40 protein-coding genes are annotated in these 44,753 nt (G+C 71.0%); 15 read left to right on the top strand and 25 right to left on the bottom strand.

What is annotated here, in order from left to right:
• Positions 1 to 566: 566 nt before the first annotated feature.
• The gene (locus NGF19_RS28350) at positions 567 to 1,145 is read right to left on the bottom strand and encodes a TetR/AcrR family transcriptional regulator (protein ID WP_252428463.1); all 579 of its coding nucleotides are present in this window, start codon (positions 1,143 to 1,145) and stop codon (positions 567 to 569) included.
• 72 nt (positions 1,146 to 1,217) lie between these two features.
• Here NGF19_RS28350 and NGF19_RS28345 point away from each other — a divergent pair, with 72 nt between their 5' ends.
• On the top strand, positions 1,218 to 1,844 hold the full coding sequence (locus tag NGF19_RS28345; RefSeq protein ID WP_252428461.1) for a dihydrofolate reductase family protein: 627 nt from the start codon (positions 1,218 to 1,220) through the stop codon (positions 1,842 to 1,844).
• On the opposite strand, the gene NGF19_RS28340 is transcribed toward NGF19_RS28345, so the two are convergent.
• The 3 genes from NGF19_RS28340 to NGF19_RS28330 form a co-directional block, all read right to left on the bottom strand.
• Complete coding sequence (locus NGF19_RS28340) at positions 1,823 to 2,035, bottom strand: hypothetical protein (protein WP_252428459.1); 213 nt, start codon at positions 2,033 to 2,035, stop codon at positions 1,823 to 1,825. The genes NGF19_RS28345 and NGF19_RS28340 overlap by 22 nt on opposite strands.
• A 306-nt stretch (positions 2,036 to 2,341) precedes the next feature.
• Positions 2,342 to 3,571, bottom strand: coding sequence for an RNA polymerase sigma factor (locus NGF19_RS28335; protein WP_252428457.1), 1,230 nt, complete (start codon positions 3,569 to 3,571; stop codon positions 2,342 to 2,344).
• Positions 3,568 to 3,939: a YciI family protein gene (locus NGF19_RS28330; protein WP_252428455.1), complete on the bottom strand. Its 372-nt coding sequence runs from the start codon at positions 3,937 to 3,939 to the stop codon at positions 3,568 to 3,570. Before NGF19_RS28330 ends, NGF19_RS28335 begins: the two co-directional genes overlap by 4 nt.
• A 258-nt stretch (positions 3,940 to 4,197) precedes the next feature.
• On the opposite strand from NGF19_RS28330, the gene NGF19_RS28325 reads away from it, so the two are divergent.
• The 6 genes from NGF19_RS28325 (at position 4,198) to NGF19_RS28305 (ending at position 10,813) form a co-directional block, all read left to right on the top strand.
• Entirely contained in the window at positions 4,198 to 5,691 is a 1,494-nt protein-coding gene (locus tag NGF19_RS28325) for an MFS transporter (protein ID WP_252428454.1), read from the top strand.
• Positions 5,692 to 5,792: 101 nt separating this feature from the next.
• Positions 5,793 to 7,316, top strand: coding sequence for a ricin-type beta-trefoil lectin domain protein (locus NGF19_RS28320; RefSeq protein ID WP_252428452.1), 1,524 nt, complete (start codon positions 5,793 to 5,795; stop codon positions 7,314 to 7,316).
• A gap of 144 nt (positions 7,317 to 7,460) precedes the next feature.
• Positions 7,461 to 7,589: a hypothetical protein gene (locus NGF19_RS30840; protein WP_289738320.1), complete on the top strand. Its 129-nt coding sequence runs from the start codon at positions 7,461 to 7,463 to the stop codon at positions 7,587 to 7,589.
• A 101-nt stretch (positions 7,590 to 7,690) separates the two neighbouring features.
• The gene (locus NGF19_RS28315; RefSeq protein ID WP_372505973.1) at positions 7,691 to 9,028 is read left to right on the top strand and encodes a dicarboxylate/amino acid:cation symporter; all 1,338 of its coding nucleotides are present in this window, start codon (positions 7,691 to 7,693) and stop codon (positions 9,026 to 9,028) included.
• A gap of 195 nt (positions 9,029 to 9,223) precedes the next feature.
• Complete coding sequence (locus NGF19_RS28310; RefSeq protein WP_252428448.1) at positions 9,224 to 9,661, top strand: NUDIX hydrolase; 438 nt, start codon at positions 9,224 to 9,226, stop codon at positions 9,659 to 9,661.
• A 276-nt stretch (positions 9,662 to 9,937) separates the two neighbouring features.
• Positions 9,938 to 10,813 carry an AraC family transcriptional regulator gene (locus NGF19_RS28305; protein WP_252428446.1) on the top strand — a complete coding sequence of 292 codons (876 nt, stop codon included), beginning with the start codon at positions 9,938 to 9,940 and terminating at the stop codon, positions 10,811 to 10,813.
• Here the strand turns inward: NGF19_RS28305 and NGF19_RS28300 are convergent.
• From NGF19_RS28300 to NGF19_RS28235, 14 genes are all read right to left on the bottom strand, one after another.
• Positions 10,788 to 11,396: a GyrI-like domain-containing protein gene (locus NGF19_RS28300; RefSeq protein WP_252428445.1), complete on the bottom strand. Its 609-nt coding sequence runs from the start codon at positions 11,394 to 11,396 to the stop codon at positions 10,788 to 10,790. The two genes, NGF19_RS28305 and NGF19_RS28300, sit on opposite strands and share 26 nt — an antisense overlap.
• 156 nt (positions 11,397 to 11,552) lie before the next feature.
• On the bottom strand, positions 11,553 to 13,898 hold the full coding sequence (locus tag NGF19_RS28295) for an MFS transporter (protein ID WP_252428443.1): 2,346 nt from the start codon (positions 13,896 to 13,898) through the stop codon (positions 11,553 to 11,555).
• On the bottom strand, positions 13,895 to 14,530 hold the full coding sequence (locus NGF19_RS28290) for a class I SAM-dependent methyltransferase (RefSeq protein WP_252428441.1): 636 nt from the start codon (positions 14,528 to 14,530) through the stop codon (positions 13,895 to 13,897). Before NGF19_RS28290 ends, NGF19_RS28295 begins: the two co-directional genes overlap by 4 nt.
• A gap of 12 nt (positions 14,531 to 14,542) precedes the next feature.
• Entirely contained in the window at positions 14,543 to 15,496 is a 954-nt protein-coding gene (locus NGF19_RS28285) for a carbon-nitrogen hydrolase family protein (protein ID WP_252428439.1), read from the bottom strand.
• A 26-nt stretch (positions 15,497 to 15,522) separates the two neighbouring features.
• Positions 15,523 to 16,269: a class I SAM-dependent methyltransferase gene (locus tag NGF19_RS28280; RefSeq protein ID WP_252428437.1), complete on the bottom strand. Its 747-nt coding sequence runs from the start codon at positions 16,267 to 16,269 to the stop codon at positions 15,523 to 15,525.
• Positions 16,262 to 17,782, bottom strand: coding sequence for a coproporphyrinogen-III oxidase family protein (locus tag NGF19_RS28275; protein WP_252428436.1), 1,521 nt, complete (start codon positions 17,780 to 17,782; stop codon positions 16,262 to 16,264). The genes NGF19_RS28280 and NGF19_RS28275 overlap by 8 nt, the downstream gene beginning before the upstream one ends.
• Positions 17,783 to 17,841: 59 nt before the next feature.
• Positions 17,842 to 19,017 (bottom strand): BtrH N-terminal domain-containing protein, encoded by a 1,176-nt coding sequence (locus NGF19_RS28270; RefSeq protein WP_252428434.1) that lies wholly within the window; start codon positions 19,015 to 19,017, stop codon positions 17,842 to 17,844.
• Positions 19,014 to 20,381 (bottom strand): phenylacetate--CoA ligase family protein, encoded by a 1,368-nt coding sequence (locus NGF19_RS28265; RefSeq protein ID WP_252428432.1) that lies wholly within the window; start codon positions 20,379 to 20,381, stop codon positions 19,014 to 19,016. The genes NGF19_RS28270 and NGF19_RS28265 overlap by 4 nt, the downstream gene beginning before the upstream one ends.
• A 6-nt stretch (positions 20,382 to 20,387) precedes the next feature.
• A complete protein-coding gene (locus tag NGF19_RS28260) occupies positions 20,388 to 21,494 on the bottom strand; it encodes a 2-deoxy-scyllo-inosose synthase (protein WP_252428430.1) in 1,107 nt (368 codons plus the stop codon).
• A 65-nt stretch (positions 21,495 to 21,559) separates the two neighbouring features.
• On the bottom strand, positions 21,560 to 22,402 hold the full coding sequence (locus tag NGF19_RS28255; protein WP_252428428.1) for an NAD(P)-binding domain-containing protein: 843 nt from the start codon (positions 22,400 to 22,402) through the stop codon (positions 21,560 to 21,562).
• Positions 22,399 to 23,649, bottom strand: a complete 1,251-nt coding sequence (locus NGF19_RS28250) for a phenylacetate--CoA ligase family protein (protein ID WP_252428426.1) — start codon at positions 23,647 to 23,649, stop codon at positions 22,399 to 22,401. The genes NGF19_RS28255 and NGF19_RS28250 overlap by 4 nt, the downstream gene beginning before the upstream one ends.
• Positions 23,637 to 24,734 (bottom strand): alcohol dehydrogenase catalytic domain-containing protein, encoded by a 1,098-nt coding sequence (locus NGF19_RS28245; RefSeq protein ID WP_252428424.1) that lies wholly within the window; start codon positions 24,732 to 24,734, stop codon positions 23,637 to 23,639. Before NGF19_RS28245 ends, NGF19_RS28250 begins: the two co-directional genes overlap by 13 nt.
• Positions 24,731 to 25,915 carry an aminotransferase class V-fold PLP-dependent enzyme gene (locus NGF19_RS28240; protein WP_252428422.1) on the bottom strand — a complete coding sequence of 395 codons (1,185 nt, stop codon included), beginning with the start codon at positions 25,913 to 25,915 and terminating at the stop codon, positions 24,731 to 24,733. The genes NGF19_RS28245 and NGF19_RS28240 overlap by 4 nt, the downstream gene beginning before the upstream one ends.
• Positions 25,916 to 26,012: 97 nt before the next feature.
• On the bottom strand, positions 26,013 to 28,124 hold the full coding sequence (locus NGF19_RS28235; protein ID WP_252428420.1) for a molybdopterin-containing oxidoreductase family protein: 2,112 nt from the start codon (positions 28,122 to 28,124) through the stop codon (positions 26,013 to 26,015).
• A gap of 412 nt (positions 28,125 to 28,536) precedes the next feature.
• On the opposite strand from NGF19_RS28235, the gene NGF19_RS28230 reads away from it, so the two are divergent.
• The 7 genes from NGF19_RS28230 to NGF19_RS28200 all read left to right on the top strand — a co-directional run bounded on the left by NGF19_RS28230 (position 28,537) and on the right by NGF19_RS28200 (position 35,364).
• Entirely contained in the window at positions 28,537 to 29,787 is a 1,251-nt protein-coding gene (locus NGF19_RS28230; protein WP_252428418.1) for a TrpB-like pyridoxal phosphate-dependent enzyme, read from the top strand.
• Between the two features lie 87 nt (positions 29,788 to 29,874).
• Positions 29,875 to 30,711, top strand: a complete 837-nt coding sequence (locus NGF19_RS28225; protein WP_252428416.1) for a sugar phosphate isomerase/epimerase family protein — start codon at positions 29,875 to 29,877, stop codon at positions 30,709 to 30,711.
• Positions 30,692 to 31,633: a TatD family hydrolase gene (locus tag NGF19_RS28220; RefSeq protein ID WP_252428414.1), complete on the top strand. Its 942-nt coding sequence runs from the start codon at positions 30,692 to 30,694 to the stop codon at positions 31,631 to 31,633. Before NGF19_RS28225 ends, NGF19_RS28220 begins: the two co-directional genes overlap by 20 nt.
• A 4-nt stretch (positions 31,634 to 31,637) precedes the next feature.
• On the top strand, positions 31,638 to 32,267 hold the full coding sequence (locus NGF19_RS28215) for a hypothetical protein (protein WP_252428412.1): 630 nt from the start codon (positions 31,638 to 31,640) through the stop codon (positions 32,265 to 32,267).
• A 34-nt stretch (positions 32,268 to 32,301) separates the two neighbouring features.
• Positions 32,302 to 32,895, top strand: a complete 594-nt coding sequence (locus tag NGF19_RS28210) for an NADPH-dependent FMN reductase (RefSeq protein ID WP_252428410.1) — start codon at positions 32,302 to 32,304, stop codon at positions 32,893 to 32,895.
• A gap of 22 nt (positions 32,896 to 32,917) precedes the next feature.
• The gene (locus NGF19_RS28205; protein WP_252428408.1) at positions 32,918 to 33,682 is read left to right on the top strand and encodes a DNA alkylation repair protein; all 765 of its coding nucleotides are present in this window, start codon (positions 32,918 to 32,920) and stop codon (positions 33,680 to 33,682) included.
• A 53-nt stretch (positions 33,683 to 33,735) separates the two neighbouring features.
• Complete coding sequence (locus NGF19_RS28200; RefSeq protein ID WP_252428406.1) at positions 33,736 to 35,364, top strand: class I adenylate-forming enzyme family protein; 1,629 nt, start codon at positions 33,736 to 33,738, stop codon at positions 35,362 to 35,364.
• Here the strand turns inward: NGF19_RS28200 and NGF19_RS28195 are convergent.
• The gene (locus tag NGF19_RS28195; protein ID WP_252428404.1) at positions 35,324 to 35,965 is read right to left on the bottom strand and encodes a hypothetical protein; all 642 of its coding nucleotides are present in this window, start codon (positions 35,963 to 35,965) and stop codon (positions 35,324 to 35,326) included. The two genes, NGF19_RS28200 and NGF19_RS28195, sit on opposite strands and share 41 nt — an antisense overlap.
• 105 nt (positions 35,966 to 36,070) lie before the next feature.
• Positions 36,071 to 37,900 (bottom strand): CoA transferase, encoded by a 1,830-nt coding sequence (locus NGF19_RS28190; protein ID WP_252428403.1) that lies wholly within the window; start codon positions 37,898 to 37,900, stop codon positions 36,071 to 36,073.
• A gap of 286 nt (positions 37,901 to 38,186) precedes the next feature.
• Here NGF19_RS28190 and NGF19_RS28185 point away from each other — a divergent pair, with 286 nt between their 5' ends.
• Positions 38,187 to 39,197, top strand: coding sequence for a 3-methyl-L-tyrosine peroxygenase-related protein (locus NGF19_RS28185; protein ID WP_252428402.1), 1,011 nt, complete (start codon positions 38,187 to 38,189; stop codon positions 39,195 to 39,197).
• 33 nt (positions 39,198 to 39,230) lie between these two features.
• On the opposite strand, the gene NGF19_RS28180 is transcribed toward NGF19_RS28185, so the two are convergent.
• The 5 genes from NGF19_RS28180 to NGF19_RS28160 all read right to left on the bottom strand — a co-directional run bounded on the left by NGF19_RS28180 (position 39,231) and on the right by NGF19_RS28160 (position 44,470).
• Complete coding sequence (locus tag NGF19_RS28180; RefSeq protein ID WP_252428401.1) at positions 39,231 to 39,713, bottom strand: DUF6328 family protein; 483 nt, start codon at positions 39,711 to 39,713, stop codon at positions 39,231 to 39,233.
• A gap of 138 nt (positions 39,714 to 39,851) precedes the next feature.
• Positions 39,852 to 41,441, bottom strand: coding sequence for an oleate hydratase (locus NGF19_RS28175; RefSeq protein ID WP_252428400.1), 1,590 nt, complete (start codon positions 41,439 to 41,441; stop codon positions 39,852 to 39,854).
• 263 nt (positions 41,442 to 41,704) lie between these two features.
• Entirely contained in the window at positions 41,705 to 42,718 is a 1,014-nt protein-coding gene (locus tag NGF19_RS28170; protein ID WP_252428399.1) for a 2-hydroxyacid dehydrogenase, read from the bottom strand.
• Between the two features lie 116 nt (positions 42,719 to 42,834).
• The gene (locus NGF19_RS28165) at positions 42,835 to 43,755 is read right to left on the bottom strand and encodes a universal stress protein (protein WP_252428398.1); all 921 of its coding nucleotides are present in this window, start codon (positions 43,753 to 43,755) and stop codon (positions 42,835 to 42,837) included.
• A gap of 67 nt (positions 43,756 to 43,822) precedes the next feature.
• On the bottom strand, positions 43,823 to 44,470 hold the full coding sequence (locus NGF19_RS28160; protein WP_252428397.1) for a hypothetical protein: 648 nt from the start codon (positions 44,468 to 44,470) through the stop codon (positions 43,823 to 43,825).
• Positions 44,471 to 44,753 lie beyond the last annotated feature (283 nt).

The following is a 44,753-nucleotide window of genomic DNA, read 5'->3' as shown; positions in this document are numbered from 1 at the left end:
GGCCTGTCGTCAAATTCCCGTCGTCGCCCGGAGGGCGGCCCCGCGGCGTCTGGTGCGTGCTCTGGGGGTCCCCCCTGCTCGCAGAGCTTGGGGGAGTGCCGGGCGGAAGCCCTCGTACTGGACGTACGTGGGCTTTCGCCCGGTGCGGCGAGTGGGGGTCCCCCCTGCTCGCAGAGCTTGGGGGAGCGTGCCGGGCGTCGCGGGGCAGACGGGAATTTGACGACAGGCCCTAGCACAGCGAAGTCGCCGTCCGCTCCGTGCGGGAATGGCGGCGGGAGATGAGCGAAGCCGCCTTCCGCCGTCTGGCCGCCGTCGCCGAGGCGCGCCGTACCGGTACGGCCTGCTACCTCCAGCAGACCGACGCCCCGGCGTAGCCTCGCGGCCGGGGTCACTTCGTCACCGGGTGTGAGGCGAGCGGCCGTTCGCTCCTCGTCCTCGCCTCGGTCCAGGTCGTCCTCGGCATCGCGCACGTCCCGTCGGGCCATCTCCCCCTGGGCGTCCTCATGTTCGGCCTGAGCGTGCTCGCGCTGGCCCGCAACTGAGGTCCCGTACCGGACGGAGCCGGCCTACTCCCCCGCCACGATGCGCTCGACCGCGGCCGTCACCAGTTGTTCGCGTTCCGCTTCCGTGAAGACGTCCGGCAGGGTGAGCTGCTCGACGATCAGCCAGTTCAGGGCGAGGATGAGCAGCTTGACGGCCATGGCATCGCCGGGGAGGCCGGAGGCCTCGTGGTAGGCGACGTTGGCGTCGACATCGGCCCGGACCCGCTCGGTGAGGACCTTGCGCAGTTCGGGACGGCGGGTCGCCTCCAGGCGGAGTTCGAGCAGCGCGAGGTAGCCGGTGCGGAACGAGGCGACGCGGCCGACGAGTTCGCGCATCAGCTCCGCGTAGGTCTCCCGGTCGCGGCCCGCCGCCCGCTGGCGGGCGATCGTGGCCTCGTCGGGCTGCAGTCGCTCGTACACGCGCGCGCCTGCCTGGGTGAGCAAGTCGTCGCGGTTGGCGAAGTAGTTGGACGCGGTGCCGACGGGTACGGCGGCCTCGGTGTCCACCGCCCGGAACGTCAGGCCACGTGCGCCTTCCTTGGCCAGCACCTCGATCGCGGCGTCGACAAGGGCCGCGCGCCGCTGGTCGTTTCGTCTCACCATTGACACCACTCCAGTTGTAGTACTACGTTCAAACCACTTCAAGCAGAGTACTACGTGAGGGGACATCAAGAGATGCGAAAGCTCGTGTACTACGTCGCGGTCACGCTCGACGGCCGCATCGCCGGCCCCAGTGGTGAGTACGACTTCTTCCCCGGCGGCGGCGAACAGCAGACAGCCGCCTACTTCGCCTGGATGAACGCCCTGTACCCCGAGACCGTCCCGACCGCCTACCGCGCCGCCGCGGGCCTGACCGACTCGCCCAACCGACGCTTCGACACGATCATCCAGGGCCTCGGCTCCTACCGCGCCGCCCTCGACGTCGGGATCACCAGTCCGTACGCGCACCTGCGCCAATACGTGGTGTCCAGCACTCTCGAGCCCGACATCGACCCGGCTGTCACCGTCGTCCCGAGCGACCCGCTCGCCGTCGTTCGCGAGCTCAAGCGGGAGGAAGGCAGCGGCCTGGACATCTGGCTCTGCGGCGGCGGCAAGCTCGCGGGCACCCTCCTGCCCGAGATCGACGAACTGCTCATCAAGAGCTACCCGGTGGTCGCCGGTGCCGGGGTCCCGGCCTTCGACGGCGCCTTCGACCCCACGGTCTTCGACGTCGCCGAACGCACGGCGTTCCCCAGCGGCGTCACCTTCACCCACCTCACCCGCCGCCGGTCCCCCACCACTCAAGCGCGAACGCAGTCCTGAATGACCTGCCGAGCCAACGCCCTTGCTGGCTCGCGCAGTTCGCCCTCGATGGCAGCCGCGGTACTCGCGTCGAGCGTGACCACCGCGGGCCGTGCCACCGCTCGGGCCAGGTGTGCGATCCGCAGGGCGAGCGTCGGGAGTCCGGGGTGCTCGGCCGGGAGGGCGGGAGTGTCCACGGCTGTCCGCGTCATGGCGCCGCGGTCGAGCGTCCCGGCCTTGTCCCCCACCCGGTCGGGCAGTGTTTCGGCGTGGGCGGAGACGCTGGTCCAGAATTCCCGCGCCGCGCTCGCGGTGGCGCCGCTCCGGCCGAACGACCGCGTGGCGATCGCCCGTCGCCCAGCTTGTCCCGGCAGGCACGTCCTGTTCCGCCCTGGCAGACATCCCCGTCTCCCCCTGTCGAGAACAGCGAGATCTTCGCCCTTGCGCACCGTCCGGAGCACTGCCGGAAGTCGGCAGTGTTCCGGCGGTTGCCCTTGCCGGGCAGCGAAGGTGCGCGGTCAGGTCGAAGGCCGGGGCCTGGGCTTCACCCGGGCCGCGCGGGACTCCAGGTAGCGCTGTTCGGCCATGCCGGCCGTGGACTTCGCGGCGCGGCGGTAGTCCTCGTACGCGCCGGTCGTGTCGCCGGTCTTCTCCAGCAGGTGTGCTCGTACGGACAGCAGTCGGTGATGTCCGGCCATCCGCTCGTCTCCGTCCAGCGTCGCCAACAGGGCCAGTCCGGCGGCCGGGCCCTCGGTCTCGGCGAGTGCGATCGCACGGTTGAGGGTGACCATCGGGTTGGGTGCGATGCGCTCGAGGATCAGGTAAAGGGCGTGCACCTGCGGCCAGTTGGTCTCCTCGGCCTTGGCCGCGTCGGCGTGGGTGGCGGCGATCGCGGCCTGCAACTGGTAGGGCCCGAGGGCCGTGGCCGCCAGCGACGTCTTGACCAACTCCGTGCCCTCGTCGATCAACGCGCGGTCCCATGTCGTACGGTCCTGCTCGTCCAGCGGCACCAGGTCTCCGGCGAGAGTCGTACGGGCCGCGCGGCGGGCGTGGGTCAGCAGCATCAGCGCGAGCAGCCCGGTCACCTCGCCGTCCTCGGGCAGTTGCGCGTGCACCGTCCGGGCCAGCCGGATCGCCTCGCGGGCGAGGTCGGCGCGGTGCAACTCGCTGCCCGAGGAGGCGGTGTAGCCCTCGTTGAAGACGAGGTAGAGCACATGCAGGACGGCCCGTAGCCGCTCCTCGCGCTCCGCGCCGTCCGGCAGGCTGAACGAGCTGCCCGCGGCCTTGACGCGCTGCTTGGCCCGGCTGATCCTCGCCGCCATCGTGGCCTCGGGCACCAGGAAGGCGCGGGCGATCTCGGCCGTGGTCAGTCCGCCGACCGCTCGCAGCGTCAGGGCGATCTGGGAGACCGGGGTCAGCGCCGGATGGCAGCACAGGAACAGCAGGACGAGTGTGTCGTCGGTGTCCGGTACGTCCTCGGGGACCACCTCGGCGGCCGTCGCCAACTCCCGTTCGCGGCGCGCCTGATCGCTGCGCATCTGGTCGATGAGGCGCCGGGACGCGACGGTCGTCAGCCAGCCGCGCGGGTTGTTCGGCACCCCCTCGACCGGCCATTGCACCGTCGCGGCGAGGACGGCCTCCTGTACGGCGTCCTCACACCCTTCGAACTGTCCGTACCGCCGTACCAACGTGCCGAGGACCTGCGGCGTGAGGTCACGCAGCAGGTCCTCGAAGGCCAGGTGTGTCATGCCTCCAATTGTCCGTCGGCGAACATCACTTGGCGTACCTCGATCCCGAGCCCCTCGACCGCGGCGTCCGGAATCCGCGACGCCAGTTCGATCGCTCGTTCCTTGTTCTCGCAGTCGACCAGGTAGAAGCCGCCCAGGTACTCCTTGGACTCCAGGAACGGCCCGTCGGTCACCACCCGTCGGCCGCCTCGTACGGACACCACGGCGGCCTGGGACGGGTCGACCAGTGCCTGCGTGGTGATCAGCTCGCCGGACGTCTTCAGCGCCTCGATGAACGCGCCGTGCCCGGCGCCGATCGCCGCCTTCTCCTCGTCGGTCAGCGCGTCCATCACGGCCGGGTTGATGTGCATGCTGATCAGGAACTTCATCGCGTACTCCTCGCGGTTCACGAGCCCCGGCGGGGCCCTTCGACCAGTTGGTCGGAGCCGTCGCCGTCGTCTTGACATCCTCCCCGGCATCTTCCGGCGGGAATTTCGCGGGAGGCACCCCCAGCGATGTCAAGAACCTCTCGACCGCTCCGACCGACAGGCGACACCGACGGGTGACACCCCACCGGTGACACCCACACGTGACACCCGCAGACGACACCCACGGACGACACGTCGAGAGAACAGGACGCTTCGGATATGCGACTCGACCGGGCATGGCTGGGCCTGGCCCTCCTCACACTGCCGACCTTGCTCGTCGCACTGGACACGACGGCGCTGCTCCTCGCCCTCCCCCGGCTGAGCGCCGACCTGGGGGCGGGCACGGTCCAGCAGTTGTGGATCAGTGACAGCTACGGACTCATGGTGGCCGGTCTGGTCATCACGATGGGCACGCTCGGCGACCGGATCGGCCGTCGGCGGCTGCTGATGATCGGCGCGGCGGCCTTCGCCGTACTGTCGGTCGTGGCGGCCTTCGCGGTCAACCCGCTGATGCTGATCGTCACGCGGGCGCTCCTCGGTGTCGCGGGCGCGACCCTGGCACCGTCCACCCTTGCCCTGATCACCAGCATGTTCCGCGATGAACGGCGGCGCGGGACGGCCATCGCGATCTGGGCGACGTGCCAGTTCACCGGCGGCGCGCTCGGCCCCGTGCTCGCCGGGTTCCTGCTCCAGTACTTCTGGTGGGGCTCGGTGTTCCTGCTCGCCGTGCCCGCGATGGCCCTGCTGCTGCTCGCCGGGCCCGCCCTGCTGCCGGAGTTCCGCAGCGACCGGGCCGGACGGCTGGACCTGGCCAGTGTCGGACTGTCGCTGGTGGCCGTGCTGTTGATGGTCTACGGCGTCAAGCAGCTCACCGTCGAGGGCGTGACGGTCGTCCCGGCGGCGGCCCTCACGGTCGGCGCCGCCGTCGCGGCCCTGTTCGTACGGCGCCAACTGTGGCTGACGGACCCCCTGTTGGACCTGCGGCTGCTGCGCAACCGTCCGTTCACGGCCGTTCTGGTCGCGCTGGTCCTCGCCGGGCTCGCCATGGCCGGTACGGGTCTGCTGGTGACGCAGTATCTGCAAAGCGTGCTGGGCTACTCGCCGTTCGCGTCGGCGGTGCTGTTCGCGCCCATGGGCCTGGGCGTGGCGGTCGGCACCATGGCCGCGCCGACGCTGGCCCGCCGGATGAAGCAAACGACCGCGATCGCCGGTGGGCTGGCGGCGTCGGCGCTGGGCGGTCTGCTGCTGGTCGGCGTCGACGGTACGGGCGGCCTGCCGCTGGTGATGACCGGCATCGCCGTACTGGCCCTGGGCACCGGCCCGTTGTTCGCGCTGGGCACGGGGCTGGTCCTCGGGTCCGTACCGCCGGAGCGGGCGGGCTCGGCGGCGTCGATGTCGGAGACGGGCAACTACTTCGGCGGCTCGCTCGGCTTCGCGCTGCTCGGTGTGGTGGCCGCCGTGGTCTATCGCAGCCGGATGGGCGGCACTTCCGACTCGCTGTCCGGTGCGGTCGCCGCCGCGCGACGCCTGCCCGGCGATCAGGGCGCGGAACTGCTGCGCGCCGCGCGGGCGGCGTTCACCGTGAGTCTGCACGTCATCGGGGTCATCGCCGCGATCGTCTTCGCCGGGCTGAGCGTCCTGGTCCTCGCCATGCGCCCGGCGACCCGGACCGCTCCGGCCCCGCTGCCCGAGCACGCGCGCCAAGAATCTTGAGCATCGCTCATGTTCCTCGTGTTCAAGGTATTCCCACCGCGCTTACTCGCCAGTACAAACGAGCGGACGGCTTCGCAAGTCACCTGTGCCCAGGAGGCGTAGTGAGACGCACCAGACCAGGAATCCGCTGTACCGTCGCCGCGATCGCGGCAGCCGCCGCCGGTCTGCTGGGGCTGAGCGCACCCAGCGCCGGGGCGGCACCCGCCGCACCCGCCGCCGCCGTATCGGCCCCGCTCCCGGCCGAGTTGGAGCAGATCCGCGCGGCCGAGGCCACGGCCTTGTACGGTGACCCGGCCGAGCGCCCGCTGGACCAGCGCAAGACCTCACTGATCTCGCTGGGCGACAGCGAGATCTCCGGTGAGGGCGTGGGCACCTACGAGGCCGGTACCAACGGCCCCGACAACTGGTGCCATCGCTCGCCCGACTCCGCGATCCACCGCACCGGCATCCCCGCCGACGTCACCTACAACGTCGCGTGTTCCGGCGCCACCACCGCCAACATCCGTATCGGCGGCAGCAAGCAGTACGCCGACGAACTCGTCCAGAGCGACAACCTCGCCATCAAGGCCCGCAACACCCACATCAAGATGATCGTCCTGGTCATCGGGGCCAACGACGACCTCGAGTTCGCCCCGGTCGTCACCGACTGCGTGGTGCGCTGGCTCCTCAGCCAGGGCGCCTGCAACCCGACCTACTCCCCCGGCTGGCAGGCCCGCGTCGACGCGCTGCGCCCCAAGGTCGAGCAGTCGATCCAGGATCTGCGCACCGTGATGACCGGCGCGGGCTACACGAGCGACGACTACAAGCTCGTGGTCATGGGCTATCCGAGCCCCATCAGCCCCGACACCGGTGACAACCCCGACTTCCCCGGCAAGCTCCCCGGCGGCTGCACCTTCTACGACCAGGACGCCGCCTGGGGCCGCAACACCGCCGTACCGCTCTTCGAGCGCGGCATCCGACAGGCCGCCCTCGACACCGGAGCGACCTACCTCGACAACTCACGGCTCTTCCACGGCCATGAGGTCTGCACCGACAACACCTGGGTCCGCGGCCTGTGGCTGGACCTCGGCGACCACTTCCCGCCGGACTCCAACACCGTCCGCCAGTCCTTCCACCCCAACGCCCGCGGCCACGCCGCCTTCGCGTCCTGCTTCACCCAGATCTACAACTCCGGCCTGTCCGAGGCGAGTTGCGCCGACCCCGCCAGCACCGGGGCCCCCAAGCTGTACCCGACCGCCTGGGACGACAGCTTCAAGCCGCTGAAGAACCAGGCGAACGGCACCTGCCTGGACGCCAAGGGCGGCTCCAGCGTCAACGACACCGCCGTCATCGGCTGGGCCTGCCACGGCGGGCGCAACCAGAACTGGTGGTACGACACCGACCGCAAGTCCCTCCACACCGAGCTGAGCCAGGACCGGTGCCTGGACGTGCCGGGCAGCGCGTACACGGCCGGTACGGGGCTGATCCTCTGGGACTGCCACGGTGGCGCCAACCAGCAGTTCGTCCGCCAGTCCGGCACGATCCGTCCGGCCGCCGCGACCGGGCTGTGCCTGACCGTGGCGTCCGCCGAGGACCCACTGCGCCTCCAGGCCTGCAACGGATCCGCCAACCAGCAGTTCGCATAGCCGTTCGCGATCACCCGCCGGTCTGCGGGGGCCGCCGCACACAGGGCCCCCGCAGACCGCCCACATACCACCCGCAGACCACCCACAGACCACCCCAAAGAACAGCTTTGATGTTCCCAAAGCAGAAGTGTTAGTATCTCCGTCATGAAGACAGCAGCCGTGTGCCGCCTCGACGCCCCGCGTGGTGTCGGCCGCACCATCACGAGCGTTCTGCTCGTGGAGCGGCTGCATGTCGATCTCTGCCGCTGCATGTCCGCGGCTTGTTGCGTCTGATCGCGAACTCCTCGATGCAGCGGCGCCGTTGACCCTCCACGGTCGCCGCTCCCGTATGTCCCGCTCAGCTCTCCCCCGCGCGTCCCTACTGGAGTGTGTCCGTGTCCACGAACACCGCTGATCCGAAGCCCGCGAAGTCCGGCTTCCGGATACCCGTCCCCTTCTGGGCCCAGGTCCTGCTCGGCCTCGTCGTCGGCCTGGTGCTCGGCTATGTCGCCCGTACCTACGACGTCTCCTGGCTCGCCACCACCCTCGACAAGGTGGGCGGCATCTTCGTCCAGTTGCTGAAGCTGGCCGTGGCGCCCCTGGTCTTCTTCGCGATCCTGGTGTCCATCACCAATCTGCGGAAGGTCAACAACGCGGCTCGCCTGGCCGGGCGGACCCTGCTCTGGTTCATGATCACCTCGCTGATCGCGGTCGTCATCGGCCTCGTCATCGGTCTGGTCTCCAACCCGGGCTCCGGCTCCTCCCTCACCCCGGCCGACGGCGCCAAGCCCGAACACGCCGGTAGCTGGCTCGACTTCCTCACGGGCATCATCCCGACCGACGTCGTGACGCCGTTCACCGAGCTGAACGTCCTCCAGATCGTCTTCATGGCGGTCGTCGCCGGTATCGCGATCCTCAAGATCGGTCCGAAGGCCCAGCCGATCCTCACCCTCTCCGAGTCCGTCCTCGAACTGCTGCAGAAGGCCCTGTGGTGGGTGATCCTGCTCGCCCCGATCGGCTCCGCCGGACTCATCGGCCGCGCCATCGTGCAGTACGGCTGGGACCTGCTCGGCAACTACGCGACCTTCACCGCCGACATCTACATCGGCTGCGCCCTGGTCCTCTTCGGTGTCTACCCGCTGCTGCTCGCCTTCGCCGGCAAGCTCAACCCGGTGCAGTTCTTCAAGGGCGCCTGGCCCGCCATCCAGCTCGCCTTCGTCTCCCGCTCCTCGGTCGGCACCATGCCGGTCACCCAGCAGTCGACGATCCACCTCGGTGTCCCGAAGGAGTACGCCTCCTTCGCCGTGCCGTTCGGCGCGACGACCAAGATGGACGGCTGCGCCGCGATCTACCCGGCCATCTCCGCGATCTTCGTGGCCCAGATCTTCGACGTCCAGCTCGGGATCAAGGAGTACCTGCTGATCGCCTTCGTCTCGGTGATCGGCTCGGCGGCCACCGCCGGTCTGACGGGCGCGACGGTCATGCTGACCCTCACCCTGTCCACCCTCGGCCTGCCGATGGAGGGCGTGGGCCTGCTGCTGGCGATCGACCCGATCCTGGACATGATGCGTACCGCGACCAACGTCGCGGGCCAGGCCCTCGTCCCGGTCCTCGTCTCCGCGCGCGAGAACATCCTCGACCGCGCGAAGTACGACAGCGCGTCGGCGTCCCCGGTCGACGAGATCGAGAGCGTCCACGACGAGCCCCAGCCCGCCGCCACCGCGGCGGCCTGACCCTCGTCACACACCCCCGGACCCCCCACGGATCCCCCCACCCTCCGCCCTGCCGGTCTCTGCCCGGCAGGGCGGAGTGCTGTCCGGTGACGGTGACCTGACCGTGGGGGCACACCCCGCTGCCGGGCGTCCGCGGGTCCGGCGATACGTTGCCCTCCCCGGGTGAAGCCGGGGTTGTGCGCGTAAGGAGTTCCCATGAAGCAGACCATGACCGTTCCCGCGGGCCCGGACGGAGCGGAGACGTTGGTGGTCGTGGCCGCCGTGATCGTCCAGGAGGGGCGCCTTCTGGTGGTGAGCAAGAAGGCCGCTCCCGAGGTGTTCTATCTGCCCGGCGGCAAGCCCGAGGCGGGCGAGGAGCCACTGCGGGCGCTGGCCCGGGAGCTGGACGAGGAGCTGGGGGTACGCGCGCTGGAGCCGCGGTTCCTCGCCGAGGTGGAAGCGGTGGCGGCCCTGGAGGGCGTGCCCATGAGGATGACGGTCTTCGAGGCGAGCATCGACGAGGAGCCGAAGATCGCGGCCGAGCTGGCGCAGATGCGGTGGATCACGGGTGACGAGGCGGACGTACGGCTGGCTCCGGCGGTACGGGACCAGGTGCTGCCCCTGCTGAGGAACAGCGGCCTCATCGCTTCGTAGGCCCTGCCGCACGCCGACAGGCTGCTGCCGCATGCCGTCAGGCCGCTGTCGCATGCCGTTGAGTAGGCCCCTTTCACATGCTCCTGACCCCTTTCACGTGACCGCACAAATGAGCGAGCTATTCACCCGATCGGACGCAAGCCAAAAGGGGGCAGTATACGAATGCATGGTGAATATGATGGTGTTGAAGATCTCACCGTAGGTCGATGCATGAGGTGCGGGCGAGAATCCTGAGGCGGCGGGGCAGCTCCCTTGAGGGAGAAGCGGGGGAAACGCATGCGGCACGACACCATCGCGCGCAATGACGAGCGCATCATGCACGCCGTCCGGTATGTGTCCGCCTGGGTAAGGGACGGCTGGGCGCATATCGATATCGAGTCATTGGCCCGTGAAACGAACACCGCGCCCCACCACTTCCGCCGTATATTCCGTGACGCCACGGGAAAGCCGCTGCTGCGTTTCGTTCGTCGGCTGCGGCTGCAACTGGCCGCGTATCGGCTGGTCTTCACCGCGGAACCGGTGATCGACATCGCGCTGGCGGCGGGCTATGGCTCGGCCGCGGCGTTCAGCAGAGCGTTCCGGGAAGCCTACGGAAGCTGTCCGGCGAGCACGCGGTCCGTTCGGCCGGAGAGCCCCTGGCCCTCGTACGGCTTGTGTTGTGAAGGGTTGGACACGGTCACGCAGGCCGCGCAGACCATCGCCTTCTACCGGCACTTCGGCCTGCTCGGCGATGTCAACGCGGTCTGGCGCAAGGTGAGTCGGTGGTCCGCTCGGCAGGGCGACAGCGAGGAGACCGCCCGCCATGTGCTCCTGTGCTACGACGACCCGGGGAGGTTCCTCGGCGAGTCCATGCGCTACGACGTGGGCGTCACGATGGCGGACGGAGCCAAGCCGGACGACGGCATCGGCGTCCAAGTCGTCAAGGAGCAGCGGCTGTTGCTGGCGCGGCACTCCGGCCCGCTGGAGTTCCTCCCCTTCAGCTATATGCACCTCGCCGTCGCCGCGGTGATGGGCGGCCTGGCGGAGCCGACCGCCGCGCTGCCCTTCGTCGCCTATCTCGACCAGCGCCCGGCCAAGGACAGCCCGCGGGTGGTCGCCCAGGTGGGGATACCGCTGCGGAGGCCCGTCAGAGCTGAACGGGCTGACGGATGACGGTCTTCAGCTTCTCGGGGGCCGTGCGGTCGGGGCTGTTGAGATAGATCTCGTGGTGCACGCCGTCGGGCTTCGCGCCGCTCTCCTCGATGAAGGCGTGCAGCCCGTCGATCACCGGGTCCTCCTCGTCGTAGGGGCCCACGTACAGAAGCTGTGCCGCTCTCCCCTCGTCCAGCCGCTGGTAGACCGCGGTGTCGACGGCGGCGGGGCGCTCCTTCTTCGCCAGGACGGCTTCCAGGGCCCGGTTGAGGATGTCCTTGTCGACCGGCTCCGGCTGCATGATCATGGCGGACCAGCGCCAGGAGCCCTTTCCGGTGGTTTCCCCTTCCGTGTGCCACAGCGTCTCCAGTGGCATCACGCCGAAGTCGATTCCGGCGAGATCCCGGGCCAGGAACTTGGCCTTGTAGGAGACGGCGAAGAGGGCGGCGACGGCGTCCCGGTATTCCTCGCAGTACGGCCCTCCGGCGCCTTCGATCACCAAATAGTCCAGTGGCGGAACGTCGATGAGAGCGGGTTGTTTACGGGCGGAGTACAGCGTCTTGAGTTCACGCTTGTAATCGATCTTCTTCGCTGTGCTGGGCATGAGCGCCAATCCTCGTAAGAGCCGGACCGGGAACGGCTCCACCCTTGCAGACCGACGGCCCCTCTGCCACGAGAACTGCCCAACACACCAGGCGCCACAAGTTTTCGAGGGGTGCGGCGGAGCACGGTGCTCCGCTCGCGCTCTGCCGCACTCACCTCACTCCGCGGTGCCCTTGTCCTTGCTGATCTCCTCGGCCCACAGGTATTCGCTGGCGGGCCGTCCCGCTCGGCCCGTCGTGTTCGCCTGGACCTCGCGCCACAGCCCGTTGACCGCCTCGTTCATGAAGGCCTTGGCGGGGCCGGACGCCTCGTACCAGTCGACGATGGAGATCGAGAACGGGCCGTGCTTGTCCTTGCCGAGGTACGCCTGCGGCCGGTGGCGCGGGACGAACCCCTCGGTCAGCAGGACGTTCCACTCCCGTGCCAGCAGTTCCCGCATCGCTTCGAGCTTGTCGGGCCGGATCTGGTGGATGGCGACACCGGTGGCGACCGGGCCGTCGTACGGCTCGGGGGTGACGGAGTCGAAGGCCGGCAGGCGGGTCACGGCGGGGTACTCCACGCCGTCGCGGCCGTTGCGGTCCACGGTGAGGTCCTTGATCTCCTGCCAGATGGCGGTGATCTCCGGGATCGAGAAGGCGGAGTGCAGCGCCTCGTCGCCGGTCCAGGTGGCGATCTCCAGGAAGAACGTGCCCTCGCCCCACTCGCCCTGGTAGATCTTCGCGGGGGCGCCGGTGACCAGGCCGTGGCGGGCGAGCACCGGCCAGTGCCGGGCGATCGCCTCCCGCACCTGGTCCTCCTTGCCCTGCTGGACCTGGTAGAGACCGATGATCGTGGTCCCTTCGCCGCTCTCGGCGGTGTTCTGTTCCGGCATGGTCGTCCTTTCGTGAGGTGGGTCCTCGGTCGGTCCGGCGGCTGCGGCTGCCGTCCGCGGTGCGGGCGCCGAGGCGGCGAGGGCCGGGGTGCGGCGGCTGAACAGGGCGACGACGACGCCGAGGAGGAGGACGGCGGCCGGGGCCGCGTAGCTCTCGCGCATCGCCGAGACGAACGCGTCGGCGAAGGCGGACATCGTGGCCCGCACCTGGTCGGGGTCGGTGCCCTTGGGGAGCGCGGCCGGGCCGCTCGTGGTCACGTCGACGGCCCCGCTCGTCAGGGGGTCGAACGCGGCTCTGAAGCGCTCGCGGCCCGCTTCCGGCAGGGCCAGCGCCTGCTGGTCGACCCAGTGGCGCATGCCCGCCACCAGCCGGGCCTGCAGGATCGCGCCGACGACAGCCGTCGCGATCAGACCGCCGAGTTCCTGGGCGGTGTTGATGACGCCCGACGCGGCGCCGGAGAGCTGGGGGTCCAGGTCGGCGAAGGCCACCGCGAAGAGCGGGGCGAAGACCATGCCCGTGCCGAGGCCGACGAGGGCGAGCGGTCCGATCAGCCGCCAGGTCGTCGCGTCGGGGGTGCTGACGGCGGCGAGCAGGACCACCCCGGTGGTGAACAGCAGCAACCCGCCGACCAGGAAGTTCCTGCCGCCGTACCGGTCGGCGAGCTTGCCCACGCCACCGGCCACCAGGGTCGAGGTGAGCGGCATCGCGGCGATGGTCAGCCCCGCCCGCAGGGGGCTCATGTGGAGGATGGACTGGAGGTAGATGGTCAGCGGGAGGAAGGTGCCCAGCATCCCGAAGCCGGTGATCGCGATGACCCCGCTCATCGTCGCGAAGTTCCTGCTGCGGAACAGCGCGAACGGGACCAGCGCGCTCCCGTTCTGGCCGCGCCGCTGTACGAGGGCGAACAGCGCGGCCAGCAGCACGCCGACGGCGAGCAGCGTCCACACCAGCGGGGACCAGTCCAGGCGTTCCCCCTCGATGAGGGCGAAGCTGAAGGCGCCCAGTCCGGCGATGAGCAGCGCGGTCGAGCCGAGGCCGAACGACCGGCGGCGGCCCGGCCGGAGGTCGGGGACGATCCGTACGACGAGGAAGAGGGTGAGCAGTCCGAGGGGCAGGTTGATGTAGAAGATCCAGCGCCAGCTCAGACAGGTGACGATGATGCCGCCCAGGGTGGGTCCGGCGAGGATGGCGAGTCCGGACAGGGCCGCGGACAGGCCGAACGCGGCGCCCCATTTGGAGGGCGGGAAGACCGCCGCCGTGACCGGCAGCAACTGGGGGGCCACGAGGGCTCCGCCCAGTCCCTGTACGGCGCGGGCGGCGATCAGCACCGTCGCGTCGTCGGCGACACCGCAGACCGTCGACGCGGCGACGAAGAGGGCGAGGCCCGCCAGGTAGACGCGTCGTGGACCGAACCAGTCGCCGAGCCGGCCGCCGACGATCAGCAAGGTGGCGAAGGCGAGGGTGTAGGCGCTGAAGGTCCACAGGCCCTCGTCGAGGGTCGCGCCGAGGTCGGTGATGATGCTGGGGAAGGCGATGTTCACGACGGTCAGGTCGAGCAGCGTCATGAACAGCCCGATGGTCAGCACACCGAGGATCTGCCAGGGGTTGCGTTCACCCCGGGCCGCCGTCATCCCCGGGTCCCTTCCGGGCCGTCGGCGGGCGGGGCCTTGTGCAGCAGGCAGACGTTCTTCTCCAGCGAGGTGGAGTCGGTGCTGAGGACCGCGGGGACGATCCGGTCCACGACGAGACCGGCCGGGGTGAAGAAGGCGTGCATCGCCTCCGCGGTCACCGCTTTGAACGGGAAGGTCGTGAACCGTACGCCGCGCAGGAACAGTTCGCCGCCCGGCTTGAGGACGCGGCCCACCTCGGCCGCGTACCGTGCGCGGTCGTCGTCGCCCAGGTGGTGGAAGCAGCCCCGGTCCACGACCAGGTCGACGCTGCCGTCCGCGAGGGGCAGCGCCAGCACGTCGGCGACCTGGAACGCGGCGGTGACGTCCTGCTCGGCGGCCCGGCCGGTCGCGATCCCGACCGCGCACGGGCTGAGGTCGAAGCCGGTCGCCCGATAGCCCTGCCGGGCCAGTTCGATGACATCACTGCCGGTGCCGCAGCCGAGGTCGACGGCGGTGCGGCCGTCTCCCGGCGGACGGGAGGTCAGGAAGCCGACCAGCTCCTGAGAGGGGTTACTGATCTCCCAGAAGTGGGTGAACTGCCCTGTCTCGTACGTCCTGTTCCAGTCGATGCTGGTGGTCCCGAGCAACTGCACGGCACTCTCCTCTCACTCGGGAGCGGACGAGGACTCGAAGGTCTCCTTCAGACGTCGGCGGAAGTAGTCGCCGAGCACGGGCCCGAGGTCGCTCACGCCGTCGGCGTGCTTGAGCAGCCGTTCGTAGAGTTCCGGGCGGCGGCCGTGGAGGCCGAAGTAGAGGGTCTTCTGGAAGCTGAAGTCGATCTCCCGCAACTGGCGGAGCCGTTCGAGGTCGAGGTCGGCGTAGAGGACGGCCTCCTCCTCGTCCAGTTCGGCGGTGATCCCCTCCGGGGTGGCGACGGTGCTGTGGCCGGCGAGGTCGATGGTGACGGTGCGTCCGCCGCGTTCGCCGCTGACCTTGCCGATGCTGCCGACGTACAGCACATCGGCCGCGTTCAGCACGGCGGTCGACAGGACGCACGGCTTGGTGGCCGGGAGGTTGTTGCGCAGGGCCGCGGCCGGGACGGCGATGATCTCGGCGCCCTTGAGGGCGAGCAGCCGCGGCATCTCCTGGATCCAGAAGTCGGAGCAGACGCAGATGCCGAGCCGGCCGAAGGGGGTGTCGAGGACGACGGCCTCCTCTCCGGCGCGCAGGGCGACGAACTCGGCGGAGAACAGGTGGACTTTGCGTACCTTGGCCACGATCGCGCCGGTGTCGTCGAGGACGACGGCGGTGTTGTAGTACGTGCCGTCGTCGGTGCGTTCGATGACGGAGCCGCAGATGATCCAGCAGCCCTTGCGCCGGGCGATGGCGCCGAGGTGGTCGAAGACCGGGTCGGGGATCGGGTGGTCGACGACGCCCTGGAGGTGCTGGCGGCCGGGGAAGTAGAAGGGGGGTCCGAGGAAGAACTCGGGGAGGACGGCGAGATGGGTGCCCTCCTGAAGGGACTCCAGCATGTCGGTGGCCTGCCGGAGGTTCTCCTCGGGGTCCTCGCGCCACCGGGTCTGCAGCAGGGCGACCCGGGGGTGGCGGGTGGGTTGCATGGGTACTCCTGTCTCCGGTCGGGCGGTCACCGCTCGGTGAAGATGTCCTCGTAGATGCCGGGGTCGCCGACGGCGTAGTTGACGCCGAGCGGGACGGAGGAGACGACGAGGTTGATGCCTTCGCGGGCGACGGACCAGTCGCCGAGGCCGAGGCCGGTGAGCAGTTCCCGCATCTCGGGGACGGTGTAGCCGCTGCGCAGCGACCGCATGAACTGGTCGGCCTCGCCTGCCGAGTACTGGAGGACGAAGGAGATCATGCCCTCGTCGGCGTCGCGCGCCAGGTCGTAGATCACGACGGTGCCGCCGGGGCGGCAGACACGGGTGCACTCGGCGATGGTCTTCTCCGGCCGCCGCCATCGGGGCACGGCGCAGAAGCTGAAGACGACGTCGAAGGAGTCGTCGTCGAAGGGCAGATGGTTGCTGTGGGCGTAGTCGCAGGTGAAGCGGCCACCGTAGCTGACCAGGTTGGCGAAGATCGCGTTCTCGCGGGCGACTTCGAGGAAGCGGTCGTTGGCGTCGACGGCGACGAACTCGGCCTGCTTGTGCAGGGCGGCAAGGCGCAGGGAGACGAGGCCGGGGCCGCAGCCGACCTCCAACACCTGGGCCGCCTGGGAGACATGGGGCGTGAGGAGCTTCATCAGGTGCTGCATCGGGATGATGAGCTGGGTCCGCATGGTGCGGTCGAATTCGCGGCACTGCTCGACCTCGGTGAACGGGTCCGGTACGGAGACGCGTTCGGCGAGGTCGAAGATGCGCGTGGGCTGCTCAGACAATGTTCAGCATCCGCCTTCCGGGCTCGGGCCTGACCTGCCAGTTGAGGATCTCGGTGCTGGCCGACGTCGGCTGGGGCAGCCGCTGGTTGGCCTCGGAGTAGAACGTCTTGGAGATGTTGTCGATGTAGTGCCAGCCCTTGGGGTACGTGACCTGGAGGGCGTCCTCGGTGACCTCCAGCAGTCCCTTGCCGACGAGGTCGTCGATCTTCTCCGTGAAGTAGTCGTACGGGTCGACGCCGTGGCGGGCGCGGTACTCGGCGCGGCTGACGCGCAGCAGCTTGAGGCCGAGGACGAGGCTGCGGCAGCGCCGTTCGTGCTCGTCGGTGTAGGAGCCCATGACGGCGGGCAGCCGGCCGGAGCGGACCGTCTCGATGTAGCGGCCGATGTCCGGCTCGGTGCAGTACAGGTGGTTGTTGAGGTAGCCGTAGGCGCCGGAGCCGATGGCCACCATGTCGCCGCAGCGTCCCCACACTTGGGCGAGGTGGTCGGTGAGCGAGAGGGTCTCGGCCTTCAGGCCCTGGTAGGGCTTGGAGCCGTCGGGCAGGATCGGGAAGGTCTGGGCGCCCTTCGCCGCCCACTCGGGCTTCATGGGCTCGGCGAAGTCGTTGTACGTCAGCGCGAGGTAGTTCTTGGAGAGCAACTCCTCGTGCATGTAGTGGTACATGGCGTCCGCCTCCTTCGTGCTCGGGCAGGGCGGCGTGATACCGCTCTGCACCGCGAAGAAGGCCTCGGAGCCGGGCAGGACCGCGTAGTTGTACACGGAGAACGAGGTCACCGGGATGCTGGTGAGGGTGGCGATGTCCTGCGCCCACAGCTCCGGGGTCTGGCCGGGGATACCGATCATGAAGTCGATGCAGATGTTCTCCATGCCGTTGCGGTCGAGGAGTTCGATCGTGCGCAGCGCGGAGTCACCGGTGTGGGCCCTGGCCCGGCCGAGGTAGCGCAGCAGGGGGTCGTGGAAGGTCTGGACGCCCATGCTCACGCGGTTCACGCCGTGCCGGAGCAGGACGTCGATCTTGCGTTGGTCGATGTCGACCGGGGTGCTCTCGATGGTGACGGTGTAGTCGTCGGTGAACTCCAGGTGGCGGCGCAGGAAGCCGAGGAGGTCGTCGAGTTGCTCGGCGCGCAGGGTGGTGGGGGTGCCGCCGCCGAGGTAGCCGGAGGAGAACTTCACGCCGTCGAGGTAGCCGAGCTTCGAGTAGAGCAGGATCTCGGCCTTGAGGGCTTCGAGGTAGTCGGTGACGAGGGTGTTGCGGGTGTGCAGCTTGTTGTACGGGCAACTGGTGCACACCTGGTTGCAGAACGGGATGTGCAGATAGAAGGAGACGGTCCGGGGGTGCGTCTCGATGGTGGAGAAGATCTGGTCCGAGGTCAGCGGCGTGATGTTGCAGGGGTACCAGCGGACGAACTCGATGTCGCGGTCCGGGTATTCGCGCCAGAAGCTCGGGGTGTCCAGGAAGTTGCGGGTGATGGTCTCCTTGGCCGCGGGGGCGGCGCTCTTCGCTTCGGTCATCGGTGCCCTCTCCTTGTGGTGGGGCGGGTGGGGCGACGGGGTTCGGTGGTCGGGTTCGGTCAGATGCGGCCGAGCGCGTCGGCCAGGGCGCGTTCCGTGCGCAGCAGGCGGCGGAAGGCGGCTGCGGTGTGTTCGGCCAACCGGTCGCGGTGGGCGTCGAGTTCACCGGCCGCGGCGGCGCGCAGGTCGGGCAGTCGTGCGGTCAGGCCGGCGGCGTGCTCCAGCCGTTCGGGCTCTCCTGAGCGCAGGGCGTCCTCGCGGTCCTGGTAGGTGTGGCGCAGTGCCTTGCCCGCCTCGCCGGTGTCGGGCAGCAGCAGTTCGTCCAGACACTCCCAGGCGGCCCGGGACCGGTCGACGGCGGTCAGGGCGGCGGTGTGCGCGTCGCCGGACAGCCAGGGTTCGGCCTCGGCGAGGAAGGCGCGGTAGAGGTTACGGAATCCGCTGCCGCCGGTACCGGCGAACTCGAAGTCGATGTGCGCGGCGGTGAGTCGGTCCATGACGCGCTCGGCGGGGGCGGTGCGGATCTCCCGGGTGAGTTCGGCGCCGAAGGCCTCCAGACCGGCGAGTCCCTCGTTGGGCAGGGTGCTGCCGACCAGTGCGGCGTGGCAGGCGCGTACGGCGCCGCGGAAGCCGTCTGCGTCGGGCAGCCGGGCGGTGGACCAGTCGGCCGACAGCCAGGCGTGCGCGGGCGGGAACGGCTGGTGGGTGGAGCCCCGCGCGGTCGCCAGCGCATCCAGCGGGACGGGCATGGGGCGCGGGCAGCGGTCGGAGATCCACGCGGTGCCGGTCTCCTCGTCCAGCGCGTACACCACGACCGCGTGTCCGCCGAAGTGCCTGCTGGCCTGGAAGTACGGGAGGTGGAAGAGGTCGACGTAGCAGATCACGGGGCGGCCCGCGGCGAGTTCGCGGCGCAGTTCGTCCAGTGCCTGGCGGGGGGCGTCGGTGCGGTGCACGGTGAGCACGAGGCCGAGCGCGCGGGCCAACCGGGTGATGAACAACGGGAAGGGGCCGTTGCGGGTGGAGGTCATGCTGCGGAACAGGCCGCCGGAAGCGGACGGTTGGTACCAGAAGCCGATGCCGCCGCCGAGGCCGAACAGCAGCGGTTCGCTCAAGTCGACGCCGTGGACCAGCAGTTGCTTGCGCAGCGACGAGGTCTCGCAGTGCTCGCCGCCGTACTCCCCGTGGTCGGCGACGAGGGGGCCGACGGGCCGGGGTGCGGGCAGAGGGCCGCTCATCGGGCCGCCTCCAGGTCTTCCAGGGTGAGGTTGCCGGGCTTGAGCATCCGGTCCATGGCGCGGCCGACCGTCGCGCGGTCCACCTCCGTCACGGTGGCGGCGGCCCCGAAGCGGGCCTCGACGCCGTCGGCGATGTCGGTGCACACCTGCCGGGCCGCACGGCCCGCGCATTCGACGCGGATGTGCAGGCGCTCGTCACGGATCCCGGCGGCGTAGTACAAGCCGGTGCCGGGCACCGAGAGGACCGCTTCCTCCAGGTCCAGGCGGTCGATGGGCCGCCCGTCCACGAGGAGCCGGTCGCTCGCCCGGCCGTGGTGGCGTACGGTGCGCCGGACGCTGCCGCAGGGGCAGGGCTCGGGGGCGATCGACACGAGGTCGCCGGTGCGGTAGCGCAGCAGCGGCATGGCCTCGGCGACGAGCGTGGTCACGACCAGTTCGCCGGTGGTGCCGTCGGCGAGCGGGGCGGCGGTGAGCGGGTCGAGCACCTCGAACAGATGCCGGTCCTCGGTCAGATGGGCCCTGCCGTGCCCGCAGCTCAGGGCGAGGGAGTTGGTCTCCGTGGTGCCGTACGCCGGGACCAGTTCGGCCTGCCACATCCGCGAGATCTTCGCCAGCTTCGCCGGGGAGCAGGTCTCCCCGACGTACAGGACGGTGCGGACGCCGAGGGCAGCCGGGTCGTGCCCCATCTCGGTGAGCAGGTCGAACAGGCGCAGGGCTCGGGTCGGGGAGCAGACGATGCCCGCCGGGCGCAGTGCGGCGATCATGCGGGCGGTGCGTTCGATGGGGCAGACGGCGGACAGGATGCCGACGCCGACGACGGTGGCGCCCACCGTCTCCAGGGCGCGGTCGACGTCGTAGGCGGCGAAGGACAGTTCGTACGGGATGGCGACGAAGACCGTGTCGCCGGGGCCGTAGCGGTGTCCGACGGACTGTTCGGTGGAGACGTTGCCGCGCACCCAGTCCCGGTAGGTGATGGCGGAGGAGGTGGGCGAGCCGGTGGAGCCGGTGGACTCGCCGTAGCGGGCGAGGCTGGTCAGGGGTGCCGCGATCAGGCCCAGCGGATAGCCGTCGCGCAGGTCCTTCTTGGTGGTGAAGGGCAGAGCGGCGAGCAGCTTCTCGCCGTCGCTGCCGTCGGGCGGCGCGGCTTCGGCGAACTGGCGCCGGTAGAACGGGGATTCGCGGCGTGCGTACGCCACCTGCTCGCTCAGCCGGTCCAGTTGCCAGGGGCGTACCCGTGCGCGGTCGAGCGCTTCGAAGGCGTGCAGTTCGGCGAGCGCCTGCTCGCGCACGGCGCAGTAGCGTTCGCGCGCCGGGCTGTTGGGGGGTGGGGTCGCCGCGGGCGGGGTGGGGTGGAGGATGGCCATGGGACCTCAGCTCTCCTGGAGCACGATCTTGAGTACGGACTCCGGTACGGGTGTCTCGAAGGTGCCGTCCGAGTCGTGCACGCGGCCGATGGCGTCGAGGAGGATCAGATGGGTCTCCTCGCTGGAGCGGCGCTTGTTGTCGGTGCGGATGACGTTGAGGATCTGGTCGGGTGTGCAGTTCGGGGGGATGCGGGTGGGCAGTCCGAGGCGTTCGCCGAGCACCCATTCCTGCTTCTCCAGGACTTCGGGCGGGGTGATGCCGAGGCGGATGCCCACGCGTGCAGCGAGGCACATGCCGATGCCGACGGCGACGCCGTGCGGCAGGTCGCCGCACAGGAACTCCGTGGCGTGGCCGACGGTGTGCCCGTATTCGAGGATCACGGCCCGCTCGCGCTCGCTCGGGTCGGTGGCGAGGATGCGCAGCTTGGACTCGACGATCTGGCGGCAGACGCCGAGCAGGTCGTCGTGGACGGCTGCCAGGTCGGGGGTGAGCTGTGCGGCGAGCCGGTCGAACCAGGCGCTGTCGTCGATGAGTCCGTTCTTGACGGCTTCGACCAGGCCGCTCTTGTGGTTGACCGGCCGCTCGGTGCGCAGGTGGGCGACGTCCGCCCAGACGAACAGCGGGGCGTGGTAGAGCCCGAACTGGTTCTTGCCGCCCCGCCCGTTGATGGCCTGCTTGTTGCTGAGCGTGCCGTCGGTGAGGCTGAGCAGGGTCGTCGGGATGTCGACGTAGCGCACGCCGCGGTACAGCAGTCCGGCCGCGAGGCCGGTGAGGTTGCTGACCATGCCGCCGCCGAGGGCCAGGATGATGGACTGCTTGGTGGCGCCCGCGTGCACCAGGCGCTCGCACAGCTCCGTCAGCCGCGTCCAGCTCTTGTTGCCCTCGCTCTCGGGGACGGTGAGGACGGTGACCGGGAGGTGCGCGTCGCTCAGCCGGCGGGCCAGCGGTTCGGCGAGGAGGTCGCGGATGCCCTCTCCGCACACCAGGAACAGGTCGTCGAAGTCGTGCCGGGCGAGGTGGTCCGGGAGCAGCTCGGTGATGCCGTCGCCGAGGTGATAGGGGCTGGCCGGCCTGAGCCCCGTGGTCAGTTCGATGAGCGGTACGCGTGCCACGTGCCGTTCCCTTCTCGTCGTCTGGTGCCCCAGGAGGTCAGATTGGCCGGGCGCGTGACCCGGGACTACGGGCGGGCGGCGGGATGAACGGCACCGCCAACGGAACGAGCGGACGACGCCGTGGAGTTGATGCGGGTGTCGGGTCCGTGGTCGGTGGCGGGTCCGTTGCCGGAGGCAGGTCCGTTGTCGGTGGCGGGTCCGTTGTCGGAGGCGGCCAACTCGCGCAGCAGCGCCGCTGTGTAGGGGTTGGCGGGGTCCGGCGGGAAGTCCACGGCGGTTCCGGCGAAGACGTTGGTGACGGCGGCGGTGATCAGGGCGGGTTCGGCGCCGAGTTCGGCCAGTTCCTCGCGGAGGGCCGAACAGGCGTGCAGAGCCGCCTTGGTGGCGATCCGGTTGATCGTCCCGATCGTGCACTCCGTCTTCTCGTCGATGAGGAGGACGGTGCCCAGGTCGTCGACGAGGGCGCGCAGCAGCGGGAGTTGACCCGCGTCCGGGGTGACGAAGACGGTGGGTACGCCGTGGGCGACGGCTGTGTACTGGCAGACGGGCTTGAGCGCGACGACGGTCAGGTCCCGGAGCCGGGGATCGTCGCGGAGCTGTGCGGTGGGTACCGAGGTGGCGAGGTTCACGAACACGGTCGTCGGCGCGCCGGTCGTGGTGTGTGCCCGGCACGAGGCGATGGCGTCGGCGACGACGGGGGGTGGCACGCACACCAGGACGACCTCGCAGCGGGCGGCGAGTTCCGCCGGGGCCACGGCCGGTACGTCGAGGCGGCGGGCGAGGGCCTGGGCGACGGCCGGGTCGCGGTCGCTGACGGTGAGGGGCAGTCGGCCGGTGAGCCGTGCGGCGAGTGCGCTGCCGAGCCGTCCCGCGCCGAGCACGCCGGCCGAGCGTACGGGGTGGTTCATCCGGCCTCCAGATCTCGTAGGTCGAGGCGTCGGCGGCCCGCCCGTACGGTGGCGTCCAGGAAGGTCCGGCGATCGGCCGCCGTCACCTGCCAGGCGACGCCCGAGAGTTCGCGCAGGGCTGCGGCGACCTCGTGGCAGACGTCCGGTGCGGTCGCGTCGAGCCGTGCGGTCGCGTCGATCCGTGCGGTCGGCTGCCCGTCGACGGTGCCGGTCACGCAGTACAGGCCGGTCCCCGGCACGGTCAGGGCCGCCTGTTCCAGCTCGACGGCGGTCAGGGTGCGGCCTGTCGGTGACCGCCGGCGGTCCTCGACGCGGCCGTGCTGTTCGAGGCTCGGCCGGGGGTCGTCGCAGCCGCAGCGCGTGCGCCGGACCAGGTCTCCGGTGCGCCACCGCAGCAGCGGGGTGGCCTCGGCGGTCAGGGTGGTCAGCACCAGCTCGCCGGGGCGCCCGTCGGGTACGGGGTCCGTTCCGTCGGGGTCGACGACCTCGGCGAGGTACTGGGCGTCGTTGAGGTGGACGCTGCCGAGGACGCAGGGCAGCCCGGCCGCCGGGGTGAGCGTCGAGCCGTAGGCCCAGACGGTCGAAGTCCCCCACAGTGCCGCCGTCTTGGCCGCCTTGGCGGGTGCGCAGGCGCCGCCGACATGCAGCAGGGTGCGCAGGCCTACGGTGCGCGGATCGTGTCCCGCGAGGGCCAGTTCGTGGTGGGTACGGGCGGCGCGGTCGGGGGTGGCGACGAACACGCTCGGGTGCGTCCGGGCCATGAGGGCGACGGTCCGGGCCGGTGGGCACACGGCGGACAGCGCGCCCACCCCGACCACGCCCGTGCCGAGGGCCGACAGCGCGCGGTCCATGTCGTGGGCGCCGCCGGACAGTTCGTACGGTACGGCGACGAACGCCAGGTCGTCCGGGCGGACATGGGCACGCAGCGCCTCCTCCATGGCGGCCGAGGCGCGCCCGAGGTCGGTGGCGGTGGCCGCGGCGCCTAGCGTACGGCCGCGCGTGTCCCGGGACTCGGCGTAGCGCGCGATCCGGGTGCGGTCCACCGCGCTGAGCCCGAGCGGGCCCGCCGCGTCGATCTGGTCGGTGGTGGTGAAGGGCAGGGCGCGCAGGTCTGCGAGATCGCCGAGACCGGCGAGTGCGGAGGCGCGGTGGGCGCGCCAGGCCCGGCGGTAGTACGGGGAGCGGGACAGCGCGTACTCGAGTTGCGCGCCGAGCCGGTCCAGGGTGTGTTCCGTCACGGTCCCCATCGGCGGGCCTCCGTGTCCGGGGAGGTCTCTGGGGACGCGTTCGTGTCGTCGGAGAAGCAGAGTTGGGCCTTGACGCGTGCCGCGCGTTCCTCGGGGCCTGCCGCCAGGGCGACTTGGGCCTTCTCGGCGGGGAAGTGATCGGTGATGAGGGCCGAGGCGCGTTCCTCGTGTGCGGCGAGGAAGCGCATCGCCTCGGGGAAGTCGCCGGTACCGCCGATGGATCCGATGACCGTCAGTCCCTTGGCGACGACGAGATCGGGGCGGAGCATGCCGCGCCGTGCCAGGCCGAGCCAGAGCACCGTGCCGCCCAGACTCGCCCGGGCCAGCGCGCAGTTGACGCCGTCGGCGGTTCCGGAGCACTCCAGGACGAGGGGGTAACGGGCGTGCCGGGCCATCGTCCGGTATCCGCGGACGGCCTCGATCTCCTCCGGGTCCGGCGGTGTGCCCAGCTCGGTCTCGGGCTCCAACAAGCCGCGTACGGTGCGTCGTTTGACCGGGTCGCGTTCGAGCAGATGCACGCGGGCGGCGCCGAACGCGCGGGTCAGCAGCAGTTGGGCCGCCAGGCCCAGCGCTCCCCCGCCGACGACCAGGACTTCGGCGCCCGTGGCCGCCCGGCGCGCGGTCGACAGCGCGTGGTGGACGACCGCGAAGAACTCGGTCATCGCGAGGGTGGCGGGGCGCAGGCCGTGGTCGTCGGGGTACAGATAGCGTCGGTCGACGGTTCGCCGTCGGACGGAGAACCCGTCGACGGTCAGCCCGAACTTCTCGATGTGCTCGCAGCGGTTGCGATCGGTGCGGCACTGCGGGCACCGGCCGCACCACAGGGAGCAGTCGCCGGTCACGGCGCGGCCGAGCAGCTCGGTGGCGGCAGGTCCGGCGTCGATGACGTGACCGGACCACTCGTGCCCGAAGCGCAGGGGGTAGCTGCTGGGTCCGCCGTACCCGCCGTCGAAGAGCCCGTAGTCGCTGCCGCACAGGGTCACCCGGTCCACCTGGACGACCACGTCGTCCGGTCCGCCGGGGCGGGCCGCGGCGGCCTCGCGTACCTCCAGCCGGCCGGGGACGGTGATGACGAGGTCGGTCATGCGGACGTCTCCTTGACCGCTTCGGCGAGGTGGTCCACGAGAGAGGCCAACTGGGCGTCGGTCTGGTGCAGTTGGATCACCAGGCGGACGAACCCGAAGCGCCGGGAGACCGAGACGATCAGCCCCCGGCGTTCCATCTCCCGCTGGACGGCGGCCGGGTCGGGGCAGGAGACGCCGACGACCATGAGGTCGGGTGCGAACGCCACCGGGAGTCCGGCTCGTTCGAGCAGGTCCAGGGTCACCGAGCGGAGGCGGAAGATCTCTCGGGCCGCGGCCCGGTAGCCCGCCCGGCCCTGCTGTCGTAGCACGGCGTAGGTGGCCAGGAGAGCGGCGCCGGGGCGGGTGCCGAGGAGCCCGAAGTGGTCGGCGGCGCCCCGGTAGTGGGAGGGCGAGCGGAGCGCTTCCAGCCGGGCCGGGTCCCGAACGAGCAGGTATCCGGAGGGGATCGGTGCTCCGCCGTACTTGTGTGGGTCCACCGAGACCGACTCCACGCCCTCGATCTCGAAGCCGGTGCCGGAGACGGGGTGGCCGAACTCCCGGGCGAACGGCACCAGGAACCCGCCGCTCGCGCCGTCCACATGGAGGGGGACGCCGACCGAAGCCGCGTAGGGTGCGAGGGTCTCGATGTCGTCCACCGCGCCGCACTCGCTGGTTCCGGAGGTGAGGACGGCGAGCGCGGGCCGGGTGGCGAGGGCGGCACGGAAGACGGCGGTGTCGGCGCGGAAGCGGGCGTCCAGGTCGACCCAGACGGGCTCGACCGGCAGCAGCGCGAGGATCTTCTCGAAGGAGAAATGGGCGTTGCGGGCCAGCAGGACGCGGGGCCGTCCGGTGCCGCGGGCGTCGCGCACGGCGGCCAGTACGGCGAGCAGATTGGCTTCGGTGGCCCCGGAGGTGGGTACCCCGCCCGCGTCGGGCGCGCCCAGCAGATCGCCGAGCATGCGGGTGACGAGCGTGGTGACGCGGGGCAGGCTCGGGAAGATCCGGTGGTCGCCCATGTTGGCGCCGAAGTGCTCGGCGAAGACCTCCCGGGCGAGGGGGAACGGCTCGGAGCAGATGGAGTTGAAGACGGTGCCGTCCGCGTAGTCGTGGTCGTCCGCGCACAACTGCCGGATTTCCTCGCGGACTTGATGGTCGCTCGCGCCGTCCGCCCAAGACGGTCCCGCTGGTGTCGCCGCTGCCATGTGGTGGTCCCTCCTGGTGCTCCGGTACTCCAGTACTCGTGCGTGCTCCGGCACTCCTGCGTGCTCCGGTACTCCTGGTGCGGGGCGGGCCGGTCGGTCAGGGCAGTTCGTCGGCCCACTCGGTGCGGGCGGTGTCGAGGCAGGCGGCGACCAGGTCGTCGGGGGCGCGCCGCACGGTGCAGGGGACGCCGCGCAGGGTGGACGAGCCCATCGCCGGGTTCTCGTCGCCGTCGCGCAGCAGCCGGTTGACGTTGGAGATCCGCCAGGAGCGGTCGGGCGGCAGCTCGGGGTACCACCACGAGGCGGCGGCGCACAGTACGCCGGGGCGCACCTCGTCGGTGACCCGCGCCCGGAACAAGGCCTGGTGTCCGCGCGCCTCCAGCACCGCCCAGTCGCCGTCCTCGATGCCTTCGGCCGCCGCCGTGCCGGGATGGATCTCCAGCCGGGGGTGGGGCTCCTTGGCGCGCAGGGACGGCACGTTGCGGAACTCGGAGTTGAAGTAGAAGCGCGAGTGACGGCTCGTCAGAAGGTGTTCGCCTGCGCGGAGATGTCGGATCGGCGGCTCGTACACGGGCAGGGGCTCGTAGCCCATGCGGAGCAGGCCTTCGTGGTAGAGGGCGACGCGTCCGCTGCGGGTGGCGAATCCGCGCTCCCGGTACTTGAAGTGGCGCAGTTCGGTGGGCCGGTAGTAGCCGTCGGCCAGCTCGCGCCAGGTGGTGCCGGCCGGGGCCAGCCGGGCGTCGAGCGCCGTACGAGCGCTGTCCCAGAAGCCTTCCAGACCGAGGCGGCCCGCGAGGTCGTTGAGGATCTCCTCGTCCGACCGGGACTCCCCCACCGAGGTCACCGCGCGGCGGGCGGCCACGTAGTTGGCGTGCTCCACGATCTGGTCGCGCTCCAGCCAGCCGCTGGCGGGGAGCACGATGTCGGCGAGTGCGGCGGTCGGGGTGAGGAAGAGGTCGGTGACGCACAGGAAGTCCAGGGCGCCGAGCGCCCGGCGCACCCGGTCGGAGTCGGGGTAGGCCACCAGCAGGTTGCTGCCGAAGACCGCCATGGCGCGGACCGGGTAGGGGTCCTCGTCCAGCACGGACCGCCATACGGCGGAGGGATGGGCCCAGCCCGACATGGACAGCACACGGTGCCGGTCGGCGCCCAGGCGCTTGGCGGCCTGGTCGGCGGGCAGCGCCTCGCTCATCGGCATGGTCCGGCGGCCGATGATCGGCTGGGGGTCCCAGAGCACGTCTCCGCCCGGCCGGTCGATGTTCCCGCACAGGGCCGACAGCAGGATGGCGGCGCGGGCGGTGTCGAAGGAACTGGCGTGCTGCGCGGTGCCGGTGCCCAGTTCGACGGCGGCCGACCCGGCGGTGCCGTAGAGACGGGCGGCGCGGACGATCAGTTGGGCGGGCACGCCCGTGACAGCGGCCACCCGCCGTGGGTCCCAGTCGCGGACGTGCTGCCTCAACTGCTCGAAGCCGGTGGTGTGTTGCTCGATGAACTCCTTGTCGAGCAGGCCTTCCGCGATGACGATGTGCAGCAGCCCGAGGGCGAGGGCGGCATCCGTGCCGGGGCGCAGCGGGAGCCAGCAGTCGGCGCGGGCGGCGAGCCCGGTGCGGTGCGGGTCGATGACGATGAGCCGGGTGCCGCGGGAGACGGCCGACAGCAGGCGGGTGCCGATGACGCCGTCGCCGTGCGTGGCGGCCTTGTTGCTGCCCCATACGACGACGACCTCGGGGTCGTGCTCGTAGTCGCAGAACGTGAATCCGCCCAGGGTCAGGATGCCGGCCATGACCCGGGGGTAGAAGCAGACGTGTGCCGGGCCCAGCACGTTGGGCGAGCCGAAGGCGTTGGCGAAACGGAACAGCCATTCCTGGTAGTTGCGGTCGGTGCCCTGTGCGAAGACGACCGACTCGGCGCCGTCCCGCTCGCGTGCCGCGGCCAGGCGCTCGGCGACCTCGTCGAGCGCCTCGTCCCAGCCGATCGGCCGGTAACCGCCGCTGCCGCGCGGGCCGGTGCGGCGCAACGGCTGCCTCAGCCGGTCGGGGTGGTAGGCGTGCTCGATGGAGGCCCGGCCCTTGGCGCACAGGAACCCGGCGTTGTTGGGGTTGCCGGGGTGGCCCTTGATCGACACGGCCCGTTCGCCCTCGACCGTCACGAGCGCACCGCACCCCCCATGGCACATCCGGCAGACCGTGGGCACCTCACGCGTGGTCATCGTCGCCTCGCCGTCCCCTCCCTGGAGCGAACCGGAGCCCCAGCAGAGCACGGGAGTTCGGCCCGGCCAGGGGGCTGCGCGACGGGTTGCCCGAGAAGGTCAACGCCCGGCGAGGCCGCTCACGGGCCTGTTGATGCCCTTCGGCACGAAGCCCTGTGCCGCCTTGTGAGGCGGCAACCCACTCCGGAGGCTGCTAAGGCGTAGGCCACCCAGCCCCAGCGACGAGGCGAGGCGTATGTCCGTATCGATCGACGAGACCGACGAGACTGACAAGACCGGTGCGACCGGTGCAACCAGTGCGACCCGTACGACCGGCGAGACTGACGAGACCTGTGCGACCGGCGAGGCTGTCGGGACCGGTCGGACAGGTGGGTCCAGTACCTCGCAGCTCGCGCCCGCCACGGCCGTCCCCGTGCCCACCGCCTGGCTCAACTTCGCCAGGCTCCTGCCCGAGGAGTTGCCGCCCCCGCAGGACGCCGAGGGCGGCTCCGCGCTGGAGCTGATGACACGGATCCGGCTGCGGGCCGTGCAGGAGCAGGAGCGCTCCGACGAGGCACTGCTGCCCGTACCCGAGGAGGTGCGCCGCCGGTACGCGGAGATCGGGCGCCCGACGCGGCTGACACGGGCGCGGGCCCTGGAGCGGCATCTCGGTACTCCGGCGCGGATCTACCTCAAGCGCGAGGACCAGCTCCCCACCGGGAGCTTCAAGCTGAACTCGGCGATCGCGCAAGCCTACTTCGCCTCCCGTGAGGGCGTACGCACCCTGGTCACCGAGACGGGCGCCGGGCAGTGGGGGCACGCGGTCCAGTACGCCGCGCGGATGTTCGGCCTGGAGAGCATCGTCTTCTGGGCCGGGGTGTCCGCTCGGCAGAAGACCAGTAGGCGTGCCGTGCTGTCCATGCTGGGCGCGCGGGTGCACGAGTCCCCGAGCGCGGTGACGGCCGTGGGCCGGGCGGTACGCGAGTCGGGTCGGCACGCCTCCGGTTCCCTCGGCACGGCGATCGGCGAGGCCATCTCGTACGCGGCCGAGCATCCGGAGGTGCGGTACGTGTCCGGCAGCAACCTGCCGCATGTGCTGATGCACCAGACGGTGATCGGCCAGGAGACCCGCGCGCAGCTCACCGCTCTCGGCGAGGAGCCGGACGTCCTGGTCGCCGCGGTGGGCGGCGGCAGCAACCTCATGGGGCTGATGGCGCCGTTCCTGGAACAGAAGCGGGCGCGCGGCGACGGACTGCGGCTGATCGGCGCGGAGTCGGCCGCCGCGCCCCGGCTGACCAAGGGGACCTGGCGCTACGATCACGCGGATCCGGGCCGGATGACGCCGCTGTCGAAGTCGTACACCCTCGGTCTGGACTACGAGTTGCCCGAGACGCATGTGGGAGGGCTGCGCCAGCACAGCGGGTCGACGGCCGTGGGCGTGCTGCGTTCGGCGGGCTGGCTGGACGCGGTCGCCTACGAGGAGCGGGAGATCTTCGAGACCGGACGGCTCGTGCTGCGGCTGGAGGGCTTCCTGCCGGCACCGGAGTCGTGTCACGCTCTGCGCGCGGCCATCGACGAGGCCTCGGCCGCCCGCCGGCCGACCGTGATCGTGGTGTGTGTGAGCGGGCACGGTCTGCTCGACATCGAGGGATACCTGGACGCCTTCCCGCTCCAGGGTGTGTGAGGCCCGTTGCGCGAGGCGGCCCGAGCAGGGTCACGACTGACTGAGCAAGGCTCAACTGCCCATCCGAGTCGAACCGGAGGAACCACCGTGCTGAAGACGAGCTACAACGCCAACGGGTTGCGCAGTGTCCCCGTCACCGAGGCGGTGCGCGCCGTCGCGGACGCCGGCTACCAGGCGATCGAACTGTCCCTGCATCCCCAGCACATCGACCCCTTCACCTTCGGTCCGGCCGACGCGGACCGGCTGTCGTCGGCCCTGGAGCGCTACGGCATCGTCGCCTGCTGTCTGGCGGCCGGGGCCGACAACCTGCTGAGCGCCGAGCGGTTCGAGCCCTCCCTGATCCACCCCACGCGGGAGGGCCGGGAGCGGCGCATCGACCTCGTCAAGCGCGCCCTGGACATCGCGGCCGACCTCGGCGTGCCCGTGATCAACTTCGCGAGCGGCATCCGTAAGCCGGAGGTGTCCGAGCAGGACGCGGACCGCTGGCTCAGGGAGGGCCTGACCCGGCTGATCGACCACTGCGACGGGGTCGTGCTGGCCATGGAGCCGGAGCCGGGCTTCTTCGTCGAGTCCAACGACCAAGCGGTCGCGCTGATCGACGACTTCGCCACCCCGCGTTTCACGCTGGCCCAGGACCTCGGTCACTGCCGTGTCGTCGAGGAGGACTATCTCGCCTCCGTGGCCCGCTCGTTGCGCGCGACCTCGGTGATCCAGGTGGAGGACATCAAGGGCCGTCATCACCATCACGAGATCCCGGGCGACGGTGACATCGACTTCCGCGCGTTCTTCCGGATCTGCCGCGAGCAGGGCTACGAGGGTTACTACAGCGTCGAGTTGTACAACCACTCGGACGACTTCGACGCCGCTCTCAAGCGCAGCATCGCCTATCTGCAGGAGCAGTACGATGCCGCAACTGCCGCCTGACGAGGCGATCGGCTGCCCGCCCGTCCGGGTCTTCGACCACCACATCCACGCGGACGGCCGCAACGCCGACGACTACGAACTGATGGCGCTCAGCGGGGTGGACACCGTGCTGATCCCCTGTTCGGCGTCGAACGAGACCCGGCCGTGCGGCGCGTCCTACGAGGCGCGCTTCGAACGGCTGCTGACCACCGAGACACGGCGCGCGGCCCACTACGGGGTACGTGTCTGGCTCGGCCTGTCGGTGCACGCCGCCGACATGGCCGATCTGGCGAGCGCCATGGACGGCGTCGACCGGCTCGCGGCCCGCTTGGACGATCCTCGGGTGCTGGCACTGGGCGAGTTGTCGATCCGGCGCTTCTCGGAGGCTGAACTGACGGTGTTCGCTAAGCAGTTGGAGCTGGCGACCGCCCTGGGCAAGCCGGTGATGGTGGAACTGCCGCCCGGGATGCCGGAGTTCCATCGCATGATGGAGGTGCTGCGGCAGGCGATCGATGACGGTCTGGTCGATCCGGCCCGCGTGGCGCTGATGGATGTCGCGCCGCCGATGCTGCCGGTCGCCGCCGGACTGGGCTGCGGCGGCCTGGGCATCGCGGTGTCCCCGGCCTCGGACCGGCTGTTCCAGGTCCGTCTCAAGACCGATCACCATCAACTGCTGTCTCTGCTGGACGAGTTCGGCCCCGATCGGCTGATGCTGAACTCCGGCTTCCATTTCGGCTCGGCCGATCCCCTGGGCCTGGCGAAGACGGTTCTGCGGCTCCGGCTCGCCGGCGTCGACCCGGGTCTCCTCGACCGCGTCGCCCGGGAGAACGCGGCGGAGTTCTTCCGTCTCCCGACCGCACCCACCGCAGCCACTGCACCCACCGCACCCACTGCAGCCACCGAATCCGCCGAACCCTCGTTCGCGACAGCCCGGCAGGAGTGATGACGTGACGCTCTTCGACGCCCCGGCGGTACTGCCGCCGCAGGACGACCATCCGGCCTATCTGGACCGCATCGTGGACCACTTGGAGCAGGCCCGGCGCAGTACGCCCGAGCAGGTCCTCAAGGAGTTCCTCGGCACGTCCGCCGACCCGTCCACGCTCCAGGTGGACAGCGTCCACCACGTGGCCGTGTACGCGGGCGACTACGTGATCGAGGACGACTTCGACAACTGGCTCGCCTCCGTCGAGGCGTTCGGCGCGACCAGCGACGTCCGGCACGGCCCGTCCTACATCGCCCCCCGCCGCTACGGCACACCCGGGCACTGGATCAACCTCTGTGTGGACGGCCATGAGTACGAGCTGTTCAGTTGCCGCGCCCGCGGCGAGTGGGCCTCGTACAGCGACCGGCGCAAGTCGGCCCTGATGTCCCACCACGCGCTGTCGGTGAAGTGGCCCGAACAGGTGCCCGCGGTACTGGACTTCCTCGCCGCACGGCCGGAGATCGAGCAGCTCGCCTACACCCCGGCGGACGAGCTCGGCCACACCTACGGCCATGTGCACAGCAAGGAGACCGGCCTGGTCCTGGAGATCGTGTACGAGGCCCCCGCGCACGCCTGCGGACCGGGGACCGTCTGATGGCCGCGGGCCCGCGCGCCGTCGGGGAGACGTGATGCCCGGGGAGCGGCCCCTCCACGTCCTCGGAATCGCCGCGAGCGCGCGCAAGAACTCGACAAGTGGCGCCGCTCTGGACGTCGTTCTCGCCCGCGCCGCCGAACTCGGCTGCCGTACCAAGGCGATCCGGCTGGCCGAGTTGCGATTGCCGTTCTGCGACGGGGACAAGACCGCTCCCTGGCCGGAGTATCCGGCGGTCGCCGTACTGCGGCGTGCGGTGTCGCGGGCGCACGCGGTGGTGCTGGCGACCCCCGAGTACCACGGGGGGATGAGCGGGGCGCTGAAGAACGCCCTGGACCTGCTGGACATCCCGCATGCCCGGGGGAAGGTGTTCGCAGGTGTCAGCGCGCTGGGCGGCCGGTCCAACAGCAACGCGCTGAACCAGCTCCGTACCTCGGTGCGTTGGCTGCACGGCTGGATGCTGCCCGACCAGGTCGCGATCCCCGACGCGCGCTCCGCACACCTGGACGGACGGTTCCAAGACCCGCTGGTCACCGAGCGGTTGACCCAGCTCGCCGACGCGCTCACCCGTGCGGCCCGCGCGTTGGCCTTGCCTGTCGCCCCGGACCACCCGCAGGGTAGGCGCGAGTGACGGTGACAGAAGGGACGAACCGGTGGACGCGGAGACGACGGAGACGACGCGGTTGGTGGAGCAGCTCACGGCCCGCCTGCGCGCGGCCGGTGACCCGCAGACCGCGGAGGGCGCCAAGCGGTATCTCAAGAGCGATCTGCTGCACTACGGGGTCAGACTGCCGGTCATCCGCAAGGCGGTGGCCGACAGCGTCCGCGCGAGCGGCCGGCTCGGTCATCCCCAACTCGTGGCCTGCGCCCGCGCGCTGTGGGCCCCGGAGGTGCACGAGTCCCGGATCGCCGCCGCAATCCTGCTCGAACGGCACGTTGCCGTGCTGCGCCCCGAAGACACCGCACTCCTGGAGGAGTTGCTGCGCGACAGCCGTACCTGGGCCCTCGTCGATCTGCTCGCCGGGTCCGTCGCGGGACGGCTGCTGCTGCGGGAGCCCTCCGTGGTGGACACCTACCGCCGCTGGGCCGCCGAGGAACACCAGTGGATCCGCCGCTCGGGCATCCTCGGCTTCCTCCTCCCCGTCGGCGACGACGCGGGATTCGCGCCGTACTGGCCGGTCTTCACGGAGATCGGCGACCCGCTCCTGGAGGACCCGCGCTTCTTCGTCCGCAAGGCCCTCGGCTGGGTGCTGCGGCAGGCGAGCAAGAAGCACCCCGCCGAGGTCCACGGCTGGCTCCTGCCGCGGGCCGGCCGCTCCTCGGGGGTGACGGTGCGCGAGGCCGTCCGCTATCTCGACGCCGAGCAGCGCGAGGCGATCCTCACCGCATACCGGCACGGGGAGACGACCCCGGCCTGACACCGACGCACTCCGCCCTGACACCGACACGTCGCCGGACCTGGAGGTGCCTGTTGACCACCACCGACCATTCGACGTCCTTCCTCACCGACCTCGTGCCGTATCCCCTGCGCCGCCGCTGGGCCGCTCAGGGTCTCTACCGCGATCTCGACCTGTTCAGCCTGTTCGAGGAGCAGGCGCGCAGGTCGGGCGACCGGATCGCCGTCATCGACGCCGAGGGCGAGACCGGCTTCGGTCAACTGCACGGCCTGGCGCTGCGGTTGGCGGGCGGGCTCGCCGAACACGGCGTCAAGCAGGGCGATGTGGTCGGGGTCCAGTTGCCGAACAGCCGTCTGTCGTGCGTGGCCGAACTGGCGGTCGCCGCGCTGGGCGCCGTCCTGCTGCCGTTCCCGCCGGGGCGCGGCGGCAAGGAGGCCGCCGCGCTGCTCGCCGGGGCCAGGGCGAGTTGCGTCATCGTCCCCGGAACGCATCGGGGCCACGACTATCTGACCCCGGCCCTCGCGCTCACCCGTACCCTGCCCCATCTGCACACGGTGGTCTCGGCTCAGCGCACGGACCACGCCCCCTGCCTTGACGATCTACTGGGCCGCGCACCGGCCGCGCCCGTGCGGCCGGATCCGGACGGTGCCGCGCGGATCATGGTGTCCTCGGGCAGCGAGGCCGCCCCGAAGATGGTGGCCTTCTCGCACAACGCGCTCGCCACCGGCCTCGGCGCCGTCGTCGGCGAGGTCCTCGACCCGGGCGAACGGCCCCGGAGCCTGTGGCTGGTGCCGCTGTCCGCCGCGTTCGGCAGCAACGCCACCGTGGGAACCCTCGTGGTGCACGGCGGCACGCTGGTCCTCCAGGCGCGGTTCGACGCGGCCGAGGCGCTCCGCCTGATCACCCGCCATCGCCCCAGCCATGTCTTCGGGGTGCCCACCATGCTGCGGATGATGGCCGACGACCCGTCGGCCGCCACCGCGGACCTCACCGGCGTACGCGCCGTGGTCGTCGGCGGTGCGAAGCTGGACGACGCCACCGCGCGCCGGGCCGCCGCGCTCTTCGCGTGCCCCGTCATCAGCACGTACGGATCGTCGGACGGGGTGCACTGCACGATCTCCGACGACGCCGAGGGCGCCAAGTCGGGCCGCCCCAATCCGGCGATCGTGGACATCCGGGTGGTGGACGACGACCTGAACGACGTCGGCCCCGGACAGGTCGGCGAGATCGTGGCCCGTGGCCCCTTCACCCCGCTGTGCTATGTGGGCGCTCCCCATCTCAACGCCCGGTATCGCACCCCGGGTGGGTGGGTACGCACGGACGACCTCGGGAGGCTCGACGCCGAGGGCAGGCTGACGGTCGTGGACCGGCGCAAGGAGATCGTCGTCAGGGGCGGGGCGAGCATCAGCCCGCTGGAGGTCGAACAGGTGCTGGTCCAGCTCGACGGGGTACGCGACGCCGCGTGCGTGGGCGTGCCGGACCCGCTGATGGGCGAACGGCTGTGCGCGTGCGTGGTGCCCGCCCCCGGCGCGACGCCCACTTTGGAGGATCTCGTCGCCCGCCTGCGGCACCGGGCGCTGGAGGACCGCAAGCTCCCCGAACGCCTGGTGCTGCTGGGCGAGTTGCCGCACACCCCGACCGGCAAGGTGGACCGGCGCAGGCTCAGGACGATCGCATGTCGTGGCCTCGATGCCGCCGACTGACCAGCTCACCGACCGAGCCACCCGAGCCGACCGAGCCACCCGAGCCGCTTGAGCCACCCGAGCCGCAGCGCACCGGACCGTCCTGCGCGGCGTGGACGGTCTGGTACCACTCGACCACCGGGACATCCCCTTCGAGGAAGACGGGGCTGCACGGATAGACCTCGTACAGCGGAGCGCCGAGGCCCGAGCCCCTGCGCGGCTTCTTCGCCCACGTGCCACTGGTCACCGACATGTCGGTCAGGCGCCGGGAGTGCCGCGAACCGACCCGGGCGAGCGGCGCCTCGCTCATGATCACCTCGTACCTGAGCCCGCGCACACTGTCCAGGCAGCGCCAGACGTCGCCTTCGATCACATCCGCCTGGTCCACGCTCAGGCAGGCGTCGTAGCGGATTCCGCCGCCCGGCCGGTCCGGGAGGTCGTAGAGCACACCGACCGCGCGGGTGTGCGGTCCGGCGAGCCCCCATTCGAAGAGCAGCGCGGTCAGCGTGCGCCAGGTGTTCAGCCAGAACTCCCCCTCCCCCGTGTGCCGCAGGCACAGCACCCGCAGCGGCCGGGGCGGCACGATGTGCCAGCAGTCCTGTCCCGTCGGCGAAGCCACCATGGATGTCCCCCTTGTGTGGTCGCTTGCGTTCCCGGCGCCGGTCTCGCCCGCGCGCACCCCTGAAGTCCCCGTCGCGGGGGGTGAGTTGCGGACGGCGCCGGAGGTCTACCGTGATATCCGGTGCGGCCCGGCCGACCAGGGGCCGGGCGGCAGTGTGCAGCCGTGGGCGGTGGTGGTCGGTACGGCTGCCAACGGACCGTCCAGGTCGGCGGCGCGCAGGGAGGTCGTCACCGGAATCATCCGGCCGTCGTACGCTCCCTGGGTGTCCGTGTCCGCGTCGGGGACCGTGACCCAGCCGTGCGCGGCACGTATGGGGTCCGGTCGCCGCCCGTACGGCGGGCGCCCGCTTCTGAGAACCGGGTCGAGCAGCAGGTTCGCCGCCGACAGCAGCGAGGACTCCACCGCGCTGCCGCGGCCGGTCAGTCGGCGGTGCAGCAGTCCGGCGACCACGGCCTCGGCGCCGAGCATGCCGCCGAGCGCGTCCACGACCGTCATCAGCGTCGGGCGGGGCGGCTCGCCGGGGTCGGGGCGCAGGGCGTCGGCGACGCCGGACCGCGCCTGCACCATGAAGTCCGTGCCCACCGGCGGGGTCGGTACGGCATCCGACCAGCCCGAGGTGTGGGCGTACACCAGCGCGGGGTTCGCCCGGTGCAGGGTCTCGCTGTCCAGGCCGAGTCGTTCGGCCGCGCCCGGTGCCCAGTTGTGCAGGAAGACATCGGCGCCGCGGGCCGCCTCCAGCACGTCGCGCCGCCCGCGCGCGCTCTTGATGTCGATCTCCACGGCGCTCTTGCCGTGGTTGAGCGCCAGCCATACGGCGGAGTGGTCGCCGCACAGGGGAGGCATGCCCCGCATGGGGTCGCCGCCGGGGGGTTCGACGCGTACGACCTCGGCGCCCAGGAGCCGCAGCAGATGCGCGGCGAGCGGGCCCTGGATCCGGCGCCCGGCCTCCAGGACGACGAGGCCGCGGAGGGGACCGAGAGGGCCGACGGGTCCGCTCGCGGGCCGGGGCGCTCGGGAGCGCGTGGCGTCGGGTGCCGTCGTGTCCGGTTCCGGGCCGGGCCTCAGCAGCCAGGGGTCGGGGATCAACGCCTGCTGATCCAGGCCCAGTTCACGGCGTCGCTCGGCGATGGTCGTGATCGGGCAGATGCTCGCTCCGCACCGCTCGGCCAGCGCGCGCACCTCGGCGAACGGCCTGCGGGCGGCGGTGTGCAGGGCGCGCGGAAGCGGGGCCGCGGCGACGGAGAAGCGTGCGGCGAACGTCCGCCAGCCGTCGCGGGCCGCCGCGCGCGGCGCCCCCAGAGCCGCCCAGAAGCGCGCCCAGGGTTCGGCGTCCAGGGCCTCGATCTCGAACCACACCCCGTCCAGGCTCCGAAAGGGGGGGCCGCCCGGACGGGACGCGGGAAGCGGGGAGTCGGCGGAGGCGACGGCCAGGTAGTGCGCGCTCAGCAACAGGGCGGCGCGGTCGACCCCGGTGGCCGCCGCCTGACGCGCCATGTCCGGGTCGGCGCAGGCGAGTTGGCCGAGCAGTCCGATGGTGCCGAGGACTCCGGCGGCGGTGCCCGCGACATCGAGCATCAGCGCCCGCGGGCGCCCGTGGCGGCGGCCGTGCACGTGCATGATGCCGCACACGGCCTGCGCGGACGCCTCGTCGAAGACGAGGTCGGCGGGCAGCACGTCGGCCCAGCGGACCACCGTCTCGGCGGCTCCGAGCGGGCCGTCCACCCGGGCTCGGGCCGCCGGCGCGGGGCCGTCGGCGCCGTCACCGCCCTCGGTCTCACCGGCCTCGCCGTCTGCACCGTCGGCTTCCTCGGTCGCGAACTCCCCGCCGAGACGCCGCAGATGGTCGCGCATCACCCGCGCCGCGGTGCTGGTCCCCGTGACGGCGCAGCGCCTTCCGGACAGCGGAGCTAGTGTCTCGACGACGGGGTGGCTCATGCAGTCCCTACCTTCGAGAACCATGGGCTGGAAGGCCCTGGGGCGACCGGTCGGCGTGAAGGCTCTGCTCGTTCATCGGACCGCGTCCGCCCGTGTGTTGTCCATCCCGGCCACGCGAACATGACCACCGCCATCAAGTGCCGTCAGCCGTCGCGGACCCGGTCGTTGCAGTGCGTTGCTTGTTCGGTGACGGCCCGCTGGAACGGGTGGGACGGAGACCTAGTGTCGATGGTCATCGCTCGACGCCGCGTGGTCGGCGTCATGGCTTTGAGGGTGAGGGGGATCCGTGGCCGCAGCGCACGAGGCCCGCGAGTGTCCGGTGTGTCGGGAACCATGGCTGGTCCTGGCGGACCCGGCCGCCCTGCCGCGCCGTATGGGCGAACTAGCCGCGGCGGCACGGCGGTTGGATGCCGTGGACGCCGTACTGCACCCTGCGGGTGACCCGGTGATTCCCCAGCCGGGGGCCGAGGAGTACGACGAACACGACGAGCACGACGTCTACTTCGGGGTCGCGCGGGCCAGGGAACACTCCACGGACGCCTTCCTCCTCGGCGGGCTGCACACGCATCACGTCGTGGCCGTGCACCAGGAGCGCTGCGGCTGCGGGGACCCGCGCGACCTGGACGTGCTGTCGTCGGGCTGGCGTTGCCTGCTGGAGTACCCGGACGGCGCCGTGCCGCCCGCCGCTTGCCCCGCGCACACCGCCGACGACGACGCGGCGCTGACCGACTGCCCGCGCCCGCACGAGCACTGGCGGGTCGGGCACCAGCTCTTCTTCGTCCTCATCCAGGCCGTCGTCGCGGGCGTCCAGTGCTTCCTGGGCGAACTGCGGGCGGGCGACGCGCGGGCGGCGACCAGGGCGCTGGGGCTGGCGTCGGAGATGTGCCGCCACTCCGCCCTCGCCATGAAGTTCGCGGGCGGGCTCAGCCCCGTGGACTACGAGTACGAGGTGCGCCCCTCCATGCTTCCGCCGATGGTCCGCCGGGGCTTCAGCGGCTTCCAGACCCGTGATCACGCCCTGCTGGTGAAGACCCTGCGGGCGGCCCGGCCCTCCCTGCGCTCCCTGGGGCTCCACGACCCCGCGGTCCTGGAGCTGGACGCGGCCCTTCAGCGGGTGTACGCGGCCCACCGGCTGGTCTGCGCCCGGTTCGACGGGACGAAGATCCCGAGCCTGCTGATGGAGGCGTCCGGCCCGGAGTCCGCCAAGCGCGCGGGCACGGACGTCGTCGACGAACTGACCGCGCGGCGGCTGTCCCTGCTGCGCGAGCCCCCTTCCCGCCCTGAGCCTCGAAGCTGACGGTCCGTCATCACGATCCTCCCCCAAGGCGGTTCACTCCTGGCGCAGTGCCCACGGCAGTACGAGCCAGAGCCCGGCGAAGAGCAGCAGGGTGAGGGCGGTGATGACGACGGCCGGGACTCGTCCGAGCACGATGGCCATCAGCAGCAGGACGGCCCCGTTGAGCGCCAGGGCGAGGAAGACCAGCCCGATCTGGGCGAGGCGGGCGGACAGGGCCACGATGCGCGGCTTCACGCCCCGGTGGAACAGGCCGCGGTGCAGGGCGACGGGCGCGGCCAGGATGGCCGAGGCGATCACGGTGAGCAGCAGCGTCACCACGTACGTACTGTGCTGGAAGTGGTCCAGGTACGGGAAGCGGCTGGTGAAGGCCACGCCGAGCAGGAAGGCGAAGACGATCTGCACGCCTGTCAGCACGACCCGCAGTTCCTGGAGCAGTTCGATCAGGTTGCGGTCGGCTCGTTCCTCCGGTGTCTCGTGGCGCGGGAGCTGCGGGTGCGGTCCGGGCATGTCGGTCATGGCTCCTACTGTCCGCCCGGCACCGGAGGCCCGCGAGCAGCGGCGGGGTGTGTGTCGGCGTACGACCGGAGCACGCACCGCCGGGGCGCGGGATGTGGGCGACCACGTCCCGCGCCCCGGTCGGACCGGCCACTGCGCTCAGGCCAGCGCGGCCTTGAGCGCGCCGAAGGCGGTCTTCGGGTCGGCGAGGGCGTGGTAGATGCCGGGGATCTCGTCGGGCAGGCCGAGGAGGCCGTAGACGGCGTGCATGGCGCCGCGGACGGAGTACTCGACGGTGAAGACCACGTCCTCGGGGATCTCGGTGAACTGCCCGAGGAAGGCGAAGTTGGCCGCGCCGCGCGGGATGACCAGCGGCCGGTCGTTCGGGGTGCGCGGGGCGAACTGGCTGGTGATGTACGGCATCATGACCGGGATCACGGTGGTGGTCGCCGCGACCTCGTCCTCGATGTCCGACATGCCGAGGTGGCCGAGGAGTTCGGTGAGGATCTCCCGGCCGGTGGCCTCGGCCATCGGCTTGTCGATGAAGTCGCCGTCGTTGTCGACGAACAGGCCGTACCCCCACAGGGTGTACACGTCCTCCGGCTGGCCGTCGAAGTGCGGGGCGTGCGGCACGACGATGGACATCAGCCAGTTGGAGTCCTTGAAGGTCATCAGCGCGCCGGTGCCGGGGAGGTTGCCGGAGAGTTCCTCGATGCGGTGCAGCAGCAGGGGGCTGCGCATGGTGAGGGTGAAGGACTCCCACTTGGCCTCGTCCACGTTGCCGTGGAAGGCGGCCGGCCGGCCGAAGTCGTCCGCCTTGGCGGCGATGGTCTCCCACAGCCGCCAGCCGCCGTCGCGCAGGTCGCGGATCAGCTCCGGTGCGCGGTCGTCGCTGCCGTAGGAGGCGTCGGCGGTCATCGAGCCGAGGGTGAGGAAGGCGAGGTCGGTCTCGGCGAGGTCGCGGGTCTCCGGCTGTCCGTCGCGCTCCAGGTGCAGCCGGTGGACGCGGCGGGTGCCGTCCTCCGCCGTGGTGAAGTCGGCGTCGACGACGCGTACGCCGTGTTCGAAGCGCACCCCGCGGGACGTCAGCCAGGCCCGCACCGGGCGGATGATCGAGTCGTACTGGTTGAGCCGGGTACGGCGCACGCCCGAGAGGGTGTGCATCCGCGGGAACTCCTGGATGAAGCGCAGGAAGTAGCGCCTGAGTTCGACGGCGCTGTGCCAGGTCTGGAAGGCGAAGGTGGTGCGCCACATCGCCCAGAAGTTGGTCCGGAAGAAGTGCGGGGAGAAGAAGTCCTCGATCCGGCGGGCCCCGATGACCGCTTCGGGCAGCATCAGCAGGCGGGTCAGTTCCAGCCGGTCATGGGTGTCGAGGCCGTAGTCGGCGGCGTCCAGGACGGTCGTGCCCTCGCCGATCAGGCGGGCCTTCGCCTCGGTGGGCCACTTGATGTTGAACTGCCGGATCTCCTCGCGGACCGACATGGTGTCGTCGGTGAGGGTGGGGATGGTCTCCAGGAGGTTCCACACGCAGGTGTAGGCCTCGTCCTCGAGCATCCGTCCGCCGCGGCTGACGTACCCGGCGGGCTCGCCGCCGCCGTCCATCGCGCCGCCGACGAGCGGGAGTTCCTCCAGGACGTGGATGTTCTCGCCGGGCAGGCCTCCGTCGCGGATCAGGAAGACGGCGGCGGCCAGCGAGGCGATGCCGCCACCGGCGAAGTAGGCGCGGGGCTGCTGCGGAGCGTGTGTCATGACGACTCTCCATTCTGGCCGCCCGCGGCGCACGGGAGCCCGACGGTGGTCGGGAGGCCGTGCACCGCGGGTGGCGTTCGGCCGCGACCGCGGCCGAGATGTGCACGTGTGGCGTCGGGGGGATCTGGGGCCCGGCGCCTGTAGCTCTCAGTCAAGTCGTACGGCGATGGTGCGGGCAGGGGCCGATCGTCCCTGGTCAGACGCCGACGGGCCCAGGGGGCGATTGGGTCGGCCGTCCCACGGTTGCCCTGTGGGGGCCGGTGTCAGGCCGCCCGGGGGCGCACCAGTGTGTTCTCGCCATGGCGGCCCGCGAAGTGGTCCTCGATGTTGGCGACCGTGGTCCGGACGATCTGGTCGACGGCGTCCTTGGTGAAGTACGCCTGGTGCGAGGTGACGAGGACGTTGTTGAAGGTCATCAGCCGGGCGAGGCGTTCGTCGGTCATGACTTCCAGCGACTTGTCGAGGAAGAACACGCCGGCCTCCTCTTCGTACACGTCGAGGCCGACACCGCCCAGCTTCCCCGTGCGCAGCGTCTCCAGCAGGGCGTCGGTGTCCACGAGGCCGCCGCGCCCGGTGTTGACCAGGATCGCGTCGTCCTTCATGAGCGCGAGGGTCGTGGCGTCGACGACGTGGTGGGTGTCCGGCAGCAGCGGCACATGCAGGCTGATCAGGTCCGACTCGGCGAACAGCCGCTCGCGCGGGACGTACTCCATGCCGAGGGCGAGGCACTCGGGGTTCTCCGCGACGTCGGAGCCCAGCAGCCGCATCCCGAAGCCATGGGCGATGCGCGCGAACGCCGCGCCGATCTTGCCGGTGCCCACCACCCCGGCCGTACGGTCGTGCAGATCGCGGCCCATCAGCCCGTCGAGCCGGAAGTCGAAGTCCCGGGTGCGCAGCGCGGCCCGGACGATACGGCGGTCGATCGCGAGGGCCAGGGTCCAGGCGAACTCGGCGACGGAGTACGGCGAGTAGAAGGAGACCCGGGATACCGAGAGCCCGAGGTCCTCGGCCGCCTTCAGGTCGATGTTGTTGTAGCCGGTGGACCGTTGGGCGATCATCCGTGTGCCGCCCTCGGCCAGTGCCCGCAGCACCACGGCGTCCAGGGTGTCGTTCGCGCCGGTGACCACGACCTCGTGACCGAGCGCGGTCGGGACGGTGTCCTTGTCCAGGAACAGTCCGAGACAGCGCAGCTCGTGATGGTCGCCGAACGCCTTGCGGAACTCTTCCCGCAGCAGTGGCTCCTCGTCCACGAGGACGCCGTACGCGATGATCTCCACTGCTCTCCTCCCGTCGAACGGTGCGCGCCCCCGTCCCATGCGGCCGGGATCGCTCATGCGGACGGCCGGGGGCGGTCTGCCGCCCCCGGCCGGTTCACCGTCTCTCGGTCAGGTTGTCAGTCGTGCGGGACCACCGCGACCGGGACGGTGGCGTGGTGCAGGACCGCATGGGTGAAGGAGCCGATGTGGGCGCCGACGGAGGCGCGGCGGATACGGCGGCCCACGACGACCAGCGAGGCATCACGGGAGGCCTCGATGAGCAGGCTCGCCGGGCTGCCGCAGCGGCACTCCTCGGCCACCTCGACGTCGGGGTACTTCTCCCGCCAGGGGCGCAGCACCTCGGCCAGGGCGGCGGCGTCGCTCTGGGCCATCGCCTGGTGCGCTCCGGCGTCCAGGCCCATGCCGTAGGCGTAGTACGGCGGCGGGTTCCAGCCGTGCACGGCGCGCAGGGGTGCCTTGTGGCGGGCGGCGGTGTCGAAGGCGAACTCGATGAGCTTCTCGTGGGGCTCGGCTATGTCGACGCCGAGGACGACGGGGCGGACGGTGGTGTCGGCGGCGTCCTGGCCTTCGCCTTCGCCCTCGCTCTTCCTGCCTTCCTTGCCCTTGGTCCGGTCGGCGGCGGCGCGGACCAGGACGACGGGGCGGTCGGTGCGCGCCACGACGGCGAGGCCGACCGAGCCGAGCAGGAAGCCGCCGAGCCCGCTGAGACCGCGTGAGCCGAGGACGAGCAGTTCGGCTTCCTGCGCCTCGCGGGTCAGGACCTCGGCGGGGCCTCCGGTGAGCTGCTCGGTGGTGACCTCGAGGCCGGGGTAGGACTCCCGCAGGTTCTCGGCGGTCTCCCGCGGGATGCGCTCGGTCCAGTGCTGGCGGGTGTCGGCGCCGAGAAGCTGTACCAGGGCCACGGGCTCGGACATCGGTTCCCAGACCTGGACCAGCTTGACCGGCAGTCCGCGCAGCGTCGCTTCACGGGCCGCCCATTCCGCGGCGGAACGGCTCTCGGGCGAGCCGTCGAGACCCACGGTGATGGTGCGGGGCATGGTCTCCTCCTCCTGAATCGGGGGACCCGATTCCGTGGTGTTGCAAGGGTTCTTCCAGGTACCGCGGTCAGCGCAGCCAGGCGTGGTCGCGGACGATCGGCAGCCGGGCCCATGGTCGGCCCAGGCCCCAGGTGGCGCCCGCGCCCGCCGCCGCGACGGCGATCAGGGCTGCCGCGTAGATCACGTGGTAGTTGTCGAACGGGTTGGTGGACATGGTCGGGGTTCCGTCCCCGCGGTGGATGGCGGGGGGCCAGGAGGCGATCCACATCAGCGCCAGCATCAGCGTTCCGGCCACTGCGGCGAGGCGCAGCGCCACGCCTGCCATGACGGCCACCCCGACGAAGAGCAGGCCGAGCATGAACAGCCAGTCCGCCCACCAGGCTCCGGCCCACGAGCGCAGGATCGACTGCATCGGTCCGACCGTGACGCGGCTGAGGAAGCCCTCCGTCGGCGACCCTCCGTCGATCCAGCCCTGGCCGGCCGGCGTGGAATAGCGAAGGCCGAAGGTCTTGTCCAGGAACGCCCACAGGAAGATGAATCCGGTGAGAAGGCGCAGGGCCGCGAGAGCTCGGGCGCCTGCGGTGCGCGTGGGGACGGCGTGTGCCGAGGCGTCGGATGCGGATGTGGCGGTGTGGCGTGCGGACTCCTGCCCGCGTGCGGGTTCACGTCCCGGAGCGGGTTCACGTCCTCCGGGGGCGGGTTCACGTCCGGGCATCGGCTCGCGTCCAGGTGCGGGCTCGCGTCCTCCGGGTGCGGGTTCCCGGCGTCTGCGGAAGGGCGGCAGGCGGAAGACCGGGCCCCGGTGAGAGTGCTCGTGCGCGGTCATGGCAGGTCCCTTCAGGGATGTTCAGGTCATCGTTCTCCTGACACCCCCTACTCTCCTCGAGTCCGCCCACTCGCGCCCGATGCCGAAGGTCTCGGCCCGCGGGGCTGAACGTCCCACCCCTCTGACCTGCGCATAGGCCGACGAGGCCGCCCTCGGGGTCGGCTAGGGCCTC

It is taken from the genome of Streptomyces macrolidinus (assembly GCF_023887685.1).
GTDB classification, from domain to species: Bacteria; Actinomycetota; Actinomycetes; order Streptomycetales; family Streptomycetaceae; genus Streptomyces; species Streptomyces macrolidinus.
Note: the sequence above shows the minus strand (reverse complement) of the source record. Positions and strands in the feature narration are given on the sequence as shown.

Excerpts from the sequence above, each read along its gene's own strand:
- NGF19_RS28350 (WP_252428463.1), bottom strand. The coding sequence starts at position 1,145 with ATGGTGAGACGAAACGACCAGCGGCGCGCGGCCCTTGTCGACGCCGCG.
- NGF19_RS28345 (WP_252428461.1), top strand. The coding sequence starts at position 1,218 with ATGCGAAAGCTCGTGTACTACGTCGCGGTCACGCTCGACGGCCGCATC.
- NGF19_RS28340 (WP_252428459.1), bottom strand. The coding sequence starts at position 2,035 with ATGACGCGGACAGCCGTGGACACTCCCGCCCTCCCGGCCGAGCACCCC.
- NGF19_RS28335 (WP_252428457.1), bottom strand. The coding sequence starts at position 3,571 with ATGACACACCTGGCCTTCGAGGACCTGCTGCGTGACCTCACGCCGCAG.
- NGF19_RS28330 (WP_252428455.1), bottom strand. The coding sequence starts at position 3,939 with ATGAAGTTCCTGATCAGCATGCACATCAACCCGGCCGTGATGGACGCG.
- NGF19_RS28325 (WP_252428454.1), top strand. The coding sequence starts at position 4,198 with ATGCGACTCGACCGGGCATGGCTGGGCCTGGCCCTCCTCACACTGCCG.
- NGF19_RS30840 (WP_289738320.1), top strand. The coding sequence starts at position 7,461 with ATGAAGACAGCAGCCGTGTGCCGCCTCGACGCCCCGCGTGGTGTCGGC.
- NGF19_RS28310 (WP_252428448.1), top strand. The coding sequence starts at position 9,224 with ATGAAGCAGACCATGACCGTTCCCGCGGGCCCGGACGGAGCGGAGACG.
- NGF19_RS28305 (WP_252428446.1), top strand. The coding sequence starts at position 9,938 with ATGCGGCACGACACCATCGCGCGCAATGACGAGCGCATCATGCACGCC.
- NGF19_RS28300 (WP_252428445.1), bottom strand. The coding sequence starts at position 11,396 with ATGCCCAGCACAGCGAAGAAGATCGATTACAAGCGTGAACTCAAGACG.
- NGF19_RS28295 (WP_252428443.1), bottom strand. The coding sequence starts at position 13,898 with ATGACGGCGGCCCGGGGTGAACGCAACCCCTGGCAGATCCTCGGTGTG.
- NGF19_RS28285 (WP_252428439.1), bottom strand. The coding sequence starts at position 15,496 with ATGCAACCCACCCGCCACCCCCGGGTCGCCCTGCTGCAGACCCGGTGG.
- NGF19_RS28275 (WP_252428436.1), bottom strand. The coding sequence starts at position 17,782 with ATGACCGAAGCGAAGAGCGCCGCCCCCGCGGCCAAGGAGACCATCACC.
- NGF19_RS28270 (WP_252428434.1), bottom strand. The coding sequence starts at position 19,017 with ATGAGCGGCCCTCTGCCCGCACCCCGGCCCGTCGGCCCCCTCGTCGCC.
- NGF19_RS28265 (WP_252428432.1), bottom strand. The coding sequence starts at position 20,381 with ATGGCCATCCTCCACCCCACCCCGCCCGCGGCGACCCCACCCCCCAAC.
- NGF19_RS28255 (WP_252428428.1), bottom strand. The coding sequence starts at position 22,402 with ATGAACCACCCCGTACGCTCGGCCGGCGTGCTCGGCGCGGGACGGCTC.
- NGF19_RS28250 (WP_252428426.1), bottom strand. The coding sequence starts at position 23,649 with ATGGGGACCGTGACGGAACACACCCTGGACCGGCTCGGCGCGCAACTC.
- NGF19_RS28245 (WP_252428424.1), bottom strand. The coding sequence starts at position 24,734 with ATGACCGACCTCGTCATCACCGTCCCCGGCCGGCTGGAGGTACGCGAG.
- NGF19_RS28240 (WP_252428422.1), bottom strand. The coding sequence starts at position 25,915 with ATGGCAGCGGCGACACCAGCGGGACCGTCTTGGGCGGACGGCGCGAGC.
- NGF19_RS28235 (WP_252428420.1), bottom strand. The coding sequence starts at position 28,124 with ATGACCACGCGTGAGGTGCCCACGGTCTGCCGGATGTGCCATGGGGGG.
- NGF19_RS28220 (WP_252428414.1), top strand. The coding sequence starts at position 30,692 with ATGCCGCAACTGCCGCCTGACGAGGCGATCGGCTGCCCGCCCGTCCGG.
- NGF19_RS28210 (WP_252428410.1), top strand. The coding sequence starts at position 32,302 with ATGCCCGGGGAGCGGCCCCTCCACGTCCTCGGAATCGCCGCGAGCGCG.
- NGF19_RS28195 (WP_252428404.1), bottom strand. The coding sequence starts at position 35,965 with ATGGTGGCTTCGCCGACGGGACAGGACTGCTGGCACATCGTGCCGCCC.
- NGF19_RS28190 (WP_252428403.1), bottom strand. The coding sequence starts at position 37,900 with ATGAGCCACCCCGTCGTCGAGACACTAGCTCCGCTGTCCGGAAGGCGC.
- NGF19_RS28180 (WP_252428401.1), bottom strand. The coding sequence starts at position 39,713 with ATGACCGACATGCCCGGACCGCACCCGCAGCTCCCGCGCCACGAGACA.
- NGF19_RS28175 (WP_252428400.1), bottom strand. The coding sequence starts at position 41,441 with ATGACACACGCTCCGCAGCAGCCCCGCGCCTACTTCGCCGGTGGCGGC.
- NGF19_RS28165 (WP_252428398.1), bottom strand. The coding sequence starts at position 43,755 with ATGCCCCGCACCATCACCGTGGGTCTCGACGGCTCGCCCGAGAGCCGT.
- NGF19_RS28160 (WP_252428397.1), bottom strand. The coding sequence starts at position 44,470 with ATGCCCGGACGTGAACCCGCCCCCGGAGGACGTGAACCCGCTCCGGGA.